Origin of the sequence: Mycobacterium sp. NPDC006124, assembly GCF_040614235.1 — a bacterium.
Classification (GTDB): Bacteria; Actinomycetota; Actinomycetes; order Mycobacteriales; family Mycobacteriaceae; genus Mycobacterium.
In genome coordinates, this window is sequence record NZ_JBEXUA010000003.1 from 226,774 (window position 1) to 283,956 (window position 57,183).

Annotated in this window: 53 protein-coding genes (2 of these 53 cut by a window edge); 32 read left to right on the forward strand and 21 right to left on the reverse strand. The window is 67.5% G+C overall.

Going from position 1 to position 57,183, the window contains the following annotated elements:
• A protein-coding gene (locus ABZ195_RS08030) for an SGNH/GDSL hydrolase family protein (RefSeq protein WP_355216491.1) crosses the window boundary here: on the forward strand, positions 1-575 show its 3' portion. Its footprint begins 448 nt before the window's first position; 575 of the gene's 1,023 nt are visible here — the last part of the coding sequence; its start codon lies off the left edge, out of view; the stop codon is at positions 573-575.
• A 284-nt stretch (positions 576-859) separates the two neighbouring features.
• Complete coding sequence (locus ABZ195_RS08035) at positions 860-1,102, forward strand: hypothetical protein (RefSeq protein WP_355216493.1); 243 nt, start codon at positions 860-862, stop codon at positions 1,100-1,102.
• A gap of 58 nt (positions 1,103-1,160) precedes the next feature.
• Here the strand turns inward: ABZ195_RS08035 and ABZ195_RS08040 are convergent, their stop codons facing one another.
• Positions 1,161-2,006 (reverse strand): hypothetical protein, encoded by an 846-nt coding sequence (locus ABZ195_RS08040; protein ID WP_355216495.1) that lies wholly within the window; start codon positions 2,004-2,006, stop codon positions 1,161-1,163.
• A gap of 57 nt (positions 2,007-2,063) precedes the next feature.
• Between ABZ195_RS08040 and glmS the strand changes: the two genes are divergently transcribed.
• From glmS to ABZ195_RS08060, 4 genes are all read left to right on the forward strand, one after another.
• Complete coding sequence (gene glmS, locus ABZ195_RS08045) at positions 2,064-3,929, forward strand: glutamine--fructose-6-phosphate transaminase (isomerizing) (RefSeq protein ID WP_355216497.1); 1,866 nt, start codon at positions 2,064-2,066, stop codon at positions 3,927-3,929.
• Positions 3,930-4,091: 162 nt separating this feature from the next.
• Positions 4,092-4,565, forward strand: a complete 474-nt coding sequence (locus tag ABZ195_RS08050) for a hypothetical protein (protein WP_355216499.1) — start codon at positions 4,092-4,094, stop codon at positions 4,563-4,565.
• An 81-nt stretch (positions 4,566-4,646) separates the two neighbouring features.
• A complete protein-coding gene (locus ABZ195_RS08055) occupies positions 4,647-5,054 on the forward strand; it encodes a VOC family protein (protein WP_355216501.1) in 408 nt (135 codons plus the stop codon).
• A gap of 93 nt (positions 5,055-5,147) precedes the next feature.
• Complete coding sequence (locus ABZ195_RS08060; RefSeq protein WP_355216503.1) at positions 5,148-5,894, forward strand: SDR family oxidoreductase; 747 nt, start codon at positions 5,148-5,150, stop codon at positions 5,892-5,894.
• Positions 5,895-5,898: 4 nt separating this feature from the next.
• On the opposite strand, the gene ABZ195_RS08065 is transcribed toward ABZ195_RS08060, so the two are convergent.
• The gene (locus tag ABZ195_RS08065) at positions 5,899-6,777 is read right to left on the reverse strand and encodes an alpha/beta hydrolase (RefSeq protein ID WP_355216505.1); all 879 of its coding nucleotides are present in this window, start codon (positions 6,775-6,777) and stop codon (positions 5,899-5,901) included.
• Between the two features lie 83 nt (positions 6,778-6,860).
• Between ABZ195_RS08065 and ABZ195_RS08070 the strand changes: the two genes are divergently transcribed.
• From ABZ195_RS08070 to ABZ195_RS08080, 3 genes are read left to right on the forward strand one after another with little or no spacing between them, the layout of a single operon-like run.
• Positions 6,861-7,364, forward strand: a complete 504-nt coding sequence (locus ABZ195_RS08070; protein WP_355216506.1) for a CGNR zinc finger domain-containing protein — start codon at positions 6,861-6,863, stop codon at positions 7,362-7,364.
• 36 nt (positions 7,365-7,400) lie between these two features.
• Positions 7,401-8,825 carry an NAD(P)H-hydrate dehydratase gene (locus ABZ195_RS08075; RefSeq protein WP_355216508.1) on the forward strand — a complete coding sequence of 475 codons (1,425 nt, stop codon included), beginning with the start codon at positions 7,401-7,403 and terminating at the stop codon, positions 8,823-8,825.
• Positions 8,826-8,837: 12 nt separating this feature from the next.
• Positions 8,838-10,229 (forward strand): glutamate decarboxylase, encoded by a 1,392-nt coding sequence (locus ABZ195_RS08080; protein ID WP_355216510.1) that lies wholly within the window; start codon positions 8,838-8,840, stop codon positions 10,227-10,229.
• A 3-nt stretch (positions 10,230-10,232) separates the two neighbouring features.
• Here the strand turns inward: ABZ195_RS08080 and ABZ195_RS08085 are convergent, their stop codons facing one another.
• Positions 10,233-12,344, reverse strand: coding sequence for a hypothetical protein (locus ABZ195_RS08085; protein ID WP_355216512.1), 2,112 nt, complete (start codon positions 12,342-12,344; stop codon positions 10,233-10,235).
• 127 nt (positions 12,345-12,471) lie between these two features.
• Between ABZ195_RS08085 and alr the strand changes: the two genes are divergently transcribed.
• From alr to tsaD, 6 genes are read left to right on the forward strand one after another with little or no spacing between them, the layout of a single operon-like run.
• The gene (gene alr / locus ABZ195_RS08090; RefSeq protein WP_355216513.1) at positions 12,472-13,641 is read left to right on the forward strand and encodes an alanine racemase; all 1,170 of its coding nucleotides are present in this window, start codon (positions 12,472-12,474) and stop codon (positions 13,639-13,641) included.
• The gene (locus ABZ195_RS08095) at positions 13,638-14,732 is read left to right on the forward strand and encodes an alpha/beta hydrolase (RefSeq protein WP_355216515.1); all 1,095 of its coding nucleotides are present in this window, start codon (positions 13,638-13,640) and stop codon (positions 14,730-14,732) included. The genes alr and ABZ195_RS08095 overlap by 4 nt, the downstream gene beginning before the upstream one ends.
• The gene (tsaE, locus tag ABZ195_RS08100) at positions 14,725-15,210 is read left to right on the forward strand and encodes a tRNA (adenosine(37)-N6)-threonylcarbamoyltransferase complex ATPase subunit type 1 TsaE (protein ID WP_355216517.1); all 486 of its coding nucleotides are present in this window, start codon (positions 14,725-14,727) and stop codon (positions 15,208-15,210) included. The genes ABZ195_RS08095 and tsaE overlap by 8 nt, the downstream gene beginning before the upstream one ends.
• A complete protein-coding gene (gene tsaB / locus ABZ195_RS08105; protein ID WP_355216519.1) occupies positions 15,207-15,830 on the forward strand; it encodes a tRNA (adenosine(37)-N6)-threonylcarbamoyltransferase complex dimerization subunit type 1 TsaB in 624 nt (207 codons plus the stop codon). Before tsaE ends, tsaB begins: the two co-directional genes overlap by 4 nt.
• Positions 15,827-16,303 (forward strand): ribosomal protein S18-alanine N-acetyltransferase, encoded by a 477-nt coding sequence (gene rimI, locus ABZ195_RS08110; protein ID WP_355216520.1) that lies wholly within the window; start codon positions 15,827-15,829, stop codon positions 16,301-16,303. The genes tsaB and rimI overlap by 4 nt, the downstream gene beginning before the upstream one ends.
• Positions 16,300-17,322 (forward strand): tRNA (adenosine(37)-N6)-threonylcarbamoyltransferase complex transferase subunit TsaD, encoded by a 1,023-nt coding sequence (gene tsaD, locus ABZ195_RS08115; protein ID WP_355216522.1) that lies wholly within the window; start codon positions 16,300-16,302, stop codon positions 17,320-17,322. The genes rimI and tsaD overlap by 4 nt, the downstream gene beginning before the upstream one ends.
• 108 nt (positions 17,323-17,430) lie before the next feature.
• On the opposite strand, the gene ABZ195_RS08120 is transcribed toward tsaD, so the two are convergent.
• Genes ABZ195_RS08120 through ABZ195_RS08140 form a run of 5 tightly spaced genes read right to left on the reverse strand, consistent with a single transcriptional unit; the run spans position 17,431 to position 26,686 of the window.
• Positions 17,431-19,086, reverse strand: coding sequence for a glycosyltransferase (locus tag ABZ195_RS08120; RefSeq protein WP_355216524.1), 1,656 nt, complete (start codon positions 19,084-19,086; stop codon positions 17,431-17,433).
• Between the two features lie 2 nt (positions 19,087-19,088).
• Positions 19,089-20,654: a hypothetical protein gene (locus ABZ195_RS08125; RefSeq protein ID WP_355216526.1), complete on the reverse strand. Its 1,566-nt coding sequence runs from the start codon at positions 20,652-20,654 to the stop codon at positions 19,089-19,091.
• Positions 20,651-21,457 carry a glycosyltransferase family 2 protein gene (locus ABZ195_RS08130; RefSeq protein ID WP_355216528.1) on the reverse strand — a complete coding sequence of 269 codons (807 nt, stop codon included), beginning with the start codon at positions 21,455-21,457 and terminating at the stop codon, positions 20,651-20,653. The genes ABZ195_RS08125 and ABZ195_RS08130 overlap by 4 nt, the downstream gene beginning before the upstream one ends.
• Positions 21,458-21,468: 11 nt before the next feature.
• Positions 21,469-21,888, reverse strand: a complete 420-nt coding sequence (locus ABZ195_RS08135) for a GtrA family protein (RefSeq protein WP_355216530.1) — start codon at positions 21,886-21,888, stop codon at positions 21,469-21,471.
• Between the two features lie 52 nt (positions 21,889-21,940).
• Positions 21,941-26,686, reverse strand: coding sequence for a PQQ-dependent sugar dehydrogenase (locus ABZ195_RS08140; protein ID WP_355216532.1), 4,746 nt, complete (start codon positions 26,684-26,686; stop codon positions 21,941-21,943).
• A gap of 91 nt (positions 26,687-26,777) precedes the next feature.
• Here ABZ195_RS08140 and ABZ195_RS08145 point away from each other — a divergent pair, with 91 nt between their 5' ends.
• A complete protein-coding gene (locus tag ABZ195_RS08145; RefSeq protein WP_355216533.1) occupies positions 26,778-27,029 on the forward strand; it encodes a hypothetical protein in 252 nt (83 codons plus the stop codon).
• Between the two features lie 934 nt (positions 27,030-27,963).
• Complete coding sequence (locus ABZ195_RS08150) at positions 27,964-28,392, forward strand: hypothetical protein (protein ID WP_355216535.1); 429 nt, start codon at positions 27,964-27,966, stop codon at positions 28,390-28,392.
• A gap of 35 nt (positions 28,393-28,427) precedes the next feature.
• Here the strand turns inward: ABZ195_RS08150 and ABZ195_RS08155 are convergent, their stop codons facing one another.
• Positions 28,428-28,760 carry a helix-turn-helix domain-containing protein gene (locus tag ABZ195_RS08155; RefSeq protein WP_355216537.1) on the reverse strand — a complete coding sequence of 111 codons (333 nt, stop codon included), beginning with the start codon at positions 28,758-28,760 and terminating at the stop codon, positions 28,428-28,430.
• 264 nt (positions 28,761-29,024) lie between these two features.
• Between ABZ195_RS08155 and groES the strand changes: the two genes are divergently transcribed.
• The 4 genes from groES (at position 29,025) to ABZ195_RS08175 (ending at position 32,901) form a co-directional block, all read left to right on the forward strand.
• Entirely contained in the window at positions 29,025-29,327 is a 303-nt protein-coding gene (groES, locus tag ABZ195_RS08160; protein ID WP_149480186.1) for a co-chaperone GroES, read from the forward strand.
• A 94-nt stretch (positions 29,328-29,421) separates the two neighbouring features.
• Entirely contained in the window at positions 29,422-31,041 is a 1,620-nt protein-coding gene (gene groL, locus ABZ195_RS08165; RefSeq protein WP_355216539.1) for a chaperonin GroEL, read from the forward strand.
• Between the two features lie 349 nt (positions 31,042-31,390).
• On the forward strand, positions 31,391-32,320 hold the full coding sequence (locus ABZ195_RS08170; RefSeq protein WP_355216541.1) for an NADP-dependent oxidoreductase: 930 nt from the start codon (positions 31,391-31,393) through the stop codon (positions 32,318-32,320).
• Positions 32,317-32,901 (forward strand): cyanamide hydratase, encoded by a 585-nt coding sequence (locus ABZ195_RS08175; protein ID WP_355216543.1) that lies wholly within the window; start codon positions 32,317-32,319, stop codon positions 32,899-32,901. Before ABZ195_RS08170 ends, ABZ195_RS08175 begins: the two co-directional genes overlap by 4 nt.
• Here the strand turns inward: ABZ195_RS08175 and ABZ195_RS08180 are convergent.
• A complete protein-coding gene (locus ABZ195_RS08180) occupies positions 32,898-33,080 on the reverse strand; it encodes a hypothetical protein (protein ID WP_355216545.1) in 183 nt (60 codons plus the stop codon). The genes ABZ195_RS08175 and ABZ195_RS08180 overlap by 4 nt on opposite strands.
• A gap of 228 nt (positions 33,081-33,308) precedes the next feature.
• Between ABZ195_RS08180 and ABZ195_RS08185 the strand changes: the two genes are divergently transcribed.
• A complete protein-coding gene (locus tag ABZ195_RS08185) occupies positions 33,309-34,799 on the forward strand; it encodes a threonine/serine exporter family protein (RefSeq protein ID WP_355216547.1) in 1,491 nt (496 codons plus the stop codon).
• Here the strand turns inward: ABZ195_RS08185 and ABZ195_RS08190 are convergent, their stop codons facing one another.
• Positions 34,800-35,090: a WhiB family transcriptional regulator gene (locus ABZ195_RS08190; RefSeq protein ID WP_056556934.1), complete on the reverse strand. Its 291-nt coding sequence runs from the start codon at positions 35,088-35,090 to the stop codon at positions 34,800-34,802.
• Positions 35,091-35,528: 438 nt separating this feature from the next.
• On the opposite strand from ABZ195_RS08190, the gene ABZ195_RS08195 reads away from it, so the two are divergent.
• The 3 genes from ABZ195_RS08195 (at position 35,529) to ABZ195_RS08205 (ending at position 38,200) form a co-directional block, all read left to right on the forward strand.
• Positions 35,529-36,311, forward strand: coding sequence for a hypothetical protein (locus ABZ195_RS08195; protein ID WP_355216549.1), 783 nt, complete (start codon positions 35,529-35,531; stop codon positions 36,309-36,311).
• An 88-nt stretch (positions 36,312-36,399) separates the two neighbouring features.
• Positions 36,400-36,978 carry a sigma-70 family RNA polymerase sigma factor gene (locus ABZ195_RS08200; protein ID WP_355216550.1) on the forward strand — a complete coding sequence of 193 codons (579 nt, stop codon included), beginning with the start codon at positions 36,400-36,402 and terminating at the stop codon, positions 36,976-36,978.
• Positions 36,971-38,200, forward strand: a complete 1,230-nt coding sequence (locus ABZ195_RS08205; RefSeq protein ID WP_355216552.1) for an anti-sigma-D factor RsdA — start codon at positions 36,971-36,973, stop codon at positions 38,198-38,200. Before ABZ195_RS08200 ends, ABZ195_RS08205 begins: the two co-directional genes overlap by 8 nt.
• 50 nt (positions 38,201-38,250) lie before the next feature.
• Here the strand turns inward: ABZ195_RS08205 and ABZ195_RS08210 are convergent, their stop codons facing one another.
• Complete coding sequence (locus tag ABZ195_RS08210; RefSeq protein ID WP_355216554.1) at positions 38,251-38,655, reverse strand: DUF5319 domain-containing protein; 405 nt, start codon at positions 38,653-38,655, stop codon at positions 38,251-38,253.
• A 177-nt stretch (positions 38,656-38,832) separates the two neighbouring features.
• On the opposite strand from ABZ195_RS08210, the gene guaB reads away from it, so the two are divergent.
• The 4 genes from guaB (at position 38,833) to guaA (ending at position 44,990) form a co-directional block, all read left to right on the forward strand.
• Complete coding sequence (guaB, locus tag ABZ195_RS08215) at positions 38,833-40,386, forward strand: IMP dehydrogenase (RefSeq protein ID WP_355216556.1); 1,554 nt, start codon at positions 38,833-38,835, stop codon at positions 40,384-40,386.
• A gap of 51 nt (positions 40,387-40,437) precedes the next feature.
• The gene (locus ABZ195_RS08220) at positions 40,438-41,577 is read left to right on the forward strand and encodes a GuaB3 family IMP dehydrogenase-related protein (protein WP_355217030.1); all 1,140 of its coding nucleotides are present in this window, start codon (positions 40,438-40,440) and stop codon (positions 41,575-41,577) included.
• Between the two features lie 68 nt (positions 41,578-41,645).
• The gene (locus tag ABZ195_RS08225; RefSeq protein WP_355216558.1) at positions 41,646-43,382 is read left to right on the forward strand and encodes a GMC family oxidoreductase; all 1,737 of its coding nucleotides are present in this window, start codon (positions 41,646-41,648) and stop codon (positions 43,380-43,382) included.
• A 48-nt stretch (positions 43,383-43,430) separates the two neighbouring features.
• A complete protein-coding gene (gene guaA, locus ABZ195_RS08230) occupies positions 43,431-44,990 on the forward strand; it encodes a glutamine-hydrolyzing GMP synthase (protein ID WP_355216560.1) in 1,560 nt (519 codons plus the stop codon).
• Positions 44,991-44,993: 3 nt separating this feature from the next.
• Here the strand turns inward: guaA and ABZ195_RS08235 are convergent, their stop codons facing one another.
• The 9 genes from ABZ195_RS08235 to ABZ195_RS08275 all read right to left on the reverse strand — a co-directional run bounded on the left by ABZ195_RS08235 (position 44,994) and on the right by ABZ195_RS08275 (position 54,304).
• Positions 44,994-45,914, reverse strand: coding sequence for a MerR family transcriptional regulator (locus tag ABZ195_RS08235; protein WP_355216562.1), 921 nt, complete (start codon positions 45,912-45,914; stop codon positions 44,994-44,996).
• A 1-nt stretch (position 45,915) separates the two neighbouring features.
• Positions 45,916-47,454 carry an NAD(P)/FAD-dependent oxidoreductase gene (locus ABZ195_RS08240; RefSeq protein ID WP_355216564.1) on the reverse strand — a complete coding sequence of 513 codons (1,539 nt, stop codon included), beginning with the start codon at positions 47,452-47,454 and terminating at the stop codon, positions 45,916-45,918.
• A 1-nt stretch (position 47,455) separates the two neighbouring features.
• On the reverse strand, positions 47,456-48,376 hold the full coding sequence (locus ABZ195_RS08245) for a ferritin-like domain-containing protein (protein WP_355216566.1): 921 nt from the start codon (positions 48,374-48,376) through the stop codon (positions 47,456-47,458).
• Between the two features lie 9 nt (positions 48,377-48,385).
• Positions 48,386-49,219, reverse strand: a complete 834-nt coding sequence (locus ABZ195_RS08250) for an SDR family NAD(P)-dependent oxidoreductase (RefSeq protein ID WP_355216567.1) — start codon at positions 49,217-49,219, stop codon at positions 48,386-48,388.
• Positions 49,219-50,184, reverse strand: coding sequence for an alpha/beta hydrolase (locus tag ABZ195_RS08255; RefSeq protein ID WP_355217031.1), 966 nt, complete (start codon positions 50,182-50,184; stop codon positions 49,219-49,221). The genes ABZ195_RS08250 and ABZ195_RS08255 overlap by 1 nt, the downstream gene beginning before the upstream one ends.
• Positions 50,185-50,288: 104 nt before the next feature.
• Positions 50,289-51,008 carry a hypothetical protein gene (locus tag ABZ195_RS08260; protein WP_355216568.1) on the reverse strand — a complete coding sequence of 240 codons (720 nt, stop codon included), beginning with the start codon at positions 51,006-51,008 and terminating at the stop codon, positions 50,289-50,291.
• Positions 51,005-52,234: a zinc ribbon domain-containing protein gene (locus tag ABZ195_RS08265; RefSeq protein ID WP_355216569.1), complete on the reverse strand. Its 1,230-nt coding sequence runs from the start codon at positions 52,232-52,234 to the stop codon at positions 51,005-51,007. Before ABZ195_RS08265 ends, ABZ195_RS08260 begins: the two co-directional genes overlap by 4 nt.
• Before the next feature lie 113 nt (positions 52,235-52,347).
• Complete coding sequence (locus tag ABZ195_RS08270) at positions 52,348-53,967, reverse strand: S53 family peptidase (protein WP_355216570.1); 1,620 nt, start codon at positions 53,965-53,967, stop codon at positions 52,348-52,350.
• A 64-nt stretch (positions 53,968-54,031) separates the two neighbouring features.
• Positions 54,032-54,304 (reverse strand): hypothetical protein, encoded by a 273-nt coding sequence (locus tag ABZ195_RS08275; protein ID WP_355216571.1) that lies wholly within the window; start codon positions 54,302-54,304, stop codon positions 54,032-54,034.
• A 306-nt stretch (positions 54,305-54,610) separates the two neighbouring features.
• Between ABZ195_RS08275 and ABZ195_RS08280 the strand changes: the two genes are divergently transcribed.
• The 3 genes in view from ABZ195_RS08280 to ABZ195_RS08290 are tightly spaced (at most 38 nt apart) and all read left to right on the forward strand, a layout consistent with a single transcriptional unit that may run on beyond the window.
• Entirely contained in the window at positions 54,611-55,306 is a 696-nt protein-coding gene (locus ABZ195_RS08280) for a hypothetical protein (RefSeq protein WP_355217032.1), read from the forward strand.
• On the forward strand, positions 55,303-56,907 hold the full coding sequence (locus ABZ195_RS08285; protein WP_355216572.1) for a DNA polymerase Y family protein: 1,605 nt from the start codon (positions 55,303-55,305) through the stop codon (positions 56,905-56,907). The genes ABZ195_RS08280 and ABZ195_RS08285 overlap by 4 nt, the downstream gene beginning before the upstream one ends.
• A gap of 38 nt (positions 56,908-56,945) precedes the next feature.
• Positions 56,946-57,183, forward strand: the 5' end (the start) of a protein-coding gene (locus tag ABZ195_RS08290) for a MarR family transcriptional regulator (RefSeq protein ID WP_355216574.1). It continues 290 nt past the right edge of the window; the window shows 238 of its 528 coding nt (coding positions 1-238); it begins with the start codon at positions 56,946-56,948; its stop codon lies beyond the right edge, outside the window.

Here is a 57,183-nt window from a genome sequence, read left to right on the forward strand (position 1 = left end):
TCGTCACGCTCTACGTCGGGACCAACGACGTGGCCTACGACTACGACCCGACCAAGAATCCCGAACTCGCACAGTCCCTGCGCGACGACGTGCCCGCCGGTGCGGACGTCATGGTCGGTGAGCGCGCGCGGGTGCAGACCGCGGCCACCGACGAGGCGCAGACCGCACGGACCATCCTGGACAACGGCGCCCAGCGTCTTCTGGTGTTCAAGCTGTTCGACACGAGCCTCGACCCGTGGTTCCGGACCGACGCCGCGCGCCAGTACGTCGGCGAGCTGGGCGCGGTCTACAACCAGACGCTGCTGTCGGCGTTGCCGTCGGACCCCAGGATCCAGGTCGTCGACACCGAGGCGTTCGTGAACGATCTGCTGCAGAACGCCGACAGGTACGGCTTCACCCATGGTGCCAACGAGGATGCCTGCGCAAAACCAGATCAGGACTATTGCGACGCGTCGTCGATGAAGTCGCCGGACGCCGACCGAACCTACGTGTTCGCCGCGGCAGAGCACATGACCACCCACGCCAACGAACTGCTCGGGGACTACGTGCTGCGTCAGATCGGGCTCGCCGACTAAGGCCCGCGCCTTGAACGGATTTCGTTTGCCAGAGCTACCCATCGATCGTTGACTTCGGTGGGTTCGATGTGAGTGCCCACCGCGTAAACTGTGAGTTGGTTGGCAATCGTCGAACACATAGGATTCAAATGCGTTCTATGTCAACGATTTCCGATCTTGTCCTCGTCGGTTAGAACATCTGGCGCATTCGTCGTGCGGTTTGACTCCCGCGAATTGTGGATATCTCAGCATCACCTTCGGCGTTTTGCTCGAGGCTGAAATCCAGATTCGTTGAATGGAGAAACATGTCCAAGAAACTGTGTGCCACGCTCGCCGCCCTCGTGACCACCGCGATGGCTCCACTGATGATGGCGCCGTCGGCGAGTGCCGACGACGGGGCGTGCAACGCCGACCCGACCGTCACCGTATGCGGTGACGACGGGAACGCCGCAATCGTCGCAACGCCACCGCAGGTGGACCCGGGACCACAGAACGGCCCCTACGGTCCCGCCGGAAGCGCGGCGCCGGTCGGCGGCAGCGGACTCTGAGTTCGCCTCGACCGCAGGCGCTTTCGGCGAGGTCGCGGTGCGTCTGCGGTCGCGAGCCTCAGGGCTTGAGGAGTGCGACCACCTTGTTCTCCAACTCCACGGGGTCATCGGAGAACGGGTCGAGGACGTCGGCCTTGGGCAGGGCCACCTCGGGATCGGCGAAGTCTCGATAGTCCTTGTCGCCGGCGAGTTCGTGCAGGAAATAGCCCGTCAACAATGCGCGCACGATCTTTTGGGTGCCCTTGTCCGCGCCCGGCAGCTTGAGCGCCCTGGCGACGCGACGACCCTCCACCAGTCCGCCGGCGGTCACCTTCTTGACCTCGCGCACCGTCGCTGGCTTCCACGCTCTGGCCAGTTCCACGGCGTTGGACCGCAGCGACATCGGATCACCTGGATCGGCGAGGATCAGACCGGGTACCCGCAGCGTCGAGGCGGGCTGCTGGGTGGCCGGCTTGGTTACGGTGGGAAACAAGGCGGCGGCGCACTTGACCCGGCCCGACATCCCGGCGGCTGCGAACACCGCCGCAGACCCGCCGAAGCCGTGGCCGGCGACCCCCAGCTTGGTGGGGTGCACGCTGATCTGACCCGGGCCGAGGCGTACACCGGAGATGATGTCCAGCGTCGTCCCCAGGTCGAAGGCCAGGTTCAGCACCGAGGGCGCAAAGCGCGTTTCGGTGCTGGGAGCGGCGGCGACGATGCCCCACGACGCCAGGTGTTCCAGCGTTCCTGCGTATCTGTCGGCGGCGACCAGCCAGTCGTGCCCGAACGCCACGCCGGGCAGGTTCATCCCCTTCTCGGGGGTGTAGACCAGCCCGGGCAGGCCGGCAAAGGCAAGGTCGCCACGCAACACGCGGTGCGGTCCCCGACGGGTCAACGCAGCGAAGAGCTTCTTCGTCTTGGCCACCCGATGACCGTAGCTCACACCAGGTCGGGAACGCGTCTTGCACTACCCTGAACAGTCATGTGCGGAATCGTCGGCTACGTCGGACAGCGTCCCGCCCGAGACATCGTCGTCGATGCGCTGCGTCGGATGGAGTACCGGGGGTACGACTCCTCGGGCGTCGCCCTGCTCGACGGGCACGGCGGCATGGAGGTTCGGCGGCGCGCCGGCCGGCTGGCCAATCTGGAGTCGGCCCTCGAGGAGTCCGACGCCGCGGGGTTGAGCGGCACCACGGGGATGGGCCACACCCGCTGGGCCACCCACGGCAGGCCGACCGACCGCAACGCCCACCCGCACCGCGACGCCGCGGGCAAGATCGCCGTCGTCCACAACGGAATCATCGAGAACTTCGCGTCGCTGCGCGGCGAGCTGGAGGCCCAGGGCGTCGAGTTCGCCAGCGACACCGACTCCGAGGTCGCCGTGCACCTGGTGTCCCGGCAGTACCACCACGGTCCGACCGCGGGGGACTTCACCGGCTCGGTGATGGCCGTGCTGCCACGGCTGGAGGGGCACTTCACACTGGTCTTCGCCAACGCCGACGACCCGGGCACCATCGTGGCCGCCCGGCGGTCCACCCCTTTGGTGATCGGGGTCGGCGACGGGGAGATGTTCCTCGGGTCCGACGTCGCCGCCTTCATCGAGCACACTCGCGAGGCCGTCGAGCTGGGTCAGGACCAGGCCGTGGTGATCACCGCCGACGGCTACCGCGTCACCGACTTCCACGGGAATGAGGACGTCCCCACCAGGCCTTTTCATATCGACTGGGATCTGTCGGCCGCCGAGAAGGGCGGTTACGAGTACTTCATGCTCAAGGAGATCGCCGAGCAGCCCGCCGCAGTGGCCGACACCCTGCTGGGGCACTTCGCCGACGGTCGCATCGTGCTCGACGAGCAGCGCCTCTCCGACCAGGAGCTGCGCGAGATCGACAAAGTGTTCATCGTCGCGTGCGGGACGGCGTATCACTCCGGGCTGCTGGCCAAGTATGCGATCGAACACTGGACGCGACTGCCCGTGGAAGTGGAACTGGCGAGCGAATTTCGGTACCGAGATCCCGTCTTGGACCGCAGCACGCTGGTGATCGCGATCTCGCAGTCCGGCGAGACCGCCGACACCCTCGAGGCGGTCCGTCATGCCAAGGAGCAGAAGGCCAAGGTGCTGGCGGTCTGCAACACCAACGGCTCGCAGATCCCGCGGGAATGTGACGCGGTGCTCTACACCCGGGCCGGCCCGGAGATCGGCGTCGCGTCCACCAAGACGTTCCTGGCTCAGGTCGCCGCGAACTACCTGGTCGGTCTGGCGCTGGCCCAAGCCCGCGGCACCAAGTACCCCGACGAGGTGGCCCGGGAGTTCGCCGAACTCGAGGCCATGCCGGACCTGATCGCCCGCGTGCTGACGTGCATGGAACCGGTGACGGCGTTGGCGCACCGATTCGCGCAGTCGCAAACGGTGCTCTTCCTCGGGCGTCACGTTGGATACCCGGTCGCCCTCGAGGGAGCGCTGAAGCTCAAGGAGTTGGCGTACATGCACGCCGAGGGTTTCGCGGCCGGTGAGCTCAAGCACGGGCCGATCGCCCTGATCGAGGATGATCTGCCCGTCATCGTCGTCATGCCGTCGCCGAAGAACGCCGCGGTGCTGCACAGCAAGCTGCTGAGCAACATTCGTGAGATTCAGGCGCGCGGGGCGGTCACGATCGTCATCGCGGAGGAGGGGGACGACACGGTTCGGCCCTACGCCGACCACCTCATCGAGATGCCCGCGGTGTCGACGCTGTTTCAGCCGTTGTTGTCGACGATTCCGCTGCAGGTGTTCGCCGCCGGGGTGGCCCAGGCGCGCGGCTATGACGTGGACAAGCCCCGGAATCTGGCCAAGTCGGTCACCGTCGAGTAGTTCCGGCGCAGACCGTGAGAGCGCATCTGACGACATGAGCAGAAGACGCGGTTCTCGATGAGAGATTCGTCGCCCGATGATCCGCGGTTCCGTCGGTCCCGTGACCGCCTACTAGCCGCGCTCCGTGAGGTCGCGCGAGAAGGAGATCTCACGATCCCCGCCGTGAGTGTCGCGGCCGGGGTCACCCGCGCGACGTTCTACAACCACTTCGGAAGCCTCGAGGAGGCCGCCTGGCACGCGATTCGGGACAGCTTCGAGGAACTGCTCAGCCAGGATGCCGTGGCGCGACGTGCAGGTGCGCACCCCGCTGCCGTCGGCGTGCAGAGTTTGCGCAAGATCGTCGAATTGCTCCGCGTCGACGGCGCGTTGGCCCGGCTCGCCGACAGCTACCCGTCGGACACGGTTCTGCCCGGTCTGGCCGACGTCGTCTTGGCCCAGGTGCGTTGGTTCCGGGCAGAATTCGGTGCACCGACGACCTCGGATCCGGCCGCCGAAGAGGTCTACGTCGCGGCCGGCCTCTATGCCCTGCTGGCCACTGGTGCCCACGGCGACGGTGACCCCGCCGAGATCGCGACCGTGGCGTATTCGCTTCTTCCCGAATGGATGACGCACCCGGCGGCGCGTGGATCTATTTGACAATTGTCTGATAGATGGCACGATGGTCGGGGCAGCGCAGTCTGCGTCAGTTCGCAATCACCAGTCAGGGAGCTGTCCTCGATGATCGATCACGTCTACGTCTCGGTGAGTGATCCCGAGCGTTCGTTGGCGTTCTACCTCGCCGCGTTGAAGCCACTGGGGTGGCAGGTGTTTGGCAAGTACGACGCCACATCCGGCCCCGGCACCGTTCCCGATCTCTGGGGTCTGGGCAATCCCGCGTCGCGCAGCAGCATGTGGCTTCGGCAGCGCACGGCCGGTGAGACCGGGATCTACCTCGGCCTGGTCGCCGACGATCCGTCGCTGGTGGACGCGGCCTACGCGGCAGCCCTGGAGGCCGGAGGCCGTGACGACGGCATTCCCGCTGTGCGCCAATACTTCTCGGACGGCTACTACGCGGCCAACGTGGTCGACCTCGACGACAACCGACTGGAGTTCGTCCACAAGAGCTGGAATCAGAAGCCGGCCTGACCGAGGCTGCCTCGCCTCGTCGTCGAGACGCGCCACCTGGCCCTCGGGTTGGTCGTCGTCGGGCGCGCCGACGCACTCTGGTAAGCCTGCATCATGAACAGTGATAAGCGCAGTGCCATCGTGACCGGCGCCTCGGGAGGCATCGGCCGAGCGGTCGTGCGCGTCCTCGTCGACGAGGGGTTCGCCGTCACGATGGTCGGCCGTAGTGCGGACAAACTCCGCGCGGTCACCGAGTCCGTCGTCGAATCCGATGGGCCCGAAGTGCATTGGCTGTCCGGATCGGTGTCCGAGGAGGGCTTCCTCGACGAGATCGTGGACCGTCACTCAGCGCGCTTCGGCTCGCTCGACCTGCTGGTCAACAATGCCGGCATCGCGGGAAGCCTGCCCGTCGGCGAACAGACCGCCGAGTTCGTCGACGATCACCTGTCCACCAACATCCGGGCGGTCATCCTGCTGACCGACAAGTGCCTGCCCATGTTGCGTGAGGCCGTCGGTCGGCGGGGCAGCGCACAGGTGGTCAACACCGCGTCCAACGCGGGCAAGCGCGGCGAGGCCGGTCTGGCAACGTATTCCGCGACCAAGGCCGCGGTGGTGGGGTACACCGAGGCGCTGCACGACGAGTTGGCCGGCGAGGGCATCAAGGCGACGGCCATCTGTCCGGGCCTGGTCGACACCCCGATGGCCGACCAGTATCGAGAAGGCGGTGCGGTCGAGATGATCAGTCCCGACGACGTCGCCGAGGCGATCCGGTTCACCACCAGGGTGTCGAGGGCGTGCGTCATTCCGGAGATCATCTTGTTGCGACCGACGGAATGGGTTGCGGCCTCGGAGATCCGCTAACCGGTCAGCCGAGGTGTGCGGCCAGGAACGGACGCATCAGCGCGACGACGGCGTCGAGCTTGCTCTCCAGGAGGAAGTGGCCGCCGTCGAGCAAATTGACCTCGGCCGTCGGCAGATCACCGGTGAAGGCCAATGCGCCTGCAGGCCCGAAGATCTCGTCATGGCGACCCCAGACGGCCAGCAGCGGCACCTGGGACGTGCGGAAGTACTCGTGCACCCGTGGGTAGAGCTCGACGTTGGTGATGTAGTCGGCGAACAGCTCGAGCTGGATCGCGATCGATTCCTCGGTGTCGGCGACGGCGCTGTGGGCATTGGTCCAGGAGTCCGGGTCGACGAGCGTCGGGTCCGAGACGCCGTGCGTGTACTGCCACTTCAGGCCTTCGGGGCTGATGAGTCCGCGTAACACCTCGGCGTTGGCCGGTGAGCGGTCCCGGCCGTAGGCGAACAGCGGCTCCATCGCGTCGCCGACGAACCCCTCGACGTAGGCGTTGCCGTTCTGGGTGACGACTGCGGCGAGGCGCTCCGGGTGCCGCAGCGCGAGCCGCCACCCGACCGGTGCGCCGTAGTCCTGGACGTAGAGCGCGTATCGCGTCAGGCCGAGGTGGTCGAGCAGCTGCTCGACGTGGTCGGCCAGCGAGTCGAAGGTGTAGTCGAATTCGTCGACGGCGGGACGGTCGGAGTGGCCGAAGCCCGGGTAGTCGGGCGCGATGACGTGGTAGCTGTCGGCCAGGGCGGGAATGAGGTTGCGGTACATGTGCGAACTGGCCGGCGTGCCGTGCAGCAGCACGACGGCCGGGGCGTCGGGCGAGCCCGCCTCGCGGTAGAAGATCTGCCGGCCGGCGATCTCGGCGTAGCGGTGGTGCGTGCGGTGTTCCGACGTCATGTCTAACCCCTTCGATTGGTTTTAGTGGTTGCGAAGAGTGAACGCCCATCGACCTAACCTGTCAAGTGAACTATGATGGTTAGATGGAGACTGACTGGTCGACGGTGTTGCTCGACCTGCTCAACACGACGCCGGTCGTCCACGGGACGGGCACCGACCTGCTGGCCGACGACGCGGCCACCCGGCGGTGGCTGCGGCGACACCACGGTGAGGGCGAAGACCTCGCCGCCGTCCGCCGGGTCCGTGACGATCTACAGCGCGTCGTGCGCGGGGATGCCCAGGCCGAGGTGCTCGACCGCTATCTGGGGAGCGTGCGACGGCGGCCGACGATGCGCGACGACGGCCTGCACTGGTCACTGGAGTCGGCCGACTGGCCGGCCCGCGTCGTGCTGGCCTGGGGTGAGGTGCAGAACCAGCGGCCCGGACGGCTCCGACCGTGCGCCAACGGCGAGTGCCACCTGTTCCTGCTGGACCGCAGCCGGGCCGGCACCGGCCGCTGGTGCTCGATGAGCGAGTGTGGCAATCGGATGAAGGCGCGCCGCCACTACGACAGGACCGTGGGCAGGGCGGGGCATCTCCCGGAGTAGGCCGAACTCGCAGCATCACGACGTAACGTAGGCCGGGTGCGGCATTACTACTCCGCGGACGTCATCCGCGCGGCGGAAGCGCCGCTGCTGGCCAGCCTTCCCGACGGCGTACTGATGCGCCGGGCCGCTCACGGTCTCGCCGGGGCGATCGCCCGCGAACTGCGCGACCGCACCGGCGGCGTCGCGGCCCGCCACGTCTGCGCGGTCGTCGGCTCCGGAGACAACGGCGGCGACGCGCTGTGGGCCGCCACGTTCCTCCGGCGTCGCGGCGTCGCGGCCTCGGCGGTCCTGCTCAACCCGCAGCGCGTGCACCGACAGGGCCTCGCCGCCTTCACCCGTGCCGGTGGGCGCCTCGTCGAAATCGTGCCGACCGCAACCGATCTGGTGCTCGACGGCGTCGTCGGCATCTCCGCCAGCGGGTCGCTGCGCCCGGACGCCGCGGCGGTGTTCGCCGGCGTCGAGGCGGCTGGCATTCCCGTCGTGGCGGTCGACCTACCCAGCGGCGTCGACGTCGCCACCGGCGCGACCGACGGACCCCACGTCCGGGCCGCGCTCACCGTCACCTTCGGTGGTCGCAAACCCGTGCACGCCCTCGGCGAATGCGGCCGCGTCGAACTCGTCGACATCGGCCTGGACCTTCCCGATGGTGACCTGGTCAGCCTGGAGGCCCCGGACGTCGCCAGCCGCTGGCCGGTGCCGGGGCCGAAGGACGACAAGTACACCCAGGGCGTCACCGGCGTGCTGGCCGGCTCGGCCACCTACCCGGGCGCGGCGATCCTGTGTACCGGATCTGCCGTCGCCGCCACCGCCGGCATGGTCCGTTACGCGGGAACCGCTGACGCCGAAGTGGTCTCGCATTGGCCCGAGGTGATCGCGACGTCCTCTGCCGAGGACGCGGGCCGCGTCCAGGCGTGGGTGGTGGGTCCTGGGATCGGCACCGACGACGCTGGCGAGGGCGCCCTGCGATTCGCCCTGGACGCGGACCTGCCGGTGGTGGTCGACGCCGATGCGCTGACGGTGCTCGCCGCGCATCCCGAGCTGCTGCGGGGGCGTTCGGCGCCCACGGTGCTGACGCCGCACGCCGGCGAGTTCGCCCGGCTGGCAGGCCATCCGCCCGGGGACGACCGGGTGGCCGCGACACGCGCGCTGGCCGACGAACTCGGCGCCACCGTGCTGTTGAAGGGAAACGTCACCGTCGTCGCCGAACCGAACACCCGGCGCGCCTACCTCAACCCCGCCGGTCAGTCCTGGGCGGCGACCGCAGGCTCGGGCGACGTGCTGTCCGGTGTCATCGGATCGCTGCTGGCCGCCGGGCTGCCCGGCGGCGAGGCCGCCGCGATGGCGGCCTTCGTCCACGCCCGCGCCGCCCGCCTGTCGGCAGAGAACCCCGGACCGCGACCGGCACCGACCTCGGCGTCGGGAATCCTTACCCACATTCGTTCATCCATCGCCAATCTCTAGAAGGGACAACAGATGTCACCCAGGCTCAGTCCGTCCGCGTCGATCGCCCCGGCCTACACCGGCCGGCTGTCCACGGCTCCGGTGCCGACGTTGCGGATGCCCGAGGACTCGATGGATCCACAGGCTGCATACCGGTTCATCCACGACGAGCTGATGCTCGACGGCAGTTCGCGACTGAACCTCGCCACGTTCGTGACGACGTGGATGGACCCCGAGGCCGAGAAGCTGATGGCCGAGACGTTCGACAAGAACATGATCGACAAGGACGAGTACCCGGCCACCGCCGCGATCGAGCAGCGCTGCGTCTGCATGGTCGCCGACCTCTTCCACGCCGAGAACCTCCGCGACGACGATCCGAGCAGCGCCGTCGGCGTCTCCACGGTCGGATCGAGCGAAGCGGTGATGTTGGCCGGCCTGGCGATGAGCTGGCGATGGCGGGCCAAGGTCGGCGACGGCAAGAACGGCTGGCGGTCTCGGCGGCCAAACCTGGTGATGGGCAGCAACGTTCAGGTCGTGTGGGAGAAGTTCTGCCGGTACTTCGACGTCGAGCCCGTCTACCTCCCGATGGAGGAGGGGCGCTACGTCATCACCCCCGAGCAGGTTCTCGCGGCGGTCAACGAGGACACCATCGGCGTCGTCGCGATCCTCGGCACCACCTACACCGGTGAGCTCGAACCGGTCGCCGAGATCTGTGCGGCGCTCGACGAGGTGGCCTCCGGAGGGGGAGTGGACGTTCCGGTGCACGTCGACGCCGCCAGTGGCGGCTTCGTGGTGCCATTCCTGCATCCCGACGTGGTCTGGGACTTCCGCCTGCCCCGGGTGGTGTCGATCAACGTCAGCGGCCACAAGTACGGCCTGACCTACCCCGGCATCGGCTTCGTGGTGTGGCGCAACGCCGACCACCTGCCCGAGGAGTTGGTGTTCCGCGTCAACTACCTGGGTGGTGACATGCCTACCTTCACCCTCAACTTCTCCAAGGGCGGCAACCAGGTCATCGGCCAGTACTACAACTTCCTGCGCCTCGGCCGCGCCGGCTACGGCCAGGTGATGAGCTGCCTGTCGCAGACGGCTCGGTGGCTCGGTGACCAACTGCGCGACAGCGAGCACTTCGAGCTGATCTCCGACGGTTCGGCGATCCCGGTGGTGGCCTTCAAGCTCAAGGGCACCCGCGGATACACCGAGTTCGACGTCTCGCATGCGCTGCGGGCCTACGGCTGGCAGGTGCCCGCCTACACCATGCCGGACGACGCCACCGACGTCACGGTCCTGCGCGTGGTGGTCCGCGAGGGCTTCTCGACCGATCTGGCCCGAGCGCTCAAGGACGACACGTTGACGGTCCTCAAGACCCTCGACGAACTCCAGCCCGACGGCCACTTCGACGGGGTGCAACCCTTCGCCCACTGATCATCAGCAGGTGAGCGGGGGCAAGTCGGCGATGCGCACGACACCCGCCGTCGACGGGCTGGAGTAGTCCTCCAGGTCGGCGCGGGTGTTCACCGCCATGCTCCCGCCGCCGGTCGCGACGACGCGGTCGTCGAGTGACACGACGCCGCCCGTTCTGCCGTCGACGACGGTCGCGCGACCGATCTGGTGCACGGGCCTGCGCAGCACGACGTAGGGCCCGGCCACGTGTAGCTCGCCCTCGAGGCCGTACCAGGGCTTCTCGAGCCTGACCTGGGTCACACCGGCGTCCGGTGACCAGTGCCCCACACCGGTGTCGGTGACCCATGCGTAGGCGACGCCGTCGCTCACGAGTGTGTCATCGTCGGGGCGGACCCCCGCGGCGACGAGCAGCGCGGGTAAATCCGCCACGACGTGTGTCGCCGTTCGCAGGTCCCGGTCCTGCCACGCGACGCCGACCGGCGTCACCTGCAATTGCCGAAGGACCTGTCCTCGGCCCACTTCGGCCACGGCGCCCGACTCGAGCGCCTGGGACATGACCACGTCGCGGCCGTCTTCCCCGGTGATCCAGTACACCGTGTCCCCGAAGAGGGCCGCCGCGTAGAGCTGTTGCCCCGATTGAGGCTGTTCTGCATCGGGGGTGATCTGCGCGATGGTGCGCACCGAGTCGTCCCTGCGGTCGATGACGTCCACGCGGGTGAGCGGCCGGGCCTGCCCGTCCTCATAGTCCACGACGACACCCACGACGATCCACCGCTCGCCGAGCGCCGCGAACTCGATCCTCTCGCGATCCGGGTTCGCGACCCGGTACACACGCCGCTCCGAGTGATCGGTCTTGCGGAGCAGCAGTTCATGCGTCTGGGCCTCGTCATGGCTGACCGCGACCACACCGTCGGGCCCGACGGCCAGCGCTCGGGTCTTACCGCCGGTGTGAATCTCGCCGTCCGTCAGTGCTTTCCGCCAGGCGGCGGGCAGCGTCATCTCGCACGATGGCCGAGTGGTCGCCGCGTCCTCCGACGAGGTGCACGACAGCTGTGGCATCGCGTCGGCGCGGAGCACCTGCAGGGCGAAGGGGTCGTCGAGCCTTCCGGCCTGAATGGTTCCGCTCTGGATGGCGAGCGTCCCGCCCCCGCCGCCGACGATCTCGTCGTGGAGGCTGAGCAGCGCCCCGCTGCGGGTGTCGACGAGCACCGAGAGTACGTCCTGCGCGTAGTCCTTGGTGCCCTCCATGCGGCCGAGCGCGACGTATGGGCCTGCGAGGTGCACCGAGGGCTGGACCTGCGCACCCTTGCCGAAGAGTCGCGCGGTGGCGATTCGGGTGAGGCCGGTGTCCGGCGCCCATCGTGCGACCCCGGTGCCGCCCTCGGCGACGCCGGTGATCCAGGCGTACGCGTCGCCGTCGCGGACGAGCGAGATCTGGTCGGCGTCGATACCGGGTACCGACGCCAACTGCGCGGGAATCGGCTGCAGGCCGTGGAACACCCTGGGCCCGTCGTAGAAGTCCGTCGCCCAGCTGAGTCCGGTTGCGGTGGCGCGCAGGTCGAGCATCGCGCCGGTCGCGACATCGGCACTGACGGATGTCCCGAGGTCGAACGAGTGCAGCGTCCCGCCATGGGAGTCGGGGGACTGGCCGATGGGATGAGTGATCCAGTACAACGTTCCGTCGCGCAGGGCCGGCGAGCCGTCATCCGCACGTGCCGGCACGCTGCGCGCCGAGCCGTCACGCCGATCGACGACGCGGGTGGTGCCGTCGTCGAGCCCGAGGACGATCCACCGCTCGTCGATCTCCGCATTGACGACGTGCAGTCGTGGATCGGGAATCTCGTAGGCCGTCGTGGTGGTCCCGTTGGGCTGGATCAGTCGCAGCTCGTCGTCGAGGTTGGCGAGGACCTCGCCCGCAGGATCGACGGCGAGTACTTCGTCACCTTCGTCGCCCGAGATGCGGGTACCGGCAACGGCGCGCTTCACGTCGGGGGTGTACGGCACCTGGCACGCCGCGCGCGTCACCGTGGTCGGGGCGGTGTCGAGCGGTGCGGTTGCCCCCGGCGTGGTGGCGGGAAGCGGAGCGGCGCACGCGGCCGCGGTGAGCACGAGCACCGTGAGCGGCAGCGTGCGCATGAGCCAAAAATACCGGGGTGGAACCTTCGCGGAGGGCGTTTCGTAGGGCCACCGCGAACGCCGACGGCGATCATTCGCGAGCGTCAGATTCGGCCAGTCGACCCGTTCTGGGACAATCGACGGTGACATGACCATCCATCAGGCCGACCCCGCCACGACGAGTACCTCTGCGCAGGCAGTGGTCGACCTCGCCGCGATCCGGCACAACGTGCGCCTCCTGCGCGAGCTGGCCGGCTCGGCCGAGGTGATGGCCGTGGTCAAGGCCGACGGCTACGGTCACGGAGCGGCCCGGGTCGGGCGGGCCGCCGTCGAGGCCGGCGCCTCCGAGCTGGGCGTGGCGACGCTCGGCGAGGCACTCGAACTGCGTGGGGACGGCGTGACCGCCCCCGTGCTGTGCTGGTTGCACGCACCGGGCACCGACTTCGCGCCCGCGTTGACCGGCGACGTCCAGATCGGGGTGTCCTCGACCCGGCAGCTGAGCGAGGTGCTCGACGCCACCCGTCGCACCGGCCGCCCGGCGACCGTCACGGTCAAGGTGGACACCGGTCTGAGTCGCAACGGTGTCAGCGCCGCCGAACTTCCCGCCCTGCTGACCGCGCTGAGACGGGCAGTCTCCGACGAGTCGATACGGCTTCGCGGCCTGATGTCGCACCTGGCGTGCGGCGACGACCCGACCAGCCCGGTCAACGACTGGCAGGCCCAGCGCTTCACCGAGGTGCGCCGGCAGGCCAACGAGGCTGGCGTGGAGTTCGAGATCCACCACCTGGCCAACTCGCCGGCCGCCATGACGCGCAAGGACCTGGCCTTCGACCTGGTCCGGCCCGGGATCGCGGTGTACGGGCAGACCCCGATTCCCGCCATGGGCGACATGGGATTGCGACCCGCCATGACGCTGAGGGCTCCGGTGGCCGCCGTGCGGCGGCTCCGTGCGGGCGACGGGGTCTCCTACGGCCACACGTGGATCGCCGACCGCGACACCACCGTCGCGCTCATCCCGCTGGGATACGCCGACGGCGTGTTCCGCGGGTTGAGTGGCCGGATGTCGGTTCTGGTCAACGGGCGCCTGCGGCCAAACGTCGGCCGCATCTGCATGGACCAGTTCGTCGTCGACCTGGGTCCCGGACCGGTGGGGGTGAGCGAGGGCGACGACGCCGTGCTCTTCGGTCCCGGGGACGGCGGCGAACCCACCACGCAGGACTGGGCGACGACGCTGGGCACCATCAACTACGAGATCGTCACCAGCCCGCGCGGCCGGGTGTCCCGGGTGTACGTCGACGAGTCGGGTGAAAGCCGTTGAGCCATAAGCGAAGAGGACAATGGCTCGCGGGCTTGGCCGGCCTGTCGGCCGTCGGCGGGCTCGCCGGCACCACCGTGGCACGATCTCTCACCAGGCGGGTCACCGACGTGGACCCACACCAGGACGAGGACTTCGAACTGCTCGACGCGGATCGCGGCTGCGTGGTGACGACCTCGGACGGCGTGCCCCTGGCGGTCCGTGAGGTCGGCCCGGAGGACGCGCCCCTGACCGTCGTCTTCGCCCACGGATTCTGTCTGCGCATGGGAGCGTTCTACTTTCAGCGGGCGCGGCTCACCGAACAGTGGGGCTCGCAAGTCCGGATGGTGTTCTACGACCAGCGTGGCCACGGTCAGTCGGGTGAGGCGCCCCCCGACACCTACACCGTTCCGCAGCTGGGTCACGACCTCGAGACCGTGCTCTCGGTGATGGCTCCCCGCGGGCCGGTCGTCCTCGTCGGACACTCCATGGGCGGCATGACCGTGCTGTCCCACGCGAGGCAATATCCGCAGCGCTACCCGAGCCGCGTCGTCGGCGTCGCCCTCATTTCCTCTGCTGCCGAAGGGGTTTCACGTTCTCCCTTGGGTGAGGTTCTGAAGAATCCCGTGCTGGAGGCCGCCCGCTTCGCCGTGCGCTACGCACCCAAGACGGTGCATCGCACCCGCGGTGCGGCCAGTTCGGTGATCGGCCCCGTGTTGCGGGCCGCGTCCTACGGCGACGACGAGGTCAGCCGCAGTGTCGTCGCGTTCTCCGAGCGGATGATGCACGACACGCCCGTCGCCACCCTGGTCGGATTCCTTCATGCGCTGGAGGTGCATGACGAGACGGCCGCCCTGGCCGTGTTGGCCAAGGTGCCCTCGCTCATCGTCTGCGGCGACCACGATCTGCTCACCCCCCACGAGTACTCCGAGGCCATGGCGACGGAGTTGCCCAAGTCCGAACTCGTCATCGTCGGCGGCGCGGGCCATCTCGTCGAACTGGAACGCCCCGAGATCGTCGACGACGCCTTGGTCCGACTGGTCGGGCGCGCGACGCCGTCCAAGCTCGTCGCGATGACGCGGCGGCTGCGGGAGCGGGTGCGCACCCATGGCTGAGGTTCTCGCCGGCACGGCGGAATTGCCCACCGCAGAGGACACATTGGCGTTCGGAGCCCGGCTGGGCGCCGACCTCGTCGCCGGTGACGTGGTCGTGCTGTCAGGCCCACTGGGTGCCGGAAAGACCGTGGTGGCCAAGGGGATCGCCCAGGCCATGCACGTCGACGGTGCCGTCACCTCGCCGACCTTCGTGCTGGCGCGGGTGCATCCGGCACTGCGGGTCGGGGCGCCGGCCATGGTCCACGTCGACGTGTACCGCCTGCTCGACCATGCCGGGGCGGACCTGCTCGCCGAACTCGACTCCCTGGATCTGGACACCGATCTGGACGACGCCGTGGTGGTGGTCGAATGGGGTGAGGGCCTGGCGGAGCGGCTGTCCGAGCGCCACCTCGACATCAGGCTCGAGCGCGGTGGCGACACCGACGTGCGGATCGCCACCTGGGCCTGGCACCGAGGAACCGAGGGCCCGCGCGCGTGACCATCGTCCTGGCCATCGACACCGCCACGCCCGCCGTCACCGCGGGCGTCGTGCGCCGCACCCCGTCCGGCGTCGACGTCCTCGGCGAGCGGGTGACCGTCGACCCCCGCGCCCACGCCGAACGACTCACCCCAAACGTGCTGGGTGCCTTGGCCGACGCGGGCCTCGGGATGGCCGACCTGGGCGCCGTGGTCGTCGGGTGCGGCCCCGGTCCCTTCACCGGACTGCGCGTCGGCATGGCAACCGGTGCGGCCTACGGGCACGCCCTGGGCCTGCCGGTGTTTGGCGTCTGCAGTCTCGACGCCATCGGCGTGGACACCACCGGTGACGTGCTGGTGGTCACCGACGCCCGGCGACGCGAGGTGTACTGGGCGCGCTACCGCGACGGCGTCCGCATCGAGGGCCCTGCGGTGAACACTCCCGCCGACGTCCCCGCCGACGCGTCTGCCGTCGCCGGCTCCCCGCCGCACGCCGCGTTGTTCGACCTGCCCCGACTCGAAGTCGAGCAACCCACGGCCTCGGGCCTGGTGCGGGCCGCGGACTGGGCCAACGAGCCGAAACCTCTGGTGCCGCTCTATCTTCGGCGTCCCGACGCCACACCGTCGCAGGCCCGCCCGTGACGGTGGAGTACGGCCCGCTGACGATCGGTGACGCGGACCGCTGCGCCGAACTGGAGGCCGAGCTGTTCCCCGGTGACGACCCCTGGCCGGCGGTCGCCTTCATCCGGGAATTGGACTCCGCGCACAACCACTACGTGGCGGCGCGCCTCGACGGCGAGCTGGTCGGGTACGCGGGGGTGAGCCGGCTGGGCCGCAAGCCGCCGTTCGAATACGAGGTGCACACGATCGGCGTCGACGCCCGATTCCAGGGACGCGGCATCGGCCGGGTGCTGCTCGATCACCTGTTGACCATCGCCGATGGTGGCACCGTCTTCCTCGAGGTGAGGACCGACAACGTCGCGGCGATCGCCCTGTACGAAAGCGTCGGCTTCACCGTAATGGGCGTTCGCAAGCGGTATTACCGCATCAGCGGCGCCGACGCCTACACGATGCGACGGGACGCCGAGAAGGCGGCCGGGGGAGGAGTCCGATGATCGTCCTTGCCATCGAGAGTTCTTGTGACGAAACGGGAGTCGGAATCTGCCGACTCGACGACGACGGCACCGTGACGCTCCTGGCCGACGAGGTGGCCTCCAGCGTCGACGAACACGCCCGCTTCGGCGGCGTGGTCCCCGAGATCGCCTCCCGCGCGCACCTGGAGGCGCTGGGCCCCACGATGCGCCGGGCGCTGTCGACGGCGGAGGTGTCGAGGCCCGACGTCGTCGCCGCCACCATCGGCCCCGGCCTGGCCGGTGCGCTGCTGGTGGGCGTGGCTGCGGCCAAGGCGTACGCGGCGGCGTGGGAAGTGCCGTTCTACGGCGTCAACCACCTCGGCGGGCACCTCGCCGCGGACGTCTACGACCATGGGCCGCTGCCCGAGAGCGTCGGACTACTGGTCTCGGGCGGGCACACCCACCTGCTGCACGTGCGGTCGCTCGGCGAGCCGATCGAAGAGATCGGCAGCACCGTGGACGACGCCGCCGGCGAGGCCTACGACAAGATCGCCCGGCTGCTCGGTCTCGGCTACCCCGGTGGCCGGGTGCTCGACGAGCTCGCCCGCACCGGCGATCGCGACGCGATCACCTTTCCCCGCGGGATGACCGGCCCCCGCGACGATCCGTACGCCTTCAGCTTCTCGGGGCTCAAGACCGCGGTCGCGCGCTACGTCGAGTCTCACCCGGACGCCGCGACGGCCGACGTCGCGGCCGGCTTCCAGGAGGCCGTCGCCGACGTGCTGACCAAGAAGGCCGTACGCGCCGCCGACGCCCTGGGGGTGTCGACGCTGCTGATCGCCGGCGGCGTCGCGGCCAATTCCCGTCTCCGCGAGCTCGCCGAAGAGCGTTGTGCCGCAGCGGGTCTGACCTTGCGCGTACCTCGGCCGCGGTTGTGCACCGACAACGGCGCCATGATCGCCTCGTTCGCCGCGCATCTGATCGCAGCCGGGGCGGCACCCTCGTCGCTGACGGCCGCGACCGACCCCGGGTTGCCGGTGATCAGAGGACAGGTTGCCTGAGACTGCCGCTACAGGCGAATGTGGCGTGCCGCCGCTGCGAGTCGGCAGACCGTAACCACGCGGGCGACAGGCACGCGATCGGTGGCCGCGTGCGTGGTCGGCCTCCACTTAGGCGGTATCGCGCGTCTTCGCCCTGCTCGCTGCTGTTGCCTTGGCGATCTCTTCAGCAGTGACTGCCATGGCGGTTGCGATCTCGTCGTCGGTTTCCGGCACCGCTGCTACGACAGTAACCAGCTGCTCCTCAAGCGGCGCAACGCTTCTGAGCCCACCGCCGGCGATGTCGAGGGTGTGCAGGTCGTGGCCATGTTCGGTCTTGTCCCAGAAGTGACGCATCCGGGGATTGAGGAGCTCGTAGCATGCCTTGGCCAACGACAGAACGGTCATCATCGGCCAGATACCCGTCAGCACCAGGATCATGTACTTGATGGTGCCGAAACCCTCGTGTTTGGTCGCCACGGCGACGTGTTGCAGGAAGAGGACGAAGTTGCCGAAGACGAGCAGCAGCACGCCGAGGTACAACAGCAGACCGGGAAACAACTGCTCGATCGCAGGCGATCTCGTCGCGAAGTAGGCATACGTCAGGAGCCACGAACACGCACTGAGCAGAATCGACAGCGGTGTGCCCAGCAGGAATAGCACGTAAACGATCCACCGGACAGGTCCGATCTGCCGCATCGTGCGAAGCGGGCTGCGGGTGAAGATCAACCCGGTCTGGATGTAGCCCTTGAGCCACCGCGACTTCTGCGGGATCAGAGTCTTGGTCTTGGTGGTGGCAACCTCGTTGGTCACGCTGTCGAGCATGGCAATCCTGAAGCCGTGCAGCGCAAGTGCTCCTGCGAGGTCAGCGTCCTCGGTGACGTTGAACATGTCCCAGATGCCGGCCCAGGTGACGCCTTCGGGTTGTTGGTCGGGATCGATGCTGACCCGCGCCAACATCTCGAGGCGGAAGTGGTTGGACGTGCCGCCCAGCGGTGGGATCCAGCCGAGCTTGGCCATGCCCGGCAAGACCCAGCCGAAGTGAATGAGGTACTCCGCCCACATGAGTCGGGAGACCCAACTACTCGTCTGGTTGGAGAACTCCAGGCGGGCCTGCAGGCACACGACTTTGGAGTCGATCCGGTCGTAGGCCCGGAACATCCCAACGGATCGCAGCAATTGATCGGGGTCGGGACGGTCCTCGGCGTCGTAGATGACGCAGAGTCGGGCTGCCCGCTCCCTCTTGGAGAGGCGTGAATCGGTCATCGCCACGTGAGCGCCGTAGTTCAACGCGCGCTGCTTGCCGTAGGGCTTGATGTCGGGGACCTCCAACACCTCGATGAAGGACGGAATCTCAACGGCGTCAATCGCATCACGGGTGCCCGGATCACGATCCCGGGTCTCGACGAGCAGCTTCACGGTCAGCCTGTTCTTCGGATATTCCACCGCGCTCATGCCGCGAATCATCGGCTCGATCATCGCCGCTTCCCGGAACATCGGGACCAAAACCAGGTAGTGCGGCAGAGTCGGGTCATCGATCGACGGGACCTCGTAGTCGGGGTATTCGTACTTGGTCGAGGCGTACCAGAGTCCCATCTTCACGAGGCCGACGAAGACCGCGAAGAAGATCAGCACCGACGCGACGGCGATCTTCGCGATCGTCAGCGGGATCACGGCCACGCCGACGACGACCAGGCTGGCGAATACGACCAAGACTGCGATCTGACCCGTGTTGACGACGGTCGCCGCAGTGTGTCGCGTCGGCTCGCCCATCTTCGTCTTCAACATGTCTAGCCCTTGATCTCGTAAGCCGAGTAGAGATCGTTCTGGAAGACTCTTTCGTAGTTCCCGATCTTGCTGGAGCCGTTCAATTCCACGTACGTCTGGTCGGGGGTCTTTCCGCCCCGCATCACGATCCACTTGATCTCCTGACCCGGCGGATTACTGAGTGCGGGATCCCACAGTCGGTAGCTGCCCTCGTAGACGTTGTTGGTGAGTGCAATCCCGGCGTGGAAGAGAATCGATTCGTTGCCGAACGACTCGATCAGGATGACGCCGCCGTCATAGTGCTCGCGGAGGAACTCGCTAGTGTCCAGGGCGACTCGGGAGAATCCGAAGGCGCTGCCTTCCCTAGCCGTGACGATCTGCGTCGGCCCGCCCGGCAGGAGAGGCAGCAGCGCACATGCTGCGGCAACCGTCGTGCCGACGACCCAGGTCCTGGCGGGCAGTTGGCTGAGCAGGTACGCGACGAGGACCGCCGCGGGAACGGACATCAGCAGTCCGAACCGTAGATTGTAGAGATCGCCCGTCACCTGAGTCACGTGGAGCGGCCGCTGCCCGACGAAGAGTGCCATCACGAAGAATGGAGCGACGGCCAGCAATCCCAGTACTGGAAGCGAATCGATTCGACGGCGGAACAGCGCGATGGCCACTGCGCCGGCGATCATGGCGATCATGACGACGATGCCGAGGTCCTCCACCACCGCATACCAGTAGGTCTTGGCCGCGATGCCCAGATTTCCGACGGCCTGTTCACCCTCGCCCACCCAGAGGGACGGCTTCGCGTACTTCCCGTTCTGAAAGTTCAACGCGTTGCCGAAGATCAGCAGGTTCCACCCCAGCCAGAGGATGATCGCGGCGCCCGCGATGAAGCCGAAACTCAGCGTCAGTCCGGCCACCGCCTGGCGACCGTATTGACGCCACGCGGCGAAGACGACGATCACCCCGAATACCAACGTGATGGCCCAGGCCTCGTAACGCGTCAGACACGCGAGGAACGCGGCGACTGCGGCGGCGAACAGGTAGGGGTACTTCTCTAGATGCTCTTGCGTTTGAAGCCACTGCTGCACGTAGTACGCCGTCGCGGTAATCGTCGCGAAGAGAAGCAGTTCCGACATCGGAGTGGACTGCATGTAGAGAACGTTCGGGTTGAGCGCGAACACCGCCAAGCCGCCGAGCGCCGGGATCCTGGAACGCACCAACCCGAACCCCATTTTGTACACGTAGATGCACGCGATGACGTAACTGGCCATGCTGACCGCGCTACCGGCGAAGCCGCTGTAGTAGAACGGCGTGAACCAGATCAACGGCAACATGAGGAGGTGTGGCAGCGGCAGCCAGACTCCTCCCAACTGGGCGAAGCCAGCTGTCGGACTGTCAAGGGTGCGCGAGGCGATCTGCAGATGCGAGATTGAGTCTGCATATCCTAGCGCCATGTCCTTGCTGGCGAAGTACCAGTAGGCAGCGATCGAGATGAGCGCAGCACCGAGCGCCACGTACCGCACCGTGTGGTCGCGTCGAGTCGTATTCGCCGCGCCTTCCAGAGGCTGCTCCAGCGATTCCGCGGTGATGGTCACACTGCCTCCTGCCCGGTCAGCGGGAGGTACCCTGGCGCCACGCTCGGTAGGCCTGAAACGCGCACTGGCAACCGGTTGCGTGCGGCGGCCAGTTCGCGCCGGACTGCGTACAGGTCGTTGAACGAACGCATGACGACTTTCGGGTCGAGGCCGGATTGCTTGCCGTTGGCCCGCGGATAGTGCGGGACAGGCACTTCGACCATTCGTTCGCCTGCTCGGTGCAAACGCGCGAGCAATTCGGGTGAGATCGCCGCATAGTCGCTCTGCAACTGCGCGACGACGGCCTCGACCGCCGACCGGTGAAGCAACTTGAAACCACAGTCGACGTCGGAGGCGTCGTACTTCAGTACGAGTCGACTGACGCCATGCCATCCACGCCCTGCAGCCCGGCGGGCAAGGTTGTCCGCGCGCTTGGCGCGCACTCCCAGTACGACGTTGACCTTGTGGGAGTTCGCGGCGACCAGGAGCATCGCCAGATCCGCCGGATTGAACTGGCCGTCGGAATCGCAGTAGGCGATCCATTCGTGGCCGGTCGCCAGCGCGGCCTCGAGACCTGAGCGCAACGCGCGGCCGTAGCCGTGATTGGTGACATGGGTGACGACGTCGATGGGATAACGGTTCTCGATGTCGGCGAGAACGGCCGGTGTCCCGTCCGTTGACCCGTCGTCTATCACGATGACAGCTCGCTGCGCGATCCCGCTTCCGTCGAAGAACTCGTAGGCGCGGCCCACGACGTCCTCGAGATTGGCTGCCTCGTTGAAGGCTGGCATGAACAGGGCAACGCTCGGCGCGTGCGCTGTCATCGGCAAAATGTTCATGTTGTGGTCTCCAAAGTGACGTGTCGTTGTTCGTGTTCGATCCTGAAAACGAAGAAGTGGTTGATCGAGAAAGTCCAGAACGCGGTGGCGACATTCGCCAGCAGCATTGCGGCCCAGTACGAGAGACCGGTCTGAACGAGAAGCCAGAACGTGCTGGCGTTGACTACGATCACTGAAATCAGCGCATTGGTGTTGAACTTGACGAAGCGCATCAAAAGGCTTTCGGCATCCTGCCGGTCACCCCACGTGAACAGCTGGCTTAGCACGAAGTTGACCTGCGCTGACACTAGAAACGCCAGTACGTCGGCCGGATAGAGGGAGATTGCCCCGCGGAGGAGGTGCACCAACCCGAGCTGTATCAGGTAGCAGGTGACTCCGACCGCAGTGAAGCGTAGAACCCGTGTTGCGAGCGCCATAGGCAAGCCTTCGATGTGAGATGAATTGGTCGGAGCGGTCTGCAGTGGCGACTCAGGCACTGAGGGCTGCGACTTTCGGCACGACGCTGACGTGGTCGAAGGTCGTGGTGTTGAGCTGTCCGCCTTCGTGGGAGGTGACGAACAGGCCGACGAGCACAGAACTGCCGAGAGTGACTGTCGTCGAGCCGATTTGGGTCCACACCTGGCCGTCGGTCGATGTGTAGCCGGTGACCGCGTTGCCGGCGCGTGTAAGTTTGAGCCAGGTATTCGGTGATGCGGCGACTGCGCCTCCGACGCTGCTGTTGAAGTTGCTCTGGAGCACCGTGCCGTGACCGGGGGTCACCGCCAGCAGTGCGTACGGCGAACCCGCTGCTGCTGACTGCTTGATCATCAGACCGCTCTTGGCCGAGTCGCTGGTGTTCTCCTGTCCTGTCACCCGGGCGACGATGTCGCCGTCACCAGACAGGGTCTGGCTCACGAACTGCAGCTGATCGGCATCGGCCCAGATGTCGTTGCCCCCGCCATTCACGGTGAATACACCACCGGCGAAGGTCGAAGAGCCCTTCAACTGCGGGGCACCGATGTCGGCGGCCGCCCAGGGCGAAGGCAGCGTCACGGGTGGCGCGGAGCTCGCGGATAGGGAGACGTGGTCGAACGTCGAGGTGTTGAGTTGCGCTCCGTCATGCGAGGTGACGAACAGACCTGCAAGCGCGGTATCACCGAGAGCGACTGTGGCCGAACCGACCTCGGTCCAGGTGACACCGTCGGCCGACGTATAGCCGGTGACCGTGTCACCGACACGCTTCAGCTTTAGCCACGCATTCGGCGGCGTGACGACCGCGCCTCCAACATTGGTGTTGAACCCGCTCTGAAGCACGGTGCCGTGTGCGGGTGTCACCGCCAGCAGTACGTAGGGCGCACCCGCTGCCGACGACTGCTTGATCATCAGACCACTCTTGGCCCAGTCAGAGGTGTTCTCCTGCCCGGTCACCCGGGCGACGATCTCACCATCGCCGACCAACGACTGATAGCTGTAGTGAAATTGGTCCGCATCAGCCCAGATGTCGTTGCCGCCGCCGTTGAGTGTGTATGTGCCACCTGTCACGGCGGTGTTACCGGCAAGCGTGGGCGCACCAATGTCCCTGCTGGTCCACTGGTTTGCCTTGACGACGCTGACCTTGTCGAAGGTCGTGGTGTTGAGTTGTCCTCCGTCATGGGAGGTGACGAATAGACCAACGAGCGCCGAGTTACCGAGAGCGACCGTGGTCGATCCGATTTGATTCCAGGTGACACCGTCGGCGGAGGCGTAGCCGGTAATGGTGTCCCCGGCGCGCTTGAGTTTTAGCCAGGAAGTCTGCGCTGTCGTCGCGCTCTGGATGCTGGTGTTGAACCCGCTCTGAAGCACCGCTCCGTGGCCGGGGGTCACCGCCAGCAGCGCATACGGCGAACCCGCTGCCGCTGACTGCTTGATCATCAGACCGCTCTTGGCCCAGTCGCTGGTGTTCTCCTGCCCTGTCACCCGGGCGACGATCTCACCGTCACCGGACAGGGTCTGACTCGTGAAGTGGAACTGATCGGCATCGGCCCAGATGTCGTTGCCCCCGCCATTCACGGTGAATACACCACCGGCGTAGCTCGAGGAACCCGTCAACTGCGGGACACCCACGTCGGCACCTGTCCACGGCGAAGGCAACGTCGTCGGTGGCGCCGAGCTGTCCGAAACGCTGACATGGTCGAACGTCGTGGTGCTGAGAAGCGTGGAGAACTCGTGGGAGTTGACCGCAAGCCCGGCAGTCGCGCTGGCGCTCATCGCGAGCGTGGTCCGGCCGACCAACGTCCAGTCGGTTCCGTTCGTCGATGCGTAACCGCTGAACACGTCGCCTTCGCGCTGCAGCTTCAGCCAACCATCGGGCAGCGTGTACGGCGCAGAGCCGCCGTCACCGTTGTAGTTGTACTGGAACGTGATCCCGTGATCGGGCGTCACGGCCAGCAGCACGTACTTCGAACCGGGCGCCGTCGATTCCTTGATGATGACGCCGGACTTGGCCCAGCCGTCGGTGTCGGTCTGCGACGTGGCCCTGGCGATGATGGTTCCATCACCGCTGAACGGCTGATAGACGTAGTGGAACTGATCGGTCTTGTCCCAGATGTCGTTGCCCGCACCGTGAACGGTGAACACACCGTTGTCGTAGGACGAGTAGCCGGCTGCGGTCGGGCGGCCGATGTCGCCCTGTTGCCACGGCGCGGGCGGGACGTCGAGCGCGGTGAAGGTGACACCGTAGGACGTGTTGGCGCCCGGCGTCACGATGGTGTGGGTCTGCGCCAATCCATCGGACCAGCTGCCGAAGACGAACTGTCCGTCATCGACGTACTGTGGCGACGGTGCGCCGAGAACGCGTTCGACGCCGACGACGGCCCGTTCGGTGTGAGTTCCCTTGAAGGGAATGCCGTCGATCGTGTATACCGCGTCGGGATCGTTCGAGTTGAACGTCAGGTCGACGAGGTTGGGCTTGACCTCAATCGTGTCGCTACTCGATAGACCACTGCTATCGGTCACGGTCAGCGTGAGCCGGTAGGACGTGGTGTCGATGTTGTCGGCGCCCCGCGGAATGGTGATGGAGCCCGTCGGACCGACGATGTCGCTGCGGAACGGATGGATGTGGTCGGCATGCTGGAAGACCACGGTCCACCTGTAGGCGCTGTCCGGCAGTACTCCGTCCTCGGCGTCGGTGCCAATGCCGGAGAACGAGATGACGTCACCGGCGTTGTACCTCGAGTCATTCGACGGAGTAACGATCTGTGCAGTGGGCATCGTGCTTCCGACCACGATTCGCTGTGTCGCCGTATTCGTCTTCTCCCCGTCGCTGACGGTGAGCGTGACGTTGTAGGCGCCGTTTACCGTGTAGGTCCTCGTTGGGCTCATGAGCGTGGAGGTGGACCCGTCACCAAAGTTCCACAGGTAGCCCAGCGTGGTATTCGGGTCCGGGTCGCTGGACCTGGACCCAGAGAAGTTGACCGTCAACGGCCCGAGGCCGCTGCTCGCGGAAGCAGCGATTACCGCCGCCGGAGCACGGTTGCCGCCCGAGGGCCTGATGACCGAGAGTTCACCAGGAAAGATGTTGAGTTGGTAAATGTTTCCATCCGGCCCCTGCGCCAGTTTGACGGTCGTTCCCGCGTTGTCGTCGAACATCTTCTCGCTGATGAAGCTGTCGAAGTCGGAATCGAAGGTCAGTTCCTTGATGAAGCCAAGCGTGTAGTCGGCGATGAAGACCTTGTTTTGGTACTCATTGCCAAAGGTGTCGCCGGTGTAGACCATCACCGCGGTGATCGAGCCGGCGTGTGCAGCATCTGCGGTATGCGCGTACGTGTAGACGGGATTCGCGTAACCGCAAGTGCTGCAATAGCCTTCGGCAGATGGCCAACCGTAGTTTGCCCCGGCGGTAACGATGTCGAGTTCCTCGAACGCCGAGCCGCCGACGTCGCCCGCGAGGAGCTTGCCGTTGGGGGTGAACGTGAAGCGGAACGGATTTCGGAGTCCGTACGCCCAGATGTCGGGTACCGCTCCAGGGGTGTCGAGGAACGGGTTGTCGTCGGGAACGGTGCCGTCGGGGTTGAGCCGCAGGATCTTGCCGTGCACATTGGCCAGATTCTGGGAATTGGTGTTGTTCGTGTTCATTCCCATGGCCCAGTAGAGCTTTCCGTCTGGGCCGAAGTGGATCTCGCCACCGTGGTGGTAGACGTTGCCGGGTTGATCCGATTCAAGCAGGACCAATTCGGAAGCTGGGTTGGCGGTCTCGCCAGTCACCGTGAAACGGGACAACCGATCGAAATTCTGCGCGGTGGTATACGAGGCGTAGATGTATCCGTTGTGTTCGAAGTCCGGGTCTATCTCGATCCCGAGGAGACCTCGTTCCTCGTCGGTGTCGGTGGGGAGGGTGGCCAGCGTGATGACCGGGTCGTCGTGAACGTGACCGTCGTGATATAGCTTGATGGCTCCACCCTTTTCAGCGATCAGGATGTCTCCATCCGGCAGGAACCGGAAGTCCGTCGGCTGTACGAGCCCGGACACCAGGAGGGTCCGGTCGAAATCGTCGGGGAGACCCGTGAGTTCGCCGTCGCCGAGACTCACGGGGGGATGCACTCCCGTACCGCCGTCCTGACCCGTAACGTCGGCGGCCGCCGGCAGGACGACGTCACCATCGACGGGGGCGACCTGTGCCAGCAGTGGTGACGACGAGGCTACGACCGTGGTCTGGGGCAGATACTGATCGACCTGCCGGCGAACCCAACTCAAGACGGCCCACAGAATTGGCGTATCGGGAGTGGGCGTCAGCGGCGCCTGATCGAGGATCGGTCCGAGAACTGCGTGAATGATCTGAGCGGCGACCGTCAACAGCGGCCGCATCGGGTCCACCGGCGGCGCGGCATCGGGGATCGACGACGTCTGCAAGCTCGAGGGCGGGCCGATCAACGACTGCGCCGTGAGCATCTGCGTGTTCGCGTTGACCGTGGCGTTGGTCGTCAACCGGTTGCGCGCCGATGTCGTTGTCGTCGCGACCGCAAGCTCCTCTTCGTCGACGACGGCGGCCATCTTCGGTGGGGCTGCATGGGACGCCTTCGAATCGTTCTGCGTGTCAATGTGCTTGGCCTCGAGCGCCACCGGGTCTGTCTCGGGCTCATGGTCTCCGGGTCCCTTGACGACGACCGACGTCTCGTCGGGATCCGCGAGAACGTAGGGCTTTCCGTCCTGCACTCCAGCGCCGCTGCCGCCAGAGGTGAGGCTGCCGGACGAGCGCACTATGACACCCGAGTCGAGAACCGTGACCTGCTCGGCAGAGGACGTCCCCGAGGTCGAACCCGCTTGGGCGCCATTGCTTCCGATCGCGGTGGTGTTGGAGTTCGACGTCGAACCCGAGTTGGGCGACGAGCCCGTAACGGTCGGCAGCTTCGGGGCGGGATCCGTTGATGGCGATGTCGACGAAGTGCCCGATCCCGACACGGACGAGGAGTCGGGCGCAGTCGTCCCGGATACCGTTGATGTGGCGTCGTCCGCCGAGGCCAATGCGGGGAAGGCCCCGAACAGTCCGCCGACACCGAGTGCTACCGCAAGCGCCCCCACCCGGCCGACATACTTCGCGTAGGTCGCGCCAGGGGTTGCCTGCTCGGCTCTGGGTTCTGCATCGACGACTGCGCGTGACCGTTCGTCGTCTACACCAAGTGGCTGCTCATCGATCGCGTTCGACCCCATGCGCCGCCGGTGAATCGAATTTCTTGACTGCATGCCCCCCCGAGCCCCGTTCTCTTTACCACCCCGTTGATATTCGCTGTCATCATGGCACCAAAGATTTAGCAAAGCAATATCTGGTGTTACCTCAGAATCCGCGTAGGTGACCTGTGCGTCACCAGCGATTATTGAAGCAACTCCAGGAAAGCTTCCTGCATGGTCAATAATGCCTGTTTGGAGGCCTATATCTCTTGGATTCGTCTCCTATAGCAAAGTAATACTTTTGCCACCCCGCAGAATATTCGTCTTTTCGAGATTGGTAATTCGACCAACTTCTGCACAGATATGGTTTGCTGGCAACTTTTTTGGGAACCGTCGAGGCTGCGCTGTGATCGCAGTATCGTGCGCGGTTCTGGGTTCTGGGCCCTGTGGAAACATCCCGTTGACTCCATGCGTCCTCCCTCCCGCAGAACGTTGCGTGGCGACACTCGAAATGCATGCCACGCAGCACTGGGAACGGGGGCTGGATCGGGCAGGGCTAAAGAGCGACGCCGACGACGTCGGACCCCAATGCGGGGGAGGGGGCTCAGCTCGTAGCGTCGCGCACCACCCGCGCGATGATCTCGCGGAGTGCGGGCAGTGTGCCGTGCCTGCGGCGGATGACGTCGGCGTCAAGCGCCGTCCACCCGGTCTGGTGACTGCGCCCAGCCAGGTGCCGTCGTCACCGTTGAATTACTAATGAACAGCGCGTTGTCACGCACCGCGGATCGGTTTGCGCTCGTTGCACGGCGCCAAAGCATGGTCGGCGGCCGTTCTCGTCGACAAGGAAGACGTCGACGAGCCGCTTCCAGATGTCGGTGGCCGCCACGTCGAGCGTGGTCGAGTTCTCCGACCGGGTCGGATGGGAGATGGCGAAGTCGTCGCCGAAGAACTCATGGTGGCGCTTCAGCGCCCTGGCGATCAGGCAGTTCGACGGAAACCACACGGGCGCAGGCCAATTAGAGTTTCCCCAACGTCGCCGTCGTCGACTCGGCGGACTCGTAATCGATACCCGCACAGATGCCCTGGATCTCGATCTCGTGCGGATGGTCGCGATGTCGGCCGAGAGCGAGCGCAGCTCGTGCGGCGCCAGAAACTCCGCGGGGATCGTGCAGCTTCTCGCACATCTGGCGTACCCATCTGGGCTGTTGACGCCGACCAGGCGAGCGGTCCAACGCTTGCATCTGCGACTTCTCGTCAACGCATTACACGACCGCCTTCTCGGGCGAATTGTGGTGTAGGCAAACAACATCGAACCTTGACGACCAACATCGGGTCAGTCGAGAGTTTGAACCCATTGACCAGATGGGATTTTGAGATCGAATCGGCGCCAGATCCGACCGATCGTCGTCGGCGAGAACCCCGATCGTGCAGCCGTCGACGTCCGCGACCGGTGCATTGCGTTCGCTGGTTTCTGCTCTAGCGTCGCGACTAGTACTCCTTCGATCTTGTCCAACAGGATCGACGATGGCCGCCCCGGTCGCGGCTTATCCACTAGACCGTCGAGCCGGCTGACCACAAACCGTCGACGCCACTTGTTCAAGGAGTTGTGCCACCCAACTCGTGGGCAGTGTGGGTCTTGCCCGCGCCGAACGCGCCGTTCATCCACACCAGCATGCCGCCGAGGCTACCGAGGCAGGCGGCCCTGTCGGCGGTCGTACTTGATCTAGATCCGAATCACCGTGCACCCACCCTTGAGGTACTAGCACTCGCGTGTATAGAGTGCTAAGTGGCAGGCGGCCAAACCCCGCTCCGGCTCCCGCGACGACGGTGTCGAGGTGCAGGACGCGTGCCGAACAACATGACAACTGCAGGAATCCGTGAAGGTCCGGGAATCGTCCCGGATCGCACCCCTATCAATGTGGAGGGCTCCATCGTGGCCGTGAACATCAAGCCACTCGAGGACAAGATCCTCGTTCAGGCCAATGAGGCCGAGACTACGACCGCTTCTGGTCTGGTCATTCCCGACACCGCCAAGGAAAAGCCGCAGGAAGGCACCGTCGTCGCAGTTGGCCCCGGCCGCTGGGACGAGGACGGCGAGAAGCGCATCCCCCTGGACGTCTCCGAGGGCGACACCGTCATCTACAGCAAGTACGGCGGCACCGAGATCAAGTACAACAACGAGGAGTACCTGATTCTGTCGGCACGTGACGTGCTGGCAGTCGTCTCCAAGTAAGCATCACCATTCCGCCCCGGAGATCCCCGTCAACGCGGGTGATGTCCGGGGCGGCATGCGTTGCGTCTCATCTACGTAGACAGAAAGAACCATCATGAGCAAGCAGATTGAGTTCAACGAGACTGCGCGCCGGGCCATGGAAGCCGGCGTCGACAAGCTCGCCGACGCGGTCCGCGTGACGCTGGGACCGCGTGGCAGGCACGTCGTGCTGGCCAAGGCCTTCGGCGGCCCGGTCGTCACCAACGACGGCGTGACCATCGCCCGCGAGATCGACCTCGAGGATCCGTTCGAGAACCTCGGTGCGCAGCTCGTCAAGTCCGTGGCCACCAAGACCAACGACGTCGCGGGCGACGGCACCACCACCGCCACCGTGCTCGCCCAGGCGATCATCAAGGCCGGACTGCGCAACGTGGCCGCCGGTGCCAACCCCATCGAGTTGGGTCAGGGCATCGCCAAGGCCGCCGACGCGGTGTCCGAGGCGCTCCTGTCCGCCGCCACGCCCGTCACCGATCAGAACGGCATCGCGCAGGTCGCCACCGTGTCCTCGCGTGACGAGGTCATCGGCGCACTGGTCGGCGAGGCCATGACCAAGGTCGGCCACGACGGCGTCGTCACCGTCGAGGAATCCTCGACGCTGAACACCGAACTCGAGGTCACCGAGGGCGTCGGCTTCGACAAGGGCTTCACCTCGGCGTACTTCGTCACCGACTTCGACACCCAGGAAGCCGTCCTCGAAGACGCGCTGGTGTTGCTGAATCGGGAGAAGATCAGCTCGCTGCCGGACCTGCTGCCGCTGCTGGAGAAGGTCGCCGAGGCGGGCAAGCCGCTGCTCATCATCGCCGAGGACGTCGAGGGCGAGGCGTTGTCGACGCTGGTCGTCAACGCCATCCGCAAGACGCTCAAGGCCGTCGCCGTGAAGGCGCCGTTCTTCGGTGACCGTCGCAAGGCGTTCCTCGACGACTTGGCGGTCGTCACCGGTGGCCAGGTCGTCAACCCCGACGTCGGACTGCTGCTGCGTGAGGTCGGCCTCGAGGTGCTGGGCACCGCCCGGCGCGTCGTCGTGACCAAGGACAGCACCGTCATCGTCGACGGTGGCGGCAGCCAGGACGCGATCGAGGGCCGCAAGTCTCAGCTGCGCGCCGAGATCGAGGCCACCGACTCCGACTGGGATCGCGAGAAGCTCGAGGAGCGGCTGGCGAAGCTCTCCGGTGGCGTCGCGGTGATCAAGGTCGGCGCGGCCACCGAGACCGACCTCAAGAAGCGCAAGGAAGCCGTCGAGGACGCCGTCTCCGCGGCCAAGGCGGCCGTCGAGGAGGGCATCGTCACCGGCGGCGGCAGCGCCCTGGTCCAGGCCGGGTCGGTTCTGCAGGCGCTGCGTGAGTCGCTCTCGGGTGACCAGGCGCTCGGCGTCGGCGTCTTCGCCTCCGCGCTGTCCTCGCCTCTGTTCTGGATCGCCACCAACGCCGGGCTCGACGGCTCGGTCGTGGTCAACAAGGTCTCGGAACTGCCGGCGGGGCAGGGCTTCAACGCCGCCACGCTGGCCTACGGCGATCTGCTGGCCGACGGCGTCGTCGACCCCGTCAAGGTGACCCGCTCCGCGGTGCTCAACGCGGCGTCGGTGGCCAGGATGATCCTGACCACGGAGACCGCGGTCGTCGAGAAGCCGGCTCCGGTCGAGGACGACGGCCACGGCCACCACGGCCACTCGCACTAGATCGTTCGTCTCGAGCAGCGCCCCCGGTCCACGTGGCCGGGGGCGCTGTTCGTCGCGTCGGGGCCCGCGTGTCGTACGTCGAGCCGAGCCGGCTCGAGCCGTGGGGCGGACGACGTGCCTACGCTCCTGGCGCCGGATTGGCCCCCTTGGGTCGCCTGTTCGGGATTAACGTGGGGGCCATGGTGGCCACCGGACACGTCAGGACCTCCGATCTGGCGTCCATCACCCCGCCGCTCGTCGAGCCGGGGGGTCGCAAACCCGTGGAAGTCCCGGCAGGACAGGCATTCCGGGAACCAGGTGGTGCCGTCTGCACGCTTGCCAGCGCACGTCGGAGGACGCGGTTAGCACCATGCGGGCGGTGATCGCACGAAGTCGCACCGCCGGCCTCGAGTTGGCCGAGCGACCTCATCCGCACGCCGCGGAGAACGACGTGGTGGTTCGCGTCCACGCGGCGGGGTTCACGCCCGGTGAACTCGACTGGCCCGCCACCTGGACCGACCGCGCGGGCCGGGACCGCACGCCGTCGGTTCCGGGCCACGAGGTCGCCGGGGTGGTGGCTGAATTGGGTTTCGGCACAACCGGATTGGAGGTTGGTCAGCGTGTCTTCGGCATTACCGACTGGTGCCGCGACGGCACGCTGGCCGAATACGTCGCGGTGGAGGCACGCAATCTGGTGCCCCTGTCCGACCAGGTCGACTTCGTCACCGCGGCGGCGATGCCGGTCTCGGGTCTGACCGCGTGGCAGGGTCTGTTCACCCATGGGCGTCTTGAAGCCGGACAGACCGTGCTGGTGCACGGCGCGGCCGGCGGTGTCGGCTCCGTTGCGGTACAGCTGGCGCGCGAGGCGGGCGCCCGAGTCGTCGGCACCGGCCGCGCCGCGCACCGCGACGCCGTGATCGGCCTCGGTGCAGACGAATTCGTCGCCCTGGAGGATCAGCGGCTCGAGGACGTCGGTCGGGTCGACGTGGTTCTGGACGTATTGGGTGGCGAGCTCCTTGACCGCTCGGCGGCGTTGGTCCGGTCCGGCGGCGCACTGGTCAGCATCGCCGCGGCACCACGGGTTCGCCCCGAAGCCGGGCGAGCGGTCTTCTTCGTCGTCGAGCCCGATCGCGCGGGGCTGGCCGAGCTGGAGGTCAGACTGCGAGATCGCCGGCTACGGCCGCTCCTGGGTGCGAGGTTCGCCCTCGAGGACGCGCTCGCCGCGTTCGAACCGGGGGCCGGCGGTCACGGCAAGCCGGTCGTCTGCGTCGACGACCCATCCCAAGGAGGCGACCGATGACCGACTTTCCCGAGACGCCCGCGGCGACGGCCGCACTGACGGTGGCCACCCGCTTCTACTCACCCGGGCTGCTAAACCACTGCGTCCGTTCGTATCTGTGGGGGACGGCGTACGCCGCCGCGCACGACATCGCGTTCGACGACGAGCTGTTCTACGTCTCGGCGATGCTGCACGACATCGGACTCACCGACTCGTTCGACAGTCATCGGGTGGCCTTCGAGCAGGCGGGAGGTGACGTGGCCTGGGTGTTCGGCGTCGCGGCGGGCTGGCCCATCGAGCGGGCGGTGAGGGCGGAAGAGATCATCGTGCTCCACATGCGCGACGACGTGTCGGCCGCCGTCGACCCGGAGTCGCACCTACTGCAGGTTGCCACCAGTTGGGACGTCGCCGGACAGCGGCCCGAGGAGTTCCCCGCCGCCCTCAGGACGCAGATCGTGGGGCGGTATCCGCGGCACGGGTTCGCCGAGGAATTCATCGCATGCTTTCAGGACCAGGCCGTACGCAAGCCCGAGGGTGCGGCTGCCGGGTCGATGGGCCGAGACGGTGCCGGCCGCATGAGGTCCAACCCGCTCGACGCCTAGGCCGCCGCGGCGGCCGGAAGCTGGGTCGACGCCGTGCTGACGTGGAAGTACACCTGCTGGCACGGGAGGCACGACACGTCATAGCGCAGACCGCCGCCGTCGACCGCGTCGAGCTGAAAGTTCAGCGGGCCCGCGCAGCGCGGGCAGTGCGTGGTGCCGACTTCGATGGTTGACGTCATCGCCAATGCCTTTCCGGTGAGCTCATCGTCTGAGCAGTGGATGCCCCTCAAAGTAGGTAGCCAACCTAATAGATGGCTTAGAAAACCAGCTCCGTGGCGATGGTGTGCCCATTCTCACGAGCGGGTAATCGCGAAAGTGAGCCTGCCATGAGTAAAATCGGTTTTGCTCCTGACGCATGCGCGGATGGGCGTCGGAGCAGTCGCTTACAGGAGATCAGTGCAGTGAACATGCCCCGTAGTCACGCCGGCCAGCAGTGGCGGGCGCGTCAGCGCGACATCTTGAGCCGCATCGTTCGCGAGACGGACCCCCCGACCGGGAGCCTCCCGCGGATCACCGACAACAGCCGCAAGCTCGACGCCGCCTACAGCGCTCGGGTCGGCGAGGTGCTCGACCTCGCGGGGTCGATCGGCGCGATCCTGATGGCCTCCGGAATGCCGGCCACCGCCACGATGGAGAACGTCACCGCGATCACCGTCGCCTACGGCCTCGAACGCTGCGAGGTCGACGTCATCAACACCACGATCCACGTCTCCGCCTACCGCGGTCCCACCGCGGCACCCGCCAGCACCTTGCACATCGTGCAGTCCAGGTCGATGGACTTCAGCAGGTTGGCCGCGGTCGACCGCCTCATCGGCCGCATCCGCGCGGGGGAGATCTCACCTTCGACGGCCCGCGACGAACTCGACGCCATCACCACTGCGCCGCACCCCTACAAGCGGTGGATCGCCACCCTCGCCTGGGGCGCCCTGGCCTTCGCCACCGCCGGAACCCTCGGCGCCAGCCTGCTGGCCTGCCTCGTCAGCGCGTTGAGCGCGATGACGATCGACCGGGTGAACCGCCAGCTCAACAAGCACGGCCTGCCGTTCTTCTTCCAGTACGCCGTGGGCGGCGCCATCGCGACCGCGCCCCCCTTGGTGCTCTACTGGCTCAGCCCGAAGCTGGGCCTGAACTTCGAGCCGACGGTGGCCATCGCGGCAGGCCTCGTCGTCTTGCTCGCCGGGTTGTCTTTGGTCGGCTCGGTCGGCGACGTCATCACCGGGGCACCCGTGACTGCCGCGGCCCGATTCTTCGAGCTTGTCATGATGACCGCAGCCACCATCTCCGGCGTGGCACTGGTCCTGCACCTGGCGGGTCAGTTCGGTGCGCCGTTCGTCGCGATCAGCGGATACGCCCCACCGGCACTGGCCGAAGTGCCGGCACGTGTGGCCTTCGGCGCCGCGAGTGCGGCGGCCTACGCCCTGGCCTGCTACGCCGAACGCACCTCCGCGGTGGCCGCGGCATTCGGCGGAGCCGCGGGCACGGTCGTGTTCTTGCTGGCCCAGGGCGCCGGCCTGGGTGCGGTGGTGGCGTCGTTCGCCGCCGCGGTGCCCATCGGACTGGTCGGCCGTCTCATGGAGCGCCGCAACCTGGCGCCGCCGCTCGTCGTCTCCATCGCCGGTATCGTCCCGCTGCTTCCAGGTCTGGCGTTGCTGCACGGCATCTACGCCATCCTCAACGACCAGCACGCCGTCGGCTTCGCCTCGGTGCTTGGCGCGATGGCCATCGGCACCGCGCTGGCCGCCGGGGTCACGCTCGGCGAGTGGAGCTCGTTCAAGGTGCGCAAGCGGCAGCTGCAGGCGCGGAGACTCAACCGCCGACACCCCGTGGAGTCAGACGGGCGTGCCGCGTTCGTCGACCCCTCGCACGCCGTCGACCGAGCCGTGAAGCGGAACCCCTAGCTAGGCGCTGCGGCGAATGCCCCGCTTGAGCAGAAGCTCGCGCTCGGACTCGCTGAGACCGCCCCAGATGCCATAGGGCTCGCCGACGGCGAGGGCGTGTGACCGGCACTGAGTCACCACCGGGCAGCTGCGGCACATCTCCTTGGCGCGCATTTCCCGCTGGGCGCGAGCCCGTCCACGCTCGCCGTCGGGATGGAAGAACATCGAAGAATCGACACCCCGGCAAAGTCCTGACATCTGCCAATCCCAGATGTCGGCGTTGGGCCCGGGCAACTGCTGCGGCTGTGGCATTGGGAAAACCCCTCTCTACGCACATCTTTCGCGAACGATCGAAAGCGTGAGTCGTGTAACCGATCCGAGCACGTGTCGCCGATGACTACTCGTGCACACAAACTAGAAGGGCTCGTGAACATGGGTCAATAGCCCAAGCATGTGCTCAACCACATAACGGCAGGCCGAGAATTTACATCACGTTCATCAATGCGACGCGGGCGAAACGAGACCGGCCACTCGACTTCGCGCTCAGCGTTCGATGTTCGGGCATTTACGCTGCTCGCGCATCGTCGGCCGGCGCCAGGGTCCACGGGACGCGACGGCCCAGTTGACGTCGACGTAACACGGCGAGCATTCACTGTTAACCAAACTTCGCCCCTTCACCGCCGAGTCGGCCGGCCCGACCGCCTCGACGCGCATTCGGGCCGACGACGCGCGTTGATAGCGTCCCCGTTCATGACCGTCTTCGCCGAGGCTGCGTTCGGTGCGCGCCCCGGCCGCTGGCCATTGCCCCCGGCGAACACTCCGACCGAGCTCTGGTTGCGGGCCGTCGCGGCCGGGGGACAGGGCCGCTACGGCGTCGCACTGGCTGAACTCGACGCGCTCGTCCGCACCCAGCCCCGTGGCCCGCTGGCGTCGTTGGCCGCCAGCACCCGGGCGTCGTTCCTTCGCCAGCTCGGGGGACACCGTGCGGCCCGGGGCTGGGACGGCCGGGCCTGGGCCGCCGCTGGAGACGACCTCACCGCGGGGACCGACGCGCTCGTCGGGTTGGCCGCCGACGCGCTGGGACTCGGCCGCTACGCCTTGTCGGCCCGCCTTCTGAGTCGCGCCGAGGACGTGCTGGGCTCTGGCGCCGTCGACGACCGACTGGCGGTGCGGTTGGCCTGGGTCCGGGCCGAATTGGCGATGTTCACCGGCGACGGCCCGGCTGCTCTCGAGCACGCCCGACGTGCGGTCGGCCTGGCCTCGGATGTCGGTTCGGCGCGACACGACGCCAAGTCCCGCGTCGTGCTGGCCGCGGCCCTGTGTGCCGTCGGCGACCCCGACGAGGCCCGCAAGACGGCCGACGACGCCCTGTCGACGACCCACGAGCACGGACTGGTGCCGTTGCGCTGGGCCCTGGCCTGCCTGCTCGCCGACATCGGCAGCGCCGTCGACTCACCTTCGCGCATCGTCGCAGTTCGCGACGCGTCGGCAGCCCTGATTCGCCACCGGGGCGGCTCGTGGTCGGCGCGGTGAATCTGCGAGTCACGTCCCGATCACTACTCTTTAGCTGGCACACCCGCCGACAACCGCCCCATCCGTAACGCTGGAGATACTGCCCACGATGACAATTTCGGGAGACAGTCTCGATGGTGTCGTGGCCAGAGCGGTCAACGGCGATCGAGATGCACTCCGGGAAGTGCTGGAGACCATCCGGCCGATCGTCTTCCGGTATTGCCGGGCGAGGGTCGGGTCAGCGGAACGCAGTGGTCTGTCAGCAGACGACGTGGCTCAGGAGGTGTGCTTGGCCGCCATCACGGCGCTGCCGCGCTACAAGGATCAGGGACGACCGTTCCTGGCCTTCGTCTACGGCATCGCCGCTCACAAGGTCGCCGACGCTCATCGCGCCCAGGGGCGCAACCGGGCCGACGCGACCGACACCCTTCCGGACCGACCCTCAATGGAGGCCGGTCCCGAACAGATGGCAATGGATGCTGACGCGGCCGAGCGCATGAACAAACTGTTGGCGATCCTGCCCGAGAAGCAACGGGAGATCCTGGTCCTGCGCGTGGTGGTGGGCATGAGTGCCGAGGAGACCGCCGAGGCGGTCGGCAGCACCGCCGGTGCCGTGCGAGTCGCCCAGCACCGGGCGCTGGCACGACTCAAGGGCGAACTGAACGGATCGAGGCACGCCGATGCCTGATTCCAACCGCTGGAACAACGGCGGCGAACCGTCGCTCGACGAGATCAACCGCGCGGACCGCTTCTTCGAGGCGCTCGCCTCCAAGCAACCCGCGTATCCGACCGACCACGCCGAGGCCGAACTGGCCTTCCTGTTCTCCGGGCTGCGCGACGACGTGCGTGACGCACCGCTCACCGCACCGGTCTCACTCGGTGACGCCGTCGACGCGCTCAACGGCGGCCTGGCCAAGAACCGGGGCTCCCGTCGGTCGCTGGCCGTCGTCGGATCCGTGGCCGCCGCCATGCTCTGCATCGGTGGCTTCGGCACCGCCGTCTACGGCGCCGCCCCCGGCGACAGTCTCTACGGCATGCGAACCGCACTGTTCGGTCAGCACGAGGAGACCCGCGACGATCAGGTCTCCCTGGCCTCCGCCCAGCTCCAGCAGGTACAGCAGTTGATCGACGACGGACAGTGGGAAGAGGCGCAGAGCAAGCTCGTCGCCGTCAGCAGCACCGTGCAGGACGTGGGTCAGGTCGAACAGAAGCAGCAGCTCGTCGAACAGTGGAATGCGTTGACCTACAAGGTGGTCGAGCAGGACCCGGCGGCAACCTTGGCCCCCGGTGAGCCGTTGCCGGCGTTGCCCTCGTCCCCGCTGACGTGGCTGCCGGTGCCGGTCGTCGAGACGACCCCGAGCTCCGACACGACGACGACTCAGACTTCGGACACCACGACTTCGGAGACCTCGGGGACCTCGGGGACCTCGGGGACGTCACCGACCTCGCCCTCGGAGTCGACGACCAGCAGTACGACGCTGCCCTCGGACTCCTCGACCACGACGTCCTCCCCGGTGTCCTCCCCGGCGTCCTCGACGACCGCGCCGACCAGCCCGGCGTCGTCGTCGACCGCCGTGCCCTCCACGTCGTCGCCGACCGCGAGTACCGCACCGACGAGTACGGCTCCCGCGGGGGCTACGACGCCCACCGGCAATCCGGCGCCGTCCAGCAGCTCGGCAGCCGCCAGTTCGGCGGCTCCCAGCAGCACGCCAGCCCCCAGCACCGCGGTGTCGAGTACGACGACGACGGTGACCAGGCAGCCGGCGGCCTCGGCACCCGCGGAAGAACCTGCTGCACCCTCGCGGTCGACCGCGGCACCGGCCGTGACGACGCCGATTCAGCCCAGCCCGCAGGCGACGACGGCTGCGCCCGTGGCGCCGACGACGACCACGACCATTCCGCCGGGTTAGGCGCGCGAAGCCGAATGAAGGGAAGAGTGTGACGAGCGAGGGCTAAGCCCTCAGCGATATCCGTCCGACTCCGTCGTCGCCTCGTTCAGCGAGGCGTCGGCATAGCCGCGGCAGTAGTCCCACGTGACGTAGGCATCCGGCTCGGGATCGTAGGCCGGCTCGTGCGGCCGGACGGTGCCGTCGACCAGGAGCTGCAGCAGGTTGGCCCGCAACATGTCCCAGTCGTGATAATGATCCTGCTGGCATTCGTCACAGCAGACCACCAGCCCGCGAATCCCCTTGTGACCCAAGAGGGCCTCGTACACGGCAAGATCGGCCAAATCGGCCTCGACGGCAATGCGTTCCTGGGAGTCGAGCGGCTGGCCAGGTTCAAGTGCGTCGAGGGCCGCGGTGGGGTCGCTCGGATCATCGGCGAAGGGATCCGGCGGCAAACCCGGTGGCAGATGGTCTCGCACGGCTCCACACTACTCAGCACGTCGGGTGTCGCGCCAGCCGTCCACACCGTGAACCAGCCCCTTTTCTTGCTTGCCGCCGTGTTGCCACCGCGTTGCCAACGGTGCGTGGAAGCCAAGCCGGGCCCGGGACCCCGATAGGATGGTCACTTAGTCCTGCGCCACCTGGAGGCCCCACCCATGTCGATCGCTGAAAGCGACCTTCCCACCGCCGTACCGGTGTCCACCGGAGGGGACGATCCCACCAAGATCGCCATGCTCGGGCTGACGTTCGACGACGTTCTCCTGCTTCCCGCGGCGTCCGACGTCGTGCCCGCCAACGCCAACACCTCGAGCCAGCTGACCAGGCGGATCCGTCTGCGGGTGCCGCTCGTCAGCTCGGCGATGGACACCGTCACCGAGTCGCGGATGGCCATCGCCATGGCCCGTGCCGGCGGCATGGGCGTGCTACACCGCAACCTCCCGGTCGCCGAGCAGGCCGGCCAGGTCGAGACGGTCAAGCGCTCCGAGGCCGGCATGGTCACCGATCCCGTCACGTGCTCGCCGTCGAACACCCTGGCCGAGGTCGACGCCATGTGTGCCCGGTTCCGCATCTCGGGGTTGCCCGTCGTGGACGCCCAGGGTGCGCTGGTTGGCATCATCACCAATCGCGACATGCGCTTCGAGGTCGACACCAGCAAGCCGGTGTCGGAGGTGATGACGAAGGCGCCACTGATCACCGCGCAGTCGGGGGTCACCGCCGACGCGGCGCTCGGCCTGTTGCGCCGCCACAAGATCGAGAAGCTGCCGATCGTCGACGGCAACGGCAAGCTGACCGGGCTCATCACCGTCAAGGACTTCGTCAAGACCGAGCAGTTCCCGCTGGCCACCAAGGACAGCGACGGACGCCTGCTGGTCGGTGCTGCGGTAGGCGTCGGCGCGGACGCCAGGGAACGGGCCATGACGCTCGTCGACGCGGGGGTCGACGTCGTGATCGTCGACACCGCGCACGCCCACAACCGCGGCGTATTGGACATGGTGCACTGGCTCAAGACCGTCGCCGGCGATCGCGTCGAGGTGGTCGGCGGCAACGTCGCCACCCGCGCTGCCGCGCTGGCCCTGGTCCAGGCCGGAGCCGACGCCGTCAAGGTGGGCGTCGGACCCGGCTCGATCTGCACCACCCGCGTGGTCGCCGGGGTGGGAGCGCCGCAGATCACCGCCATCCTCGAGGCCGTCGCCGCCTGCGCGCCGCACGGCGTGCCGGTCATCGCCGACGGCGGTCTGCAGTACTCCGGCGACATCGCGAAGGCACTGGCCGCCGGGGCGTCGACCGCGATGCTGGGATCGCTGCTCGCCGGTACCGCCGAAGCCCCCGGTGACCTGATCTTCGTCAACGGCAAGCAGTTCAAGAGCTATCGTGGCATGGGGTCGCTGGGCGCCATGCAGGGACGCGGATCGGACGGCGCGACCCGGGGCTCGTTCTCCAAGGACCGCTACTTCCAGGACGACGTCCTCAGCGAGGACAAGCTGGTGCCCGAGGGCATCGAGGGCCGGGTGCCGTTCCGAGGTCCGCTGTCGACGGTCATCCACCAGCTCACCGGCGGACTCCGCGCGGCCATGGGGTACACCGGTTCGCCTACGATCGAGCACCTGCAGCAGGCGCAGTTCGTCCAGATCACCTCGGCGGGGCTCAAGGAGAGCCACCCGCACGACATCACGATGACGACCGAAGCCCCCAACTACTACGCGCGCTAGGCACGCCGACGGGCGCTTGCGTGAAGAGAGACGAACCGAAACATGCGTGACATGGTCGAGATCGGCATGGGCAGGACCGCTCGCCGGACCTACGAACTCCGAGACATCAACATCGTGCCCTCGCGGCGCACGCGGTCCTCGCAGGACGTGTCGACGGCGTGGCAGCTCGACGCCTACCGGTTCGAGGTGCCCGTCGTCGCGCATCCCACCGACGCATTGGTCTCGGTCGAGTTCGCCATCGAGATGGGCCGGCTCGGCGGTCTCGGTGTGCTCAACGGCGAAGGTTTGATCGGACGTCACGCCGACGTCGAGGCCAAGGTCGCCCAGGTGGTCGAGGCGGCTGCCAAGGAACCGGACTCCTCTGCCGCCATCCGCCTGCTGCAGCAATTCCACTCGGCGCCACTGGATCCGGACCTACTGGGCAGCGCCGTCGCGCGGATCCGCGAGGCGGGCGTCACGACCGCGGTGCGCGTCAGCCCGCAGAACGCCCAGACCCTCACGCCGGCGCTCGTCGCCGCCGGGATCGACCTGCTCGTGATCCAGGGCACGATCATCTCCGCCGAACGCGTCGCGCAGGACCGCGACGGATCCGGCGAGCCGCTAAACCTCAAGACCTTCATCTCCGAGCTCGACGTGCCCGTGGTCGCCGGCGGCGTGCTCGACCACCGCACCGCGCTGCACTTGATGCGCACCGGAGCGGCCGGCGTCATCGTCGGCTACGGCTCCACCTCCGGGGTGACCACCAGCGACGAGGTGCTCGGCATCAGCGTCCCGATGGCCACCGCCATCGCCGACGCGGCCGCGGCCCGCCGCGAGTATCTCGACGAGACCGGCGGTCGCTACGTCCACGTTCTCGCCGACGGCGACATCCACACCTCCGGTGAACTCGCCAAGGCCATCGCCTGCGGCGCCGACGCGGTCGTGCTCGGCACACCGCTGTCGACGGCCGCCGAGGCCCTTGGCGACGGCTGGTTTTGGCCGTCCGCCGCGGCGCATCCGTCGCTGCCCCGCGGCGCCATGCTGCAGGTCGCGCGCGGGGAGCGGCCGGCACTCGAGCAGGTGCTCAACGGCCCGTCCGACGACCCGTTCGGCTCGTTGAACCTGGTCGGGGGCTTGCGCCGGTCGATGGCCAAGGCCGGGTACTGCGACCTCAAGGAATTCCAGAAGGTTGGCCTCACCGTCGGGTCCTGACCCGCACGCTTTACAAGTTAGGGTCTCCTGTCTAGCGGGTTACCCGCCGGTAAGTTCATAATGGGCGCATGGTTGCTGACTATGACGTCTTGATCATCGGCTCGGGATTCGGCGGCAGCACGAGCGCCCTACGGCTCACCGAGAAGGGCTACCGCGTCGGCGTGCTCGAAGCCGGTCGGCGGTTCGAGGACCAGGACATGGCCAAGACCTCGTGGAACCTGCGCAAGTTCCTCTGGGCGCCACAGTTCGGCATGTACGGCATTCAGCGCATCCACCTCTTGCGGAACGTGATGATCTTGGCTGGCGCCGGTGTCGGCGGTGGATCGCTCAACTACGCCAACACGCTCTACGTGCCCAATGAACCGTTCTTCAACGACCCGCAGTGGGCCCACATCACCGATTGGCGCGCCGAGTTGATGCCGCATTACGAGCAGGCCAAGCGCATGCTCGGCGTCGTCACCAACCCCACCTTCACCGACGCCGACCGCATCCTCAAGGAGGTCGCCGACGACATGGGCGTCGGCGACACCTTCGTCCCGACTCCGGTCGGTGTGTTCTTTGGCGAGAACGGCGAGAAGCAGCCGGGAAAGACCGTGCCCGACCCGTACTTCGGCGGCGCGGGTCCGGCGCGCACCGGTTGTATCGAATGTGGCTCCTGCATGACGGGCTGCCGCTACGGCGCCAAGAACACACTGCTGAAGAACTACCTCGGGTTGGCCGAATCGGCTGGCGCCGACATCATCCCGATGACCACGGTCGTCGACCTCGAGCCGCAGGCCGATGGATCGTGGAAGGTGCACACCGTCCGGACGGGCCGCAAGCTGCGGCGCAAGAAGACCACCTACACCGCCGAGCAGGTGATCGTCGCAGGCGGCACCTGGGGCACCCAGAAGCTGCTGTTCAAGATGCGTGACACCGGCCGCTTGCCCAAGCTGTCCGAGAAGTTGGGCGTCCTCACCCGAACCAATTCCGAGTCGATCGTCGGCGCCGGCCGGTTGCGGGTCAAGGACGACCTCGACCTGACGCACGGCGTGGCGATCACCTCGTCGATTCACCCGACCGCCGACACCCACATCGAGCCCTGCCGTTACGGCAAGGGCTCCAACGCGATGGGTCTACTGCAGACGCTGATGACCGACGGTCTGCTGCCCGACGGGACCGGCGTGCCGCGCTGGCGCCAGCTCGTGCAGACCGCCAAGTCGGACCCGCGGGGCACGATCCGGCTGCTCAACCCGCGAAAGTGGAGTGAGCGCACCATGATCGCGCTGGTCATGCAGCACCTGGACAACTCGATCACGACCTACACCAAGCGCAGCAAGCTGGGCTTCCGCCGCGTGGTCAGCAAGCAGGGGCACGGCGAGCCGAACCCGTCGTGGATTCCGGCCGGCAACGAGGTCACCCGGCGGATTGCGGAGAAGATCGACGGTGTCGCCGGCGGCACCTGGGGCGAGCTGTTCAACATTCCGTTGACGGCCCACTACCTGGGTGGGGCGGTGATCGGCGACACCGCCGATCACGGCGTGATCGACCCGTACCACCGGGTGCACGGCTATCCGACGTTGTCGGTGGTCGACGGCGCGGCGATCTCGGCCAACATGGGCGTCAACCCGTCGCTGAGCATCACCGCCCAGGCCGAGCGTGCGGCGTCACTGTGGCCCAACAAGGGCGAAGTCGACCAGCGTCCCGCCCAAGACCGCCCCTACGAACGGCTGGAACCAATCGTTCCGCGCAACCCCGTCGTCCCGGCTCATGCACCTGCGGCGTTGCGTCGTCTGCCCATCGAGCCGGTGACCTCGGCGGGATGATCGTCTCGGCGGTACGAGGTGATGGGCGTGCGCCACTAGACTGAGCGGGTGGAAACGGCATCACCCCGGCCCGTGTTGGTGGTCGACTTCGGAGCGCAGTACGCGCAGCTGATCGCCCGACGCGTCCGCGAGGCACGCGTGTACTCCGAGGTCATCCCTCACACGGCGACCGTCGACGAGATCAAGGCCAAGGATCCGGCCGCCATCGTGCTCTCGGGGGGTCCGGCCAGCGTGTATGCCGAGGGCGCACCGCAACTCGACCCCGCGCTCTTCGACCTCGACGTCCCCGTCTTCGGCATCTGCTACGGATTCCAGGCGATGGCGCAGGCCCTCGGCGGCACCGTCGCCCACACCGGCACCAGCGAGTACGGTCGCACCGACCTGAACGTGTCCGGCGGCGAACTGCACGCCGACCTCCCTGCCAGCCAACCCGTGTGGATGAGCCACGGGGACGCCGTCACCGAGGCGCCCAGCGGCTTCACCGTCGTCGCCACCAGTGCCGGTGCGCCCGTGGCCGGCTTCGAGAACCGGGCCCGCAAGCTCGCCGGCGTGCAGTATCACCCCGAGGTCATGCACAGCCCCCACGGCCAGCAGGTGTTGAGCCGCTTCCTGCACGAGTTCGCCGGCATCGACTCGACGTGGACGGCCGCCAACATCGCCGACGCGCTGGTCGAGCAGGTGCGCGAGCAGATCGGCGACGGCCGGGCGCTGTGCGGACTGTCCGGTGGCGTGGACTCCGCGGTGGCCGCGGCGCTGGTGCAGCGCGCCGTCGGTGACCGACTGACCTGCGTCTTCGTCGACCATGGCCTGCTGCGGGCGGGAGAACGCGGACAGGTGCAGCGCGACTTCGTCGCCGCCACCGGCGCCAACCTCGTCACCGTCGACGTCGAGGCGCGGTTCCTGGAGGCCCTCTCCGGCGTGACCAACCCGGAGGGCAAGCGCAAGATCATCGGCCGCGAGTTCATCCGCGCGTTCGAGGGTGCGGTACGGACCTTGGTCGAGGACGGCGGCGGCGACGTCGACTACCTGGTCCAGGGCACCCTGTATCCGGACGTCGTCGAATCCGGCGGCGGCACGGGAGCGGCCAACATCAAGAGCCACCACAACGTCGGCGGGCTGCCCGACGACCTGAAGTTCTCGCTCGTCGAGCCGCTGCGGCTGCTGTTCAAGGACGAGGTGCGCGCGGTGGGTCGCGAACTCGGCTTGCCCGAGGAAATCGTTGGGCGGCAACCGTTTCCAGGCCCTGGGTTGGCGATTCGGATCGTCGGCGAAGTCACCGCGAGCCGATTGGACACCCTGCGCCGAGCCGATGCCATCGCCCGCGAGGAGCTGACCTCCGCCGGACTGGACGACCAGATCTGGCAGTGCCCGGTCGTGCTGCTCGCCGACGTCCGGTCGGTGGGCGTGCAGGGCGACGGCCGGACCTACGGTCATCCGATCGTGCTTCGACCGGTCTCCAGCGAGGACGCGATGACCGCCGACTGGACCCGTGTGCCCTACGACGTGTTGGAGCGGATCTCGACGCGCATCACCAACGAGGTACCGGAGGTCAACCGGGTCGTCCTCGACGTGACCAGCAAACCGCCGGGCACCATCGAGTGGGAGTGACGGCTAGCTCGTCATCTCACCGTCTGCGTCGGCGGCCTTCTCGATCAGGTCGCCGAGGATCTGACTGACCGAGGACTCGATCGTCGACTCGATCGAGAAGGCCAGCGTCGCCGACACCGCGGCCACGGCCTGGGTGCGGAACCGCACCAGCATCGTGATCAGTTCTGCCACTTCGGTATCCGGCGGCAGGGCGGCGCCGGGGTTGATCCGGGTCAGTACGTGTTCGACGCCGGCCCGTACCAGGATCCCGCTGATCTCGTCGATCAGCGGAGCGGTCTGCTCGTGAATGTCGACCAGCTTCTCGGTGCTGACGCCGTACTGCTTGATCTCGTTGAAGGCCTCGATCAGCTTGGGCCGCACCACCGTTGCCGCGTCCTCGTCGATCGTGATCACGCCGAGGCCGACCATTCGGTCGAACGCCGCGTCGTCCCCGACGAGGGTCTTGGCGTCGGCGACCGACATCCGGTCGGGCTTCTCCGTGGCCCAGCTTCCCGCGATCGCCGATTCCAGACCGAGCATGTCGCCCAGGTCCTTGCCCTCCTCCCAGGCGCTGAGCATCTCGTGGACGTGGGAGATGTTGTAGCCCCGGTCGAGCATCGAGGTGATCAGCCGCAGCCGGGTGAGGTGGGTGTCGTTGAACAGCGCGATGCGGCCGACCCGCAGCGGCGGGTGCAACAGTCCGCGGTCGCGGTACACCCGGATGTTGCGCGTGGTGGTGCCCGCCAGGCGTGCAAGTTCTTCGATGCGGTACTCGCCGGACGCCGCGACGCCATGGGGTTGCACCGCGGCGTCGAACAGCTGCGACACCGCGTTCTCGATGACGTCGCGAGAGCCTCGCCGAATCTGCCGCGGTGCTCGACGTAGTCCGTTGAGGATGGTCGAGATGGCGCCCGCTTGTTGCCGCGGCTGCTTGGCGGGCGGCATGTCAGGCCGACGAACTGATGCTCACGGCGGGTGCGGCACCTGCCGGCGTCGATCCCCCGGTCGCTCCGCTCCTGCCCGCCGGAACTGCCTCGTAGTCGTCGAGCCTGAAGTCACGCATCTGTCGAAGATACTGCGTGGCGAAACCGGGATACATCGAGGCGTTGAATCCGTCGGCCGTCAGGTACCAGCTGCTGCATCCGCTCATCCACGTCGTCTTGGTCAGACGCTTCTGAAGCTGCTCGTTGTGACGGCGTTGGACGTCGGCCCGCACGTCGAGATAGCGCAGGCGCCCACGAAGAATGGTGGTGATGCCGGCGACGGCGTAGTCGAGCTGGCCCTCGACGAACACCAGCAGCGAATTGTGCCCCGGTCCCGAGTTCGGACCCGTCATGAAGAACAGGTTCGGGTAGCCGCTGGCGTTGATGCTCTTGTAGGCCTGCGCGCCGCGGGTCCACTCGTCGGCCAGCGACCGTCCGCCCAGCCCGGTCACCTGGTAGGGCGGACCGGTCAGGTGCACGTCATATCCGGTCGCGAAGACGACGCAGTCCACGTGGTGCTCGATGCCGTCTCCGGTACGGATGCCCACCGGGCTCATCGTGGCGATCGGCCAGTCGATCAGCTTGCAGTTGTCGCGTTGCAGCGCGGGGTAGTAGTCGCTGGAGACCAGCATTCGCTTGCAGCCGGGGGTGAAGTCCGGGGTCAGTTGCCTGCGCAGCCACGGATCCTTGACCTGGCGGTGCAGGTGCGCCTTGCCCAGGCGGGCGACCAGCCCGCTCAGCGGTGACTTCCACACCAGTGCGGTCGCACTGGCCTCGTGCCCCCAGAACAACGCCTGACGGGCAGCCCGTTGCACGGCAGGCACTTTGGCGAACAGCTCCTGCGCCCGGACTGGCGTCGGGACGTCCAGCCGCGGGATCACCCACCCCGGCGTGCGCTGGAAGACCTTGACGAACGCCGCCTGCTTGACCAGTTCCGGCACGATTTGCACGGCACTGGCACCGGTTCCGATCACCGCGACCCGTTTGCCGGTGAAGTCGTAGTCGTGATCCCAACGGGCGCTGTGGATCTTGTGACCCTCGTAGGTGTCGAGCCCACGGACGTCGGGCCACTTGTGATCCGGCAGCGGGCCCGAGGCCAGCACGACGGTGCGGGCGCGGTATCGCGTGCGGCCGGTGGTGCTCACGTCCCACACGCCGGCGTCCTCGTCGAAGGTCAGGCCGTTCACCTCGGTACCGAAGTCGATCCGGCGCCGCAGGTCGAAGCGGTCCACCAAGTCCTCGATGTGCAGCCGGATCTCCTCGGCGGGGGAGTACGCCCGTGACCAGGTGGGGTTGGCGACGAAGGAGAACGAGTACAGCAGCGACGGAATGTCGCACGCCGCACCGGGATAGGTGTTGTCCCGCCACGTGCCGCCGACGCGCTGGTCGCGTTCGACGATGACGAAGTCGTCGACCCCGGCCTGACTGAGCTTGATGGCCGCGCCGATGCCGGTGAAGCCGGTGCCGACGATGAGGGTGTCGTAGACGTGCGGTTGGGTCACGTCAGGCCGCCGGCTCGTAGGTCAGTTCCTTGAACCAGGTGGGAATCGGCGCGAGGAACGAGTTGGGGTAGCGGTCGGACAGCCGCACCATGGTGTTCGCCAGCAGGTGATAGGGATGATTCGGGTTGACCACCAACTTCGAGTGGAACTTCAGAAGCTGGTAGGTGGGTACGCGGCGGGTGAATTCGGCCCGCTCACCCATCTTCGTGAATCGCTGCATGGCGTCGTAGAGCCGCTCGGGCTGCAAGCCCATGCCGACGATGTTGTTGCGCATCCGGTTGAGCAGGGGCGCGTACATCAGGGCGCCGAGGATCACTCCCGGGGAGGCGACGTTGCCGACGAACTGGACCGCCAGTCTCCGGGCGGTGGCGTTGCCGATCATGTTGAGCACCTCGAAGTCGACCGCGATGTGCCGCGACTCGTCGTTGTTGATCTTCTCGAACACCTGGTGGCACACCGGATCGTGGACCTCCTCGAGCAGGAACTTCAGCAGCGCCCCGTCCAGCGCCACCTCGAGCATCGGGATGACGGTGCCCAGGATCGACAGCGACATGTCGTCGGAGTACTTGTCGAGCCACTGGATGGCCAGCCGGATGTTGACGTTGGGTTCGGGCATCTCGCCGTCGGTGAGCATGCCCCAGCGCTTCATCAGTGCCAGTTCGGCGTTGGCGTGGCGCTGCTCCTCGGCGTGGAAGTAGCGGTATATCTCCGCAAGAACGGGTGTCGGTGCCTTCTTGGCCAGTGCGGCGAACCCGCGGGCGCCGACGTTCTCGATCCAGCACAGGTCGGCCATGAAGGCCTTGAGCTTGGGCCGGAACTCGTCGCTGATGGTCTCGGCACCCGGTGCGTCCCAGTCGATGTCAGCCAGCGCCCACTGGCGGTCCTTGATCTTCGCCAGCATTGCATCCATGTCGATTGCCACGGCCGTCTCCTAAGTGGTTGCGCGGTTGGTGAGACCGACGGCGCGGGTGTACACCGTCGGGGTGAAACGCTTGATGCCCCAACCGATGCGGGCGTCGGGTTGCGGCATGCAGTACAAACCGCCGCGGTCGTTGGTGTCGAGGCAGGTGCGGGCCACCCGCTGTGGTGAGAACCCGGTCCACCGCATGAGGCGGTCGGCGAGTTGGGTGGAGCGGGCGGAGATCCGCCCGTTGTCCACGATGTTGGTCTTGACGAAGGTCGGACACAGCACGGTGACGTTGATTCCGGTGCCGGCCAATTCGGCCGCCAGCGTCTCCGACAGCGAGAGCACGCCCGCCTTGCTGACGTTGTACGCGGCCATGCCGGGCGCCGCGCCGAACGCGGCGGCCGAGGCGACGTTGATGATGCCCGCACGCTGGCCAGCCTCACGCAGGATCGGCGTGAACACCTCGCAGCCGTGGATCGGACCCCACAGGTTGATGCCGAGAACCCAATTCCAGTCGTCGGCGGCGATCTCGCCGATGGGGGAGCCGCCGGCGCCGACGCCGGCGTTGTTGATCACCAGGGTCGGTGGCCCGCCGAGCCAGGATCGAGCCTCCTTGGCCAGCTGTTCGACGTCGTCGAGTTGGGAGACGTCGCAGCGGACGGAGGTGGCCTGACCGCCGGCGGCGACGATGGCGTCGGCCGTGGCACGCGACGACTCCCCGTCGACGTCGCTGCACACGATCCGACCGCCGCGGTGGGCGAGTTCGGTGGCGAACGCGGCGCCGATGCCGCTGCCGGCACCGGTGATGACGGCAGCAGCGCCATGACTGCGTCGGGGAGAGGATCCAAAGACGCCCATTAGCCCGCCGCTCGCTCGTTCGCGTTGCGGCGCAACGACTCCCCAATGAAGGTGGCGACCTCCCGCATGGCTGGTGCGGCCTCCGGGGTCAGTCGCGGCAGGGCCTGGAAGACGTGCACCTGGTCGGGCCAGACCTGTAGCGCGCAGTCGCCACCGGCGGCCGTGATGTCGGCCGCCAGCCGGCGGGAGTCCGAGACCAGCATCTCGCCGCCCCCGGCTTGGACGAGCGTCGGCGGCATCCGCCGGCCGCCCGCGACGTCGAGTGTGAGCCGTGGATGCGCGAGGTCGGTTCCGGCGCAATACAACCCGACGAGTTTCGCGGCGTCGGCGGCCCGGATGGCGGGGTCGCGGCGCAACTCCTCCCGGGTGCGTGCCAAGCCGAACGTCAGGTCGAGTAGTGGTGAGAACAGGGCCAGGCCGGCAGGGTGTGAGACGTCGGGCTGCAGGAGAAGGTCGACGGCGAGGTGGCCACCGGCCGAGTCACCCGCGACCACGACGCGCTCGGGTGCGAAACCCTCGATCGTGCAGAGCCATTCCCAGCCGGATCGCACGTCGACGGCGGCGGCGGGAAACCGGTGGCGGGGAGCCAATCGGTAGTCCAGACAGAACACGGGAAGACCGGTCAGTCGCGACAGCCAGGCCGTCAGCCGGCGGTGGGTGCGGGGTGAGCACAGCGCGAACCCGCTGCCGTGCAGGAAGTAGATGCACTGGTCGGTCGAGGAGACCCCGGCACCCCTGACCCATTCGCCCACGACGCGACGTCCGTCGTCGAGGCGGACGTCGACCGGTTCGACCTCGGTGCCTGCCAAGGAGGGGCCGAAGGAGTCCATGATTCGCTCGACGATCCGGCGCGACGTCCACAACCCCCAGGCGCGCTCGGGCGGGAGCACCGCGCTGATTTGTCGCAGGGTCAGGCCGCTGATCGCGGCGGCCGCCCGCGAGCGCTTGGAGCCCCGCGTCGGCATGGTGTCGATGGTCACGACCGAAGTACAACAGCGATTGGTGACATTTGTCAATGTCACCATTTGGCCGTGGGAGATCCGGCCCACAGTGGGCCGTCACGGGTGGATCAGCGCAGCGGGTCGCCGCGCCAGAGGAAGCTGTTGACGTATTTGCCCATGTCGAGGGCGATTTGCAGGTTCGCAGCCGAGGGCTTTCCCGAGCCGAAGTCGGGGCCGAACGCGTGATACGGACCGACCGCGCCGGCGACTAGGGCGAGATCGTTCTTGACGGACACCATGACGACCAACCGCATTCGGCTGTAACTCGCGTTGGAGCCCTGCGGCCAACAATCGGCGACCAGGCCGTAGCCCGGCTGATATCCGACCATGGCGTTGGGGATCTCGTAGGCCATCTTGGTGTCGGGAAAGGTCTTCTTGACGAGCTGATTGGCGATCTCCTGCGGCGTGCGGCCGCCGGCGGGCTCGCTGAACAACCGCAGGGTGCCGCCGTCGCCGGCCAGCAGGTCGGCGGTGACGCCGTGGTCGCCGGTGGTGACGTTGTAGGCCGTGCCCTCCGCCGGGTAGGCGACGGAGAACGCGCCGTCGGGCGCGGTGAAGCGCGGGTTGATCGTCACCGGCAACCCCAGCGGCGGTCGTCCGCAGTCGGGTGGGCACACGTACCGGGCCGAGGGCTTCTCCAGAGCGCCCGACATCGCCACCAGACCCGCGGCGACCAGTCCGATGGCGGCCACCCAGACGATGAGGAGCCGACGGTGTGAGGTCTTGCGAAGGGTCGGCGCAGTGTAGGTGCCCGCATGGGTGGAATAGCCCTGGACGATCGTGGTCACGCGTCGTCCGCCCCTGACCCGCCGTCGGCCTCGACGCGAACGGGCCGGATGTCACGCCGGGCCTGTCGCGACGACCGTGACGACGCCCTGGTGGCTGCCCCACAGGCCACGCAGAACGCCATGTCGGGCACGACGTGTCCGCAGTGCGTGCACAGCAGCGGTTGGTCGGAGCGGATCTCGTCGTGGTCCTCGTGCAGCAGGGCCAGGTGCAAACCGATCCGCAGCGCCAGCAGTGCGGCCGCCGCCACGCCGAGATGCAGTGCCAGCTGGAACAACTGGGGCATTCTCGCGACGTCGACGAGGCCGAGTCCGGCGTAGAGCACCAGGACGACGAGCGCGAACACGGCCACCACGAGGCGGACGTAGTTGCGGTGCTGATGCTTCTTGTTCTCGGGTCGGGTGAACCACAGCGCCGTGCCGATCAGCCCGCCGACCGCGGCCGCGGTGAGTGGTACCGCGACGCCGCGGATGCCGGCTTCGACGATCAGCCCGTTCATCGGCCGCGACCTGGCGATCATGCCGCCCGCGAATTGCGGTGACAACCGGGTCATCTGGGCCGCGGCGGTGAACATCAGCGCGCCGAGGGCACCAATTGCAAAGCCGTCGAGGGATTCTCGCGAACCGGGCCGGAAGAGTCTGACGAGCAGGACCGGAACCAGCATCAGAACCACCCCGCCGATGGGGACGCCCAGCCCGTCGCGCAGGATGCGGGACCCCGCGATGCCCATGCCGAGCCCGACGTCGTAGGCCTGCGCGACGACGGCCCCCGTCAGCAGCACCCACCCGACGCCGAGGCCGATGCCCAGTCCCGCCGTGGTCACCAGGGTTGCGGTGGGCACGTCGTCGTAGACGTCGGACTCCTGCAGGTAGATCAGGAACAGCAGGGGCAAACCCAGTGCCGCGACGGTGATCAACGCGGCCGGCAGCCGAAACACGCTGGTGGCCAGTAGGGCGACCAGGATCACTCCGAGGCCGACGAGGAACGGCATGCGGGAACTGGGGGACAGGTGCGGGAACAGCGAACTGACGAGGTTGGGTCGGAACAGGTGCTCGCCGGGCGAGGCGCTGTAGGCGTGGGCTCTGAGCCATCCCGGACCCGTGGAGCGGTGCTCGTCCAACCGGATGCCGCACAGCCCGCAGTACTCCCCGTCGGGAACCGGGACCTTGCACACGCGGCACTCGACCATTCCCGGGGTGGGATCGTCCGTATCGGGCTCGGTGCTCATGTCTCGGCTCCCGCTCGTTCCGGTCCTCGCTCGTGCCTCACTGCGATCCTCGCTCGCGATCGCCTTCGGTGCTCATGTCTTGGCTCCCGCTCGTTCCGGTCCTCGCTCGCGCCTCACTGCGTGATCCTTTGAATGGTCAACAGGTTGCGGGCCAGGTTGTCGACGTCCGGGGTTCCGAGCCCGCTGACCAGGTCGTAACCCGGTCCCGCGGTGTCGACGGCGTTGCCGCCCAACGTCACGTCTCGGAACGCGGGCAGTGGCGCACCCTGGGCGATGCGGTACAGCAGGGGGTTGATGTCACCGATCTCGCGGCCGCCGTTCTCCTTCAGGAACTGGGTCATCACGGCGGTCAGCCCCGCCCAGATCGGTGCCGACTGCGAGGTCCCCCCGCCGACGACGGTGTCGCCGTTGAGCACGATCTTCACCCCGGTGAAGGGGTCGGCGACGGCCGAGATGTCGGGGGTCAGTCGCTTGCCCGTGTTGCGATCGGCCGGAATCTGCCCCGAGGCGACCTGCTGCCACGGAGGTCGGTCGAACAGCGTCGAGACGCCGCCGCCGGTGCCCTGGGAGAGCGGGACGTCGAACCAGGCCTGCTCGGCGAGCCACTTGCCCTTGGCGTCGGTGGACAGCGTGGTGCCTCCGACGCTCGTCATCTCGGGAAGGGAGGCAATGGAATCCAGGCCGACGTCGGCCGGTCCGGGTGGGGAGTCCCAGTCGTCACCGCCCTTGCACTCGAGGCCGGCGAGGTCACCGCTGGCGTTGAATGCGGTGGTTCCGCTCTCGTGGGCGTCGGCGAGGGCTGATCGAACGGGTTCCAAATCCGCTGCGGTGAGCAGCTTGTCGCATCCCCAGCCGATCGACAGGCTCCAAATGGCGCCGGGGAACCGGCGATTGGTGTCCTCGAGCATCTGTCCGATCTTCTGGAAGGCGCCGTCGCCCTCGACGGTCGGGCGGGCGTTGACGACGACCAGCTTGGCGTCGGGCGCAATCGCATGGGCGACTTCGAGATCCATCGTCGTCTCGCCGTACGGCTCCTTGAGTTGGTCGCCGACGACGGTGGGGGTGAAGGTGGGAAGTCCGTTCTGGGTGGAGAAGGTGTCGAGGTCGGACTGGGCGAAGCCGTTGAACGCGAAGATCACGATGGTGGTGCCCTTGCCGGTGAAGCCGCTACGCGCCATGCCTGCCGCTTTGTAGGTGTTGAGCAGGGCGTCGGGCGTGAGCCCGCGGTCCGGAACGTCGAGCGGCAGGATGTCGGGCCGCGACTCGTGATGCGGTGTGTAGCTGAGGATTCGGCCCAGCTGTCGAACTTCGCTCCGCAGCGGCTCGGGTACCTCGGGCTGCTGCGGCGAGGCGTAGAATTCCTGACCACGCTGACCGCGATAGTCGTGGACCTCGACGGCGAAGGCGGCCGCCACGTGATCGGGCGGCCCCTCCACCACGGCCCAGCCGTCGCTGTCGCGCCATTGCACGGCGAGGCCGTGGTGGCTCGCCCAGTCGATCAGTGCCGCGGGGCGACGGTCGTGGCTCAGCATTGCCGTGAGCTGGACGTGATTCCCGCGGGCCGGGCCCAGGTCGGTCGAGGCGGCCAGCAGTGAGGCGAATGGCCCGTCGATCACATTGGCCCGTTCGGCGCCTGCAGTGACCCGCAGATCGGAGGCCAGCGCCAACACGGCCAGCATGATGACGGGCAGCAACCACGGCCAGGCAGTGGAGCGCCTGGTCGGTGATGTCATCTCGGTCGGTGACGGCATGGCGTCGTGTGGTGGTCTTGCGACGGATACGAGAACCGCCGGGGCGTCAGTTGTCGCCGGGAATCGCCGTCGGCGCGGGTGGCGCCTTGACCGGAGGCGTGAACAGATTGCCGCCCGTGGGGTTGATCGACTTCTCGGTGGGCGTCACCGAGGGGGTCGACGACGAGGGCGCGGTGGACGGCGCGGTCGTCGTGGTGGGGGTGGTCTCCGGGGCCTTGTCCGAACTGCTGCCGCATGCTGCGGTCAGGCCGACCATCGCGACGACGGCAGCCCCTCCCGCGTAGGCCGCGACACGGCGGGTCAGGCGATGTGACCTCATGATGCTGTCCTTACTAATCCCCGAATTGCCAACGCTCGTCCTTCGGCGAATCGCGAGGCGATTCCGCGCGGTCCCTGGTGCTGGACGCGCGCACCAGCCCCATCCCGAAGCGGGTTCCGGTGCCAAAACTCTAGCTGACCTCGGATGTGGGCACCTGGGTATTTCACTGGAGGCGTAGTGGGGCCTCCCGGTGGGGTCGACCCGCTTGACGGTGTCAGAGGGTGAGTGTTTACTCGTTCAATCGAACATATTTTCGAATGAGGGAACGAGTCGGATGGTGCGCAAGGTGTTCTCGTGGCAGTCGTGATGGATGTGACTCAGGCCGGTAAAAGCCGGTCTGAACAGGTCGAACACCTTCGGCGCAAGATGGCCGAGGTGTCGGGTCGCACGTCGCCCACGGCGGGTTCGACGCACCGCGGATCCATGCCCTCTCGAGCCTCGATTCCGGTCTCGGAAAATTTGCTACCGGTACCGGAATCGCTGTCGGAGCTGCTTCCCGACTCGTTGCCCCGGGGGTCGGTCGCGGTGCTGTCGGGGGCCCGTTCCCTGTCGCTGCGGTTGGTGGCCGCGGTGACGGCGGCCGGTGGGCATGCGGCGATCGTGGGTCAGCCGCACGTGGGTCTGCTCGCCGCCGTCGAGATGGGCGCCGATTTGAGCAGGCTTGCGGTGATCCCCGACCCGGGTGCCGATCCGGTGGAGGTGGCCGCGGTGCTGATGGACGGACTGGATCTCGTGGTGCTCGGACTGGGTGGCCGGGTGGTGGCGCCGACCAGGGCCCGTGCCGTGACGGCCAGGGCGCGGCAGAAGGGATGCACCCTGCTGGTCGTCGACGGCGACTGGCACGGAGCCTCGGCGCGAATGGAGTCCAGGGTCTGCGGCTTCGAGGTCACGGGTGCGGGCTCCGGCGCACCCGTCCCGGGGTGCGGGCGGATAAGCCGGGTGCGGTTGACGACCAAGGCCTCCGGCCGCTCCGTGGGTCTCGCCCGAATAGCGGGCGGATGACGTTGCCGGGCCGAGTACTGGCCATCTGGTGCATGGATTGGCCCGCGGTGGCGGCGGCGGCCGCGGCGGGTCTGCCGGCGACCGATCCCGTCGTGGTCACCCTGGCCAATCGCGTCGTGGCGTGTTCGGCGTCGGCGCGTGCGACCGGTGTGCGCAGGGGGTTGCGTCGCCGGGAGGCCCAAGCGCGCTGTCCCAGTGTTCACGTGGTCACCGCCGATCCCGGTCGCGACGCCAGGCACTTCGAGGGCGTGACGGCGGCGGTCGACGACGTCGTGCCCCGTGCGGAGGTGTTGCGGCCGGGCCTGCTGGTGTTGTCGGTGCGTGGGGCGGCCCGCTACTTCGGGTCGGAGCAGTCGGCCTCGGAGCGGTTGGTCGACGCGGTCGCCGCGGCGGGCGCGGAGTGTCAGGTCGGCATCGCCGACCAGTTGGCCACCGCGGTCTTCGCCGCGCGCGCCGGGTGCATCGTCGAGCCCCACGGCGATGCGGCATTCCTGGCGTCCCTGTCGATCCGGCAGTTGGCCACCGAACCGAGCCTGTCGGCACCCGGCCGGGACGACTTGACCGATTTGTTGTGGCGCATGGGAATTCGCAGCATCGGGCAGTTCGCCGCCCTGTCGCGGACCGACGTGGCCTCCCGGTTCGGCGCCGATGCGGTCGCGGCCCACCGCTTTGCCCGCGGGGAGTCCATGCGCGGCCCGTCGGGTCGGGACACGCCGCCCGAACTCGACGCGGTCATGGACTGCGATCCGCCGGTGGACAGGGTCGACGCCGCCGCCTTCGCCGGCCGCTCGCTGGCCGGCGAGTTGCATCGCCGGTTGGAGGCGGCGGGTGTCGGCTGCACCCGGCTGGGCATCCACGCGGTCACCGCCAACGGTGAGGAGATGCACCGGGTCTGGCGATGCGCCGAACCGCTGACCGAGGACGCCACGGCGGACCGGGTGCGCTGGCAACTCGACGGTTGGCTGAACCGCCGGCGCGACGGTGGGCAGGCGGGGTTGAGTGGCCCGATCACCACGTTGCGGCTGCACCCGGTGGAGGTGGTGTCGGCCTCGGCGTTGCAGCTGCCGCTGTGGGGTTCCTCTGGAGACGACGACCGGTTGCGGGCCCGGCGGGCGCTGGTCCGCGTCCAAGGGCTGCTGGGGCCGGAATCGGTGCAGGTTCCGGTGCTCAGTGGCGGTCGGGGGCCCGCCGAGCGCATCACCTTCACGCCGTTGGGCGACGAACCCGTGTCCCGAGCCGATCCCGGCCAGCCCTGGCCAGGGCAGCTGCCCGAGCCGTCGCCGGCCGTCCTGCTCGACGATCCGGTGGAACTGCTCGACGCCGAGGGCAATCCGGTTCGGGTGACGGGGCGGGGGCTGTTCTCGGCGGAACCGGCGCGGCTGACCGGGGACGGCCGCCGGGCGGGACGGTTGAGGTGGTGGGCCGGTCCGTGGCCGGTGGACGAAAGATGGTGGGACCCTCAGGAATCGGGGAAGGCGGGTCGGACGGCGCGGGTGCAGGTGTTGGTGGAGGAGCCGGGAGGACGGGGTGACGTCGTCGACCGGGCGATGCTGCTGTGCTACCGGCAGCGGCAGTGGTTCCTGGAGGGGGTCTACGAGTAACGATTGTGCACAATTGAATTGCGAGCTATAGTTCAGGCATGGCGGTCCTGAGCCTCGATCAGCACCTGTGCTTCGCCCTGTACTCGGCGTCACGGGCGATGACCGCCGCATACCGACCGGTCCTCACCGAGATGAACCTCACCTACCCGCAGTACCTGGTGCTCCTGGTGCTGTGGGAGGCCTCGGACGAGGCAGGTCCGGGTGGCGAGGCTCGCGTCACCGTGGGCCACCTCGGCGAACGTCTCCAGCTGGACTCCGGAACGCTGTCACCACTGC

Excerpts from the sequence above, each read along its gene's own strand:
- ABZ195_RS08035 (WP_355216493.1), top strand. The coding sequence starts at position 860 with ATGTCCAAGAAACTGTGTGCCACGCTCGCCGCCCTCGTGACCACCGCG.
- glmS (WP_355216497.1), top strand. The coding sequence starts at position 2,064 with ATGTGCGGAATCGTCGGCTACGTCGGACAGCGTCCCGCCCGAGACATC.
- ABZ195_RS08055 (WP_355216501.1), top strand. The coding sequence starts at position 4,647 with ATGATCGATCACGTCTACGTCTCGGTGAGTGATCCCGAGCGTTCGTTG.
- ABZ195_RS08060 (WP_355216503.1), top strand. The coding sequence starts at position 5,148 with ATGAACAGTGATAAGCGCAGTGCCATCGTGACCGGCGCCTCGGGAGGC.
- ABZ195_RS08065 (WP_355216505.1), bottom strand. The coding sequence starts at position 6,777 with ATGACGTCGGAACACCGCACGCACCACCGCTACGCCGAGATCGCCGGC.
- ABZ195_RS08070 (WP_355216506.1), top strand. The coding sequence starts at position 6,861 with ATGGAGACTGACTGGTCGACGGTGTTGCTCGACCTGCTCAACACGACG.
- ABZ195_RS08080 (WP_355216510.1), top strand. The coding sequence starts at position 8,838 with ATGTCACCCAGGCTCAGTCCGTCCGCGTCGATCGCCCCGGCCTACACC.
- ABZ195_RS08085 (WP_355216512.1), bottom strand. The coding sequence starts at position 12,344 with ATGCGCACGCTGCCGCTCACGGTGCTCGTGCTCACCGCGGCCGCGTGC.
- alr (WP_355216513.1), top strand. The coding sequence starts at position 12,472 with ATGACCATCCATCAGGCCGACCCCGCCACGACGAGTACCTCTGCGCAG.
- tsaE (WP_355216517.1), top strand. The coding sequence starts at position 14,725 with ATGGCTGAGGTTCTCGCCGGCACGGCGGAATTGCCCACCGCAGAGGAC.
- tsaD (WP_355216522.1), top strand. The coding sequence starts at position 16,300 with ATGATCGTCCTTGCCATCGAGAGTTCTTGTGACGAAACGGGAGTCGGA.
- ABZ195_RS08120 (WP_355216524.1), bottom strand. The coding sequence starts at position 19,086 with ATGTTGAAGACGAAGATGGGCGAGCCGACGCGACACACTGCGGCGACC.
- ABZ195_RS08130 (WP_355216528.1), bottom strand. The coding sequence starts at position 21,457 with ATGACAGCGCACGCGCCGAGCGTTGCCCTGTTCATGCCAGCCTTCAAC.
- ABZ195_RS08135 (WP_355216530.1), bottom strand. The coding sequence starts at position 21,888 with ATGGCGCTCGCAACACGGGTTCTACGCTTCACTGCGGTCGGAGTCACC.
- ABZ195_RS08150 (WP_355216535.1), top strand. The coding sequence starts at position 27,964 with ATGTCGGTGGCCGCCACGTCGAGCGTGGTCGAGTTCTCCGACCGGGTC.
- groL (WP_355216539.1), top strand. The coding sequence starts at position 29,422 with ATGAGCAAGCAGATTGAGTTCAACGAGACTGCGCGCCGGGCCATGGAA.
- ABZ195_RS08170 (WP_355216541.1), top strand. The coding sequence starts at position 31,391 with ATGCGGGCGGTGATCGCACGAAGTCGCACCGCCGGCCTCGAGTTGGCC.
- ABZ195_RS08175 (WP_355216543.1), top strand. The coding sequence starts at position 32,317 with ATGACCGACTTTCCCGAGACGCCCGCGGCGACGGCCGCACTGACGGTG.
- ABZ195_RS08180 (WP_355216545.1), bottom strand. The coding sequence starts at position 33,080 with ATGACGTCAACCATCGAAGTCGGCACCACGCACTGCCCGCGCTGCGCG.
- ABZ195_RS08185 (WP_355216547.1), top strand. The coding sequence starts at position 33,309 with ATGCCCCGTAGTCACGCCGGCCAGCAGTGGCGGGCGCGTCAGCGCGAC.
- ABZ195_RS08190 (WP_056556934.1), bottom strand. The coding sequence starts at position 35,090 with ATGCCACAGCCGCAGCAGTTGCCCGGGCCCAACGCCGACATCTGGGAT.
- ABZ195_RS08195 (WP_355216549.1), top strand. The coding sequence starts at position 35,529 with ATGACCGTCTTCGCCGAGGCTGCGTTCGGTGCGCGCCCCGGCCGCTGG.
- ABZ195_RS08200 (WP_355216550.1), top strand. The coding sequence starts at position 36,400 with ATGACAATTTCGGGAGACAGTCTCGATGGTGTCGTGGCCAGAGCGGTC.
- ABZ195_RS08205 (WP_355216552.1), top strand. The coding sequence starts at position 36,971 with ATGCCTGATTCCAACCGCTGGAACAACGGCGGCGAACCGTCGCTCGAC.
- guaB (WP_355216556.1), top strand. The coding sequence starts at position 38,833 with ATGTCGATCGCTGAAAGCGACCTTCCCACCGCCGTACCGGTGTCCACC.
- ABZ195_RS08220 (WP_355217030.1), top strand. The coding sequence starts at position 40,438 with ATGGTCGAGATCGGCATGGGCAGGACCGCTCGCCGGACCTACGAACTC.
- ABZ195_RS08225 (WP_355216558.1), top strand. The coding sequence starts at position 41,646 with ATGGTTGCTGACTATGACGTCTTGATCATCGGCTCGGGATTCGGCGGC.
- ABZ195_RS08235 (WP_355216562.1), bottom strand. The coding sequence starts at position 45,914 with ATGCCGCCCGCCAAGCAGCCGCGGCAACAAGCGGGCGCCATCTCGACC.
- ABZ195_RS08250 (WP_355216567.1), bottom strand. The coding sequence starts at position 49,219 with ATGGGCGTCTTTGGATCCTCTCCCCGACGCAGTCATGGCGCTGCTGCC.
- ABZ195_RS08255 (WP_355217031.1), bottom strand. The coding sequence starts at position 50,184 with ATGCCGACGCGGGGCTCCAAGCGCTCGCGGGCGGCCGCCGCGATCAGC.
- ABZ195_RS08265 (WP_355216569.1), bottom strand. The coding sequence starts at position 52,234 with ATGAGCACCGAGCCCGATACGGACGATCCCACCCCGGGAATGGTCGAG.
- ABZ195_RS08270 (WP_355216570.1), bottom strand. The coding sequence starts at position 53,967 with ATGACATCACCGACCAGGCGCTCCACTGCCTGGCCGTGGTTGCTGCCC.
- ABZ195_RS08275 (WP_355216571.1), bottom strand. The coding sequence starts at position 54,304 with ATGAGGTCACATCGCCTGACCCGCCGTGTCGCGGCCTACGCGGGAGGG.
- ABZ195_RS08280 (WP_355217032.1), top strand. The coding sequence starts at position 54,611 with ATGGATGTGACTCAGGCCGGTAAAAGCCGGTCTGAACAGGTCGAACAC.
- ABZ195_RS08285 (WP_355216572.1), top strand. The coding sequence starts at position 55,303 with ATGACGTTGCCGGGCCGAGTACTGGCCATCTGGTGCATGGATTGGCCC.